Raw genomic sequence first — 55,734 nt, 5'->3', positions numbered from 1 at the left:
GCAATCGCGGACACCACACCCCCGGACGACCCGCCAGGGGTCAGCTCCGGATCAAACGGATTACGCGTGGTGCCAAAAGTCAGATTGTCGGTGAACCCCTCCACCGCAAATTCCGGCGTATTGCCCTTGCCGACCACCAGCGCACCGGCCCGTCGCAGCGCTGCCACCGGCCGCTCGTCATGGGTGGGCACCCGCCGCGCCAGTTCCGCATTGCCCCAGGCGGCGGGCAGTCCCGCCGACACCAGGTTGTCCTTGATAACCAGCGGCACGCCATCCAGCGGACCATTCGGCGCGCCCGCCGCCCATCGCCGCGTCGAAGCCTCCGCCTCCTCCAGCAACGTATCCGACAGCGCGGAGTACGCATTCAGCTTCGGCTCCAGCGCCTCAATCCGCGCGCTCAGCGTCTCCGCCACCGCAACCGGTGTCGTCCGGCCTTCCGCAAACCCCGCCAGCAGAGCGGTACAGTCATCCTGCCAAATCATCACATCACACTCCCGGGCAGCCATGTCGCAATGCCCGGCACGGCAATCAGCAACAGAGTAAACAGCAGCATCAGCAGGGCATAGGGCACCGCGCCCCAAACCACATCGGAAAACGGCCCGTTATCCGTCCGCACGCCCTGCACCACATAGAGGTTCATGCCCACCGGCGGCGTGATCATGCCCAGCTCGCTCATCAAAACCACAAAGATACCGAACCAGACCGGATCAATGCCCGCAGCCACAACAATCGGCACCACAATCGGAATGGTCAGAACCTGCATCGACAACACGTCCATGAACATGCCGAGGATCAGGTAAAACACCATCAGCGCCAGCAAAAGCCCGGTCGGCCCGAGGCCCAAACCGGCCACCCAGTCGGAAATCACCCCGGTAATCCCGCCAAGCGCCAGCGTCACATTGAGCGTAAACGCCGCCGCAATAATCAGAAGGATCATCCCCGTCGTCTTGGCCGTCTGCCGAAAACAGACATCGAGAAACGCAAAACTCAGCTTCCCCTCGCGCCAGACAAACCCCAGCGCGGCAAGCACCGCCAGCGCCGCGCTCTCCGTCGGCGTCGCGATGCCAAGATAAATCGACCCCATCACGATCGCAAAAACCACCGCCGCAGGCACCAGATGAACCAGCCCCCGCAACCGCTCGGCCAGCGGCAGCTTCTCCTCCACCCGCGAGGCGTCCGGCAAACCTTTTGAGCGCCGGTACAGGCTCTCCGCCACCACATAGGCCATGAACAAAAGCGTCAGCAGGATCCCGGGCAAAATCCCCGCCATGAACAGCTGCCCCACCGAAACCGAGGCAAGCGAGCCATAGATCAGCAGATTGACCGACGGCGGGATCAAAATCCCCAGCGTCCCGCCCGCCGCAAGTGACCCCAGAGACCGCGAGGGCGCATAGCCCCGCTCCCCCAGCGCCGGCAGGGCCACCGTGCCAACCGTCGCGGCCGTCGCCACCGACGAACCGGATGTGGCCGCAAAGAGCGAACACGACCCGATATTTGTGTGCAGCAATCCCCCCGGCAACCGCCCCAGCCACTGGGCCAGAGAACCATACATCCGGTCCGCCAGCCCCGACCGCAACAACAGCTCACCGAGCAGAATAAAAAGCGGGATCGCCGTCAGAACATTCTCGTTCGACACCCCCCACAAGACCGGCCCCATGGATTTCAGCAGCACCGGCCCATAGAGCATCATGCCCCCGACAACGCCCAGCACCACCATGACCACGGCCACGGGAAACCCGATCAGCAACAGGCCCATCATCGCGATGAAGCCCACCAGAATATCCGCAATACCCATGCCGTTACCGCCCGCTCAGCTGGTCAAGTTCCTCGGCAAGTTCCTCTTCCGCCGAGCGCGGATTGAACTCCCGCATCACATCCCCGATGCGCCCCTCCATCACGAGGTAAAACGCCCGAAACGACAGCCAGAACGAACACAGCGCAAAGAGCGCCAGACCCAGATACCAGGCCAACTGCGGATAGATCAGCGGCGTCGCCCAGGGCGTGGCCGCCGTCGATCCGTAGACCAGCGTGTCCTGAATGACGAACCAGCCGATATAGAGAAAAAACCCGCCCAGCAGCCCAAGCGAAAGCACCGCCGCAAAATCAATCCAGGCCTGAACCCGCTGCGGCAGCTTCTGGTGCAGCACGTCAATCCGCACATGCGCCCGGTCGATCAAGGCCACGACAAACGCGGCCGACGCCCCGAAGGCCAGCACATACCCCCCAAGCTCATCCGCCCCCTGAAGCGACATGTTCAGCAGTTTTCGCAGCACCGTCTCCAGCGCGACAAAACCCGACAGAAACAACAGCGCCGCTCCAAAACAGCGGGAAATCCATGTGGCGATTTGATCCATTCAGGCCTCCGGTCCAAAGGCCACGCCCCCAAATCCAGGGGCGCGGCAGGTCAGGTTACGATCAGAATTCGTAAGCCGTCCCAACGGTTTCCAGCCATTTGGCCGAACATCCCTCGTTGACCGCGTCGCAGGTCTCCTGCCAGGCTGGGAAGGATACATCCGTCACCGCCGTCCCGATCAGCTCCACATCCGCGTCCGACGGCTCAACCAGGGTCAGGTCGTATTTCGTGCCCGTCTCACAGCTCTCCCCACCGGTGTTGCAGGACACCGCATCCACGAACAGCTCCTCGGAATAGGACCAGATATCCGCAACCAGGCTGTCAAACCCGGCCTGAAGTTTCTCCTGCTCCTCCGCCGACATCGCGTTCCATGTATCGAGGTTGATGCCATAGCCATTCATGGCCAGCTGGAACGCAATCGGCAGCATGTAGGCCGTCACTTCCGGCCAGCCTGCGGAGTTCGCCGAGGACGGACCGGTGATCGCACAGTCAACCACGCCCCGCGCCAGCGACTGCTGCACTTCAGGGAAAGACAGCGGCACCGGCGTGCCCCCCACCAGCGAAATGAAATTCGCGAGGTTCTGGTCGTAAACCCGCACTTTCAGCCCCTTGAGGTCCGAGAGAGACGCAATCTCCGGCTCACAAAACAGAACCTGCGGACCAAACGGCCAGACGCCGAGCAGCTTGGTGTTGAACTTCTCCTGCAACGCCGCATCCACCGCCGGCGCAAACTTCTCGACCGTGTCCATGCCGGTCTCGTAATCCGGGTTCAGACCCACCAGATCGAGACCCAAAATCGTCGGCTCATCCCGCGATACCTGGCTCAGGCGCAGCGACACAATGTCAAACAGACCACCCTTCAGAATACGAAGCTGCTCGGTATCCTTAATGCCCGTCACGTCCACCGGCTGATAATCCGCCGACATTTCAAGCCCGGTCTCTTCCGCGAAATTCTCGAAAAACGGTTGCTCGATATTTGACTGGATCAGCCCGGTTGCCACCGGCTGTCCCATCACGCGCAGCGACTGCGCCGAAGCGGCACCCGCCAGAATTGTCGTTGCCGCCAGTGTCGCGGTCATTGTCCCTGTAAGTGTCATCTTGTCCTCTCTGGAGTTGCGGGCACGTTTCGGCCCTGTCGTCGGTTTCATGGAAGGTCTGAAAAGCGCTGGAACACCGAGCCCCAACCGGTCACGCGCGCGGGGTTAAGGCCCATCTCACGCATGCAGTGCGCCGCCGTCACGGCAATGGAATCGAGCACCGGAACGCCCGTCTCCCGCTCAATCCGCTCCGCCACCGGCGCCCCGCGGAAATTGGTGCAGACAACCGCGATGGCATCCGGTTTCGCCTCCGCCACCTGCTCGATCATCCCGCCCACCTGTTCGGGCGGATAAGTGGCAAAGGAATAGTTGCCTCTGTCCTCCAACCGCGCCTCGGCAGCAATCTCAATGCCCTGCGCCGCGTAGTTCTTGATGATCCGCGACTGGATCTCGCCAAGATAGGGCGTAACCAGCCCCAGCCGCTTCACCCCCATCGCCCGCAAAATCCGGTCATAGGCCAGCATGGTCGACGTCGCCCGAACACCCGTCACCCGCTCGATTTCCGCACAAAGCGCCCGGTCCTTATCGAGCCCCAGCCACGCGGCCGAGGTGCCGTTCCACGCAATCAGTCGCGGCTTCGCTTCCGCCAGACGCTCGGCAGCCTCCAGGATCGGCGCGTTCTGAAACTGCGTCTGCGAGGCCTCCGACATGGAAATCTCAACCACCCGGAACCGCCCGAAATGCGCCGAGGCCTCCTCGCCAAAGGGCGCAAACATCGCCGCAGTATAGGGTTCCAGCGCCGTGTTCGAGGACGGAGTCAGCATCCCCACCCGCGCCCCGTCGATCAGGTCCACGCTCACAGCAAAATCTCCGGCGCGCCACGTGCGACATGCCCACCCGCCGGCGCACCGGTCAGCGTGCCATCCGCCATCACCGTCCGCCCGCGCAGGATGGTCCGCACCGGCCAGCCCGTGACCTCAAAGCCCTCCCAGGGCGTGTAGTCAGACCCGTGATGCAGATCCGCCTGCTGAATGGGCCGCGTCACCTCCGGGTCCCAGAGCACAATATCCGCATCCATCCCCACCATGATCGCACCCTTGGATTTCAGCCCATAGAGCCGCGCATGATTGGTCGCCGTAATCGCCGCAAACCGCTCCAGCGAAATCCGCCCCTTCACCACCCCCTCAGAGAACAGAATCGGCAAACGCGTCTCGACCCCGGGAATACCGTTCGGAATATTACGGAAACTCTTTCGCGCCCCGGGCACGTCCTTGCCCGCGCTGTCGTCAAACCGGAACGGGCAGTGATCGGAAGAGAACAGCTCAAAATCCCCCCCAACGATCCCTGACCAGATATTCTCCCAGTCATCGGTGGTGCGCGGCGGCGGCGAGCAGACATATTTCGCCCCGTCAAACCCCGCCCGGTCCAGATCATCCGCGGTCAGCGTGACATATTGCGGGCAGGTCTCGGCAAACACCTTCGCCCCCCGCGCCCGGCCCCGCCTGATTTCCTCCAGCGCCTCACCGTTCGAGACATGCACAATCGTCAGCGGCACATCCGCAACCTCGGCCAGCGTAATCGCCCGGTGCGTCGCCTCGCGCTCCACCGGCACCGGCCGGGTGCGCGCATGATAGGCCGGATCCGTGTTGCCCTCGCGTTCCGCCTTGTCGCGCAGAAACTCGATGGCATCCTCGTTTTCCGCATGCACCATCACCAGCGCATTCTGCTCCCTCGCCACGGCCATCACCTCCAGGATCTCCCGATCGGACAGCGCCATGCCGCGATAGGTCATGAACACCTTGAAACTCGTATGCCCTGCATGAATGAGCGCGGGCAGATCCTGGCCCAGCGTCACCGGATCAACCGTCTTCACGATCAGATGGAACGACACGTCGCAGTGACAGTTCCCCTCCGCCTTGGCATGATACGCCGCCACCGCCTCGCGCAGGGTCTGGCCATCCTCCTGCAAACAAAACGGCAAAACCGTCGTGTTGCCCCCCGCCACCGCCGACCGGGTCGCGGAGGTGAAATCATCGGCCATCTCAACACCAGGCCCCGAGGGCTGCGCGATATGCACATGGCTGTCGATCCCGCCGGGCATGGCGATCAGACCGCCCGCGTCAATCACCTCCGCCGCCTCTCCGAGCGACGTGCCAAGCGCGGTAATCACGCCGTTCTCAATGCCGATGTCACAGACCGAAACACCGCCCGGCGCCACAACCCGCGCACCTTTGATAACCGTGTCAAAACTCATTGCAGCGCCTCCATGGCAATCACGCGGGACAATGCCGGCGACAGACCGGCTGACGGTTTGGGAATGGGCCGGCTCGCGCGGCCGTCAAATCGAGCATTGAGCGAGGCCAGCATCATCGCCTGCGCCACCGCCGCCTCGATCGGATCAACCACAATCGCGGGAACCTCACCGGAAATCTCAGGAGCCAGCCCGGCCAGCGGCGCACCGCCAAGAATGACAACATCCGCGCCATCGTCGGTCACCGCGCGGTTGGCGAGTGCGATCAGATCGCCGCGCATGTCCTGCGCCACGCTGTCGAGCCGCACGTCATGCTCCGCCGGTGCCCGCACGCCAGTGAACCTCGAGCCAAGCCCGGTATCCGCGACACAATCCGCATACCACCGCGTCATCACGGGCGAGAACGTCACAACCGAATACCGCTCGCCCATCATTGCGGCCGTGACCACCGCGGCCTCCGCCATGCCCACCACCGGCAGGTCAAACAGCTCCCGCGCCCCGGCAAGACCCGGATCTCCAAAGGCCGCAATCACCACCGCATCCACGCTGTCGACGTGATCCGCGATCATCTCAAGCGTGATGCCCCCGGCAATCTGGGCCTCCGCCCGCGACGCGATATACGGAAACCCGCGCGTCGCCGTCAGCGGCACAATCTCCGCGCGCGTGCCCGCGACACGGCGGGCAATCACCGCCATGGCGTCGGTCATGCCCTGGGTCATGTTCGGATTTACAAGGAGAATACGCATCAGGTGAGCCTTCCCGGTTCTTGTTGGGCCTGACCGGCCAATATGAATTTGACTGTTGCGGGCTGATTGACGGCCATCATGCCCCGCCCCCATGCACCTGCGCCCAGCGGGCCGCGATATCCCGGCGTGGCGCGATCCAAACCCCGGGACGCAGCGAGATATACGCCAGCACATCCTCCAGCGCCTTGATCCGCCCCGGCCGTCCAATCAGCCGCAGATGCAGCCCAATCGACAGCATCCGCGCCGCCGTCGCACCCTCGCGGTAAAGCCGCTCAAACGCGCCGATCACATAGTCGCTGAAATCCCGCGCCTGCACGAACCCGCCGCCAAGCGAGAACCGCATGTCATTGGTGTCAAAGGCATAGGGCAGGATGACGTGACCGCCCTGCATCCTCGGAATGTCATCGTCGTAAACGTCGCTGTCATAGAGGAAATCGCCACGTTCAATCAGCAGATCCCGCGTATTGACCGACGCGCTCGACCGCGTGTGCCAGCCTACAGGCGCCACACCCCCCGCCGCCGCAATCGCGGCATGGGTCCGCTCGATAACCGCCGCCTCTTCAACCCGCGTCATGTTCGCGTGCCGCTCCCAGAGCCAGCCGTGACAGGAGACCTCATGCCCCCGCGCCACAATGTCGCGCATCAACCAAGGGCTGCGCTCCGCAACCCGGCCACAGGTCGAAAACGTGGCCTTGACCCCATGCACGTCAAACGCATCCGCAATCCGCTGGTAACCCCGCCGCGTGCCATAGGCAAAATGCGTCTCCATGCAGAGATCCGGCACGCCCGTCACCTCCTCACGGATCTCGTAAACGCTCTCGTTGCGCGCATCCCCGTCCCCGATGGACAGCTCCGCGCCCTCCTCGACATTGACCACAAACGACACCGCCAACTGCGCGTCTTCGGGCCAGCAGGGTTCGGGCTCCGCCCCGAAATATCCCTTAAAATCACGCCGGTCGCTCATCGCCTCACCCCTGGATCATGCGGTTGAGGCCAACCGTCCGGGCCCCAAAGACCAAAACGACAATCGCCAGCAGAATGAGCCCCGAGGACATCGCCGCCAGCGACGGGTCCGGCTGTTCCTCCAGGTACTGGAGCATCTTGATCGGCAGCGTCTTGTTGCGCGCATCCGTGAGGAAAATCGAAATCGGATAGTTGTCCATCGACGCGAGAAACGCGAACAGTCCCGAGGTCAGATAGGCCGGCGCCAGGTTGGGCACGAGCACCTTCAATATCGCCTTCGGATAGCTCAGCCCCAGCGTCCGCGCCGCATCGATCATCGAGAAATCAAACGCGCTCATCGAGGCCAGCAGCGTGCGCATCACAAAGGGCAGCGTGATGACAATATGCCCCAGCAGCAGCGAGAAATACGCGTCCCTCAGCCCGATCTCACGAAAGAACTGAAGCAGCGCCACACCCACAACCAGCCCCGGCATCATCAGCGGCGACACCGCAAAGGTCGCAACCGCCTCCCGCCCCCGGAAATTCCCCCGCGTCACCGCAATGGACGCAAGCGTGCCAAGCACCAGCGAGATCAGCGTCGAGATCAACGCAAGGTTCAGCGACAGAAGCACCGCATCCCAAAGCCCCGACTGACGCTCAAGCGAGACATACCAGCGCAGCGACCATTCCGGCGGCGGCAGCGTGTAAACCGGCGAGGAGGTAAAGGACGCCGCCACCGTAATCACAATCGGCAGCATCAGAAAAACCACGCAGATCAGGCCGACAATCCAGCTCAGCGCGCGGAAAATGCGATCGGTTTGGGTCATTGACGCGCTCCCAGACGACGGGCCAGCCAGCTTGAGAACACGACCACGAAGATCGCGATGGCCAGCAGAACGGCGGAAATGGTCGACCCCAGCAGCTCATTGCGCAGATACAGGAAGCTGCGCGCGATCAGCATCGACATCGTCTGCTGACGTTCCCCCACAATCAGCGACGGGATCACATACATCGAAATCGCCATGGAAAAGGTGAACGCCGACCCCGCCACCACACCGGGCAGGGTCAGGGGCAGCGTCACGTTAAAAAACCGAAACATCGGCGAAGCCCCCAGCGAGGCCGCGGCCTCGGGCAACCGGCTGTCCAGCTGGCGCACCACCGCATAAATCGGCAGCACCATAAACGGCAGAAACACGTTCGCCGCACCCACCACCAGGGCCGTCTCGGTAAACAGCATCCGCACCGGCCCATCGGTCAGCCCAATCCACTGCAACGTGCTGTTGAGAAACCCGTTCGCCCGGAACAGGATCGACCACGCGAACGCCTTGACCACCACGCCCAGCGACATGGGCAACACCATCGCCACCAGGAAAACCGTCAACCACGGCCCCTTCGCCCGGCTCATCGCAAAGGCAGTCGGATAGGCAATCACCAGGGCCAGAACGGTCGTCAGCGCCGCCACCCGCAACGTCCGCCACAGCACCCGCATGTTGTACTCATCCGAGAAAAACGCGGCATATTCAGCAAAGGAAACCCCGTCCGCCGTGCGGATCGACTTCGCCAGCAGCATCAGGAGCGGCAACGCATAAATCACCGCCAGATACGCCAGCCCCGGCACCGCCAGCAGCGCAATCCGGTCAACCCGCGCGGTCATGGCGCAACCTCATAGGCCAGTGTGTCATCCACCGCCCAGCCAAGTGTCACCGCATCACCGCGTTTCAACCCGCCACGAATACCCGGCAGTTCACACAGGATACGGTCCCCGCCCCGCGCGGTCCCGTGCAGCACGGTCTTCGACCCCAGAACCATCACATCCGTCAGCGGCACACCGATCGTGTTCTCGCCCGCTTCCACCGCAATGAGTTCCGGCCGCACCCCGAGCAGCACATCCTTTCCAACTGCCACATCACCGCGCGCCGACAGCCGCCCATAGGCCGTTTCGACCGCAATCGTCCCGGCATCAGAGCCGAGCACCCGGCCTGAAATCCGCGTCGACAGCCCAACGAAATCCATCACGAACGGCGAGGCAGGACGGGCATAGAGCGTCGAGGGATCGGCAAACTGCTCAATCCGGCCCGCATTCATCACCGCGATCCGGTCCGACACGCCCATCGCTTCTTCCTGGTCGTGGGTCACGAACACCGCCGTAATCCCCCGGTCGAGCAGAAGCGATTTCAGTTCCACCTGCATCGTCTCGCGCAGCTTCCGGTCCAGCGCCGAAAACGGCTCATCGAGCAGCAGAAGATCCGGGCCGACCACCAGCGCCCGCGCCACCGCCACGCGCTGCTGCTGTCCACCGGACAGGGCCGAAATCGGCCGGTCCGCAAACTCCGTCATCCGCACCAGCGACAGGGCCTCACTGACCGGCGCACCCGTGGCCGACTTCGCCATCCCCCGCGCCCGCAGCCCAAAAGCCACGTTCTCGGCCACGGTCAGATGCGGAAACAGCGCGTAGTTCTGAAACACCACCGACACGTTCCGCTTATGCGCCGGAAAGCGGGTAATCTCCCGCCCGCCCAGCACCACGGCCCCCTCATCGGCCTCAAGAAGCCCCGCGATAATCCGCAACAGCGTCGATTTGCCACATCCGGACGGACCGAGGAGAGACACAAGCTCCCCCCGCTCCACCCGAAAGTTCATGTCGGACATGACCCGGGTGCCCTTAAAGGATTTCGCAATGCCCCAGGCCTCAAGATAGTGACGCGGGAAGTTGCCCTGTTCCAAAGTCATGTCCCTTCACCCGGCCCTTAAATCGCCATCAGCTTGTCGAAACGCTCGATCCATTCGCGACGGTTTTCGGCCACAAAGACCCAGTCCGGGCTGAAAATCGGCACGCCCTCAGGCACCACCGCACCCGCGGTCACCGTGGTGTTGGCCGGCACGGAGGAGGCGAAATCGGCAATCTCCGCCTGCATCTTCGGCCCGAGCATCTCGTTCACGTAAGCCTGCGCCAGCTCCGGGTTCGGCCCGCCCTTCACGAGACAGATACCCGAGGGCATCGCGAAAATGCCTTCCGACGGAGCGGCCAGATCAACCGGCACACCCTCGTTCTTGCGCGGCAGCGTGTAGGAAGAGAAGTTGCCCGAGAGCATCGAAATCTCGCCCTGCTCCAGCAGGTTAAACGCCTGGCTCATGGTCGTATAAACCGACAGCAGGTTGGGTTTCAGTTCCTCGAGCTTCGCGAAGGCCGCCTCAATCTCGTACTGCGCTTCGGAGAAAGGCTTGCCCGATCCCAGCATCGCCGCCACGAACAGCGTCCACATGCCTTCCGTGTTCTGCAGCGACGGGATGATCACCTGACCCGCATTCTGCGGATCCCACAGCGCCTCCCAGGAGGGCACGCCCTCGGAGAAATCGGTGTTGTAGGCCACGCCCGCCCAGGGCTGCACGTAGTTGCACCACATGCCGTCCATATGCACCGCGTCCCCGCGCAGATCGGTCATGTTGCCCACCGCGTCCGGCGTGATCGGCGTCAGAAGATCCGCCTCAACCGCCTGGATCATCACCGGGTCGTCCATCTGCACCACGGACAGGTACGGCGCGTCGGCGTTCGACGCCATTTTCTCGAGGTTCACCGACGACTTGGTGCCCTCAAACAGAATGTCGGCCCCAATCGCCTCCTTCATGTGCGGCGTCACGATCTGCTCCATCCAGGCCGTGTGGGACCCGGCACAGCCGATCACGATCTCGCTGGACTGGGCGCGCAAAATCGACGGAGCGGCGAGCGTTCCCGCCGCGGCAATGGTTGAGGTCTTGAGAAAATTTCGGCGGGAGGTGCCGTTGGAAAGCAAGCGTGTCATGACGTTCCTCTTGGTCCTGTCAGGGAGTGGTTAGCGGTTGTCCTTGGCCGATTCTAATGCCGACTTGAAAATGGAATGCCATTTGAGTTAGCTCATTTTGAGCCCCGATATGCGACCCCGGACGGGCAGAATCGTCAATAAAACCGGGTTGAATTCAAAAATGAGGCACCCGCCCAGGCCGGTTGCCTCATTTCAAAGCAGAAGGAAAACAAAAATGGCATTCCATTTGAGAAACGCCACGCTCGTCACATCCGACTCAGACGTCCAAACCTCAACGGACCTCCGGATTGATGACGCGGGAACCATCACCGAAATCGGACGCTCCCTCGCCCGCAACGACGGTGACGCGGAAATGGATGCCAGGGGGGCCCTCTGCCTGCCCGGTCTCGTGAACACCCACAACCACTCCCCCCTGATGATCGTGCGCGGCATGGTCGAGGACAAAGGCTTCGCCCCCGCCTACATCCCCGGCGTCCCACAGGGGCATTGGCTGTCTGAGGAGGACACGCTCGCCCTCGCCCGTCTCGGCGTCATGGAAATGCTCTGCGCCGGGGCCACGACCATCGTCGATTACTACCGCTGCCCCGAGGCGCTCGCCCAGGCCGCCGACGAGTTCGGTCTGCGCGCCATGATCGGCGGCCGCGTCATGGACATGGACACCGCCGCACTGGCCGAAGGCCGCTTTGAACGCGACACGACCCTCGGCGATGAAACCCTCCGCGCCGCACTGGACGTCATCGAAAAATGGGACGGCCACGACCGCATCTCCACCATCCTCGCCCCCCACGCACCCGACAGCTGCTCCCGCGACATCTTCACCGAAATGCGCGACATCGCGGCGAAAACCGGCAAACAGGTCCACACCCATCTCAGCCAGTCCCAATGGGAAGTCGACCAGCTCATCGCCCGTGAGGGCATGACCCCCACCGAATTCCTTGACGATCTCGGTCTGCTCTCCCCCGACCTCATCGCCGCCCACTGCATCTTCATGAGCGACAGCGACATATCCCGCTTCGGTCAGGCCAACGCCGTTGTCGCCCACGCCCCCATCGGCAACGCCTCTTTCTGCGCCGCCGCCCGCATCACGCTCTGCACCGACACAAAATCCGCCGACATGTTCGAGGCCATGCGCATGAGCCTCGCCACCGCCCGCTGGCGCGCCGGAATGTCCTTCGATTTCAACGCCAGGGAAGTCTTCGGCTGGGCCACCACCGCCGGGGCGCAGGCCCTCAAAGGTCACGACGCCACCGGAATGCTCCGCGTGGGCGACCCCGCCGACCTGATCCTGCTCGACCCGCTTGCCCCCAACCTGCACCCGGTCCTGGACGGCTTCGGTATCGTGGCCCATTCCGGCTCCGCCGCCAATGTCACCAACGTCATGGTCCAGGGAGAATGGCTCATCCGCGACCGCCGACCCACCCGCGTCAACATGGAGGACGTCATCACCGAGGCCCACGCCACCGCCCAAAAACTCTGGGCGCGGGCCGCGTCCTAGCCCGCCATCGCGGCATTCGCCTCAAGGAGGGAGGCCACCGTCTCCCCCGTATGCAAAAGATGCTGCCGCCAGATGCGTGCCGCGCGTTCGGGATCGCGCGCACGCAGCGCCGCCATCATCTCCTCATGCTCCGCCACCGCCTCGGTCAGACGCGCGGGCTGCATGATCGCCAAAAACCGCCCCCGCCGCGCCCGGCCCATCAGCCGCGTATGCGTCTCCAACAAAATCGGATTGCCGCAGCTCGCTATTATATGGTCGTGGATCTCGGAATTCGTGTCGAAATAATCCGTATGGTTGCCGACCTTGTGATAGGTCAGCATCCGGTCATGCAGCTCCTCCAGCTCATCGAGAACCGCATCGCTGATCGACCCGGCCAGCCGCTCCGCCGCCAGGCTCTCAATCGCCGCGATCACATCAAACAGCTCCCGCGCCTCCTGGGGCTCGTACTGTAAAACCTGCGCCCCGCGATTGCGCGAAATCACGATCAGCCCATCCGCCTCAATCAGCTTCAAAGCCTCCCGCACCGGCGTCCGCGACACGTCAAATTCCGCCGAAATCCGCCGCTCCACGATCCGCGACCCGGGCGACAGGACGCCCTTCACGATACGGTCGCGCAAAATTCCCGCGACCCATTGCGCAATGGCGGTCGGCTCCCCGCCCGCCCTCCCGTCCGGATTTTCAGCCACTCTACACCTTAAGAAAAGACACGCATGGAATATGGCATTCCATTTTCAAAGTCTTTCACAACAATGCAAGAGCCTCCCGGCACAAAGGCTTGAAAATCTTCACACCTGCCCGGAATTTACGCGCCTCAGCCGCCCCGCAGTTTCGAAATCGTCGTTCGTGTCGAGATCTGCTCCGGGTCGGTCATCAGCTCCAGAACCGTCGGTCCGTCATGCTTAAACGCCGCCAGCAGGGCCGGTTTGAATTCCTCCGTCCGCGTGATGCACTGATGCGCGGCACCCAGCCCCCTGGCGATTTGCCCGAAGTCGCTGGTGACAATATCCGTACCCGAAACCCGCTCCGGATGCTCCCTCTCCTGATGCATTCGGATCGTCCCGTAAATCCGGTTGTTAAATAGCAAAATGATCGGTCGACCCCCGTGCTGAACGGCGGTGGCAATCTCCATCCCGCTCATCATGAAACCGCCATCCCCGACAAACCCGATCGCCTGCCGCTTCGGATCCACGAGCGACGCCGCCACGGCCGCGGGTACCGCATAACCCATCGAGCCACAGGTCGATCCGATCTGCCGCCCCGGCCGTCCATAGCGCAAAAACCGCTGCGCCCAGCCCGTGTGGTTGCCCGCATCAAGCGTGATCACCGCATCCTCCGGGATCATGTCCCGCACATCCGCCATGGCCTGGCCCATATCGAGCGGATGATCATGGGGCGGCGGCTCACTGTCCGCCAGGTATTCCTCCCGCAGCGTATTGCACCACGCGCCGTCGCGCTCCACCGGCTCCGCGTTCCGCAGGGCCCGCACCGCCGCATCCGGCCCGGACACCGCCGCAAACGCGGGCGAATAGACCCGCCCGATCTCATTGGCATCCACATGGATATGCACCAGTGTCTGCGCAGGCGTCGGCACCGACAGGGTCGAATAGGTCTTCGTGGTAATCTCGCCCAGCCGTGCCCCAATCACCAGCAGCAGATCCGCCTCCGCCAGCCGCTTCACCAGGCTCGGCGCCACACCGGTCCCGAAATCACCCACGTAGTATTCCGACCGGTTCTCAATCAGATCCTGCCGCCTGAAACTCGTGGCAACCGGCAGGGCATTGGCCTCCGCAAAGGCCAGCAGATCCGCCGCGCCCCCATCGCTCCAGCCCGGCCCACCGACCAGCACCAGCGGTTTCTCCGCCTGAGCCAGGGCCTCCATCACCGAACCCGCATCCTCCGCTGTCAGGGCGGGCACATTCGGCACATAGGGCTTCGCGTCCTCAACCGACACAACATCCGTCAACATGTCCTCCGGCAGCGCCAGAACCACCGGCCCCGGCCGTCCGGAGGTCGCCACCCGAAACGCCCGCGCCATGTATTCCGGCACCCGCGCCGCGTCATCAATCTGCGCGGCCCATTTAGCCACCGTGCCAAACATCTGCCGGTAATCCACTTCCTGGAAGCTTTCGCGGTCCATCGTGTCCCGGCCCACCTGGCCGACCAGCAAAATCATCGGCGTCGAATCCTGCTGGGCGATATGCACGCCCACCGCCGCCTGACAGGCCCCCGGCCCCCGCGTCACCATGCAAATGCCCGGCTGGCCCGTCAGCTTGCCATAGGCCTCCGCCATATCCGCGGCCCCCGCCTCATGGCGCGCATTATAGAGTGTGAACCGGTCACGCACGTCATGCAGCGCGTCGAGCACCTCAAGATAGCTCTCCCCCGGCACGCAAAATGCCCGGTCCGCCCCATGGATCAGCAGCTGATCCACCAGAACCTGACCGCCCGTACGTTTCTGAACACCCACTCTGAATTCCTCCCTCATATGCCTCTGTCCGGTCCATCCGCGAGGCACGCCTTTTGTGCGGACACTGTCACACCATCCGGGCAAAATTGTCGAGCGCCTGTCCGGCCATCGGATCAATCCAACGACCGGACCGGTGCAGCCTAGTTACGGTCCGCGATCAGGTCCCGCATCATCTCCCGTTCCTCATCCGTAAGGTCGGTCAGCGGCGCGCGCACATGCCCCGTCTCAAACCCGCGCAGGGCCACGCCCGCCTTGATGGCCGAAACCGCATACCCCGGACACCGGTCGCGAATTTTCGCAAACGGGTAGTAGAACTCCTGAAGCATCCGCTCACATTTCGCGTCATCCCCGGCCAGGAACGCCCCATGAAACTCCAGCGCGGTCTCCGGCACGAAGTTGAACACCGCCGAGGAATAGGTCGGCATCCCCGCCCCGCGATAGGCCTGCGCGAAAAGCTCATGGGTCGGCATCCCGCCAATATAGGACAGCCGGTCGCCCAGTTTCACGGTCACCCGCCGCACCGTATCAATGTCACCGGTCCCGTCCTTGAACCCGATCAGGTTCGGACACTCATCGGCCAGCTGCTCCAGCGTCTCCGCCGACACCCGGGCCTGCCCACGGTTGTAGACAATCACCGCCATATTCGTCGCCTTACAGACGGCCCGGATACGGTTCGCCACACCTTCCTGCGGCCCTTCCGTCAGGTAGTGCGGCAGCAGCAGAATACCGTCACCACCCGCGGCCTCGATCTCCCGCGCCAGATCACAGGCCACGCGCACGCCATAGCCACAGCCCGCGATCACCGGCCCGTCCCCGGCCACTTCGCGCGCCACCTTAACAACGCTCACGATCTCACCGGGGGTCAGCGAAAACATCTCGCCAGTGCCGCCCGCCACGATCAGACCCGCAACCTTATGGGGTTTCAGCCACTCCAGATGCGCCTGAAACGGTTTCGGCGCAAAACGGTCCTCGGCATCAAACGGCGTCACCGGAAAGGACAGCAGCCCGTGCCGGATAATTTCGCGCAACTCGACGGGTGCGATCATGTGTTGTTCTCCTCACTCCTGAAATGTGCCCGCCAGTCGGCTGACATCACTTGATTATTTTCCGACCGGCACAACGCCCGTGCCCCGGCCCCGCCCAACTCCGTCCACGCGGATTCTCCATCAAAACCGCGCGGCAGACGTCACCTGTCCGGACCGGCATGGTGGTATACCGGGCGCCGCAAGACTTGTCATGCACTAATATTTTAGTTTATGAGTATGGTCAACCGGACCCAAAATGCGGTTTCCTGTCAGGAACCGACAGGACAGGTCAGGACGCAGGGATGGAAAAACCAATGAACGCCGCACTCGACATGATGCGAATAGACAACCCGATGGGCCGCACGATGGCCTCATCACGCATCTACGACGACCTGCGTCAGCGCATCCTTTCGCTCGAACTTCCCCCCGGCACCGCCCTGACCCGCGCCGAACTGGCCCGCGAATATGAGGTCAGCCAAACCCCCCTGCGCGACGCCATGCAGAAGCTCGACCAGGACGGTCTGATCCGCATCTATCCGCAGTCCCGCACCCTGGTCACCCGCATCAACATGGAGCGCATTGGCGAGGCCCTGTTCCTCCGCCAGGCTCTCGAGTCGGAGGTTGGCGCCAAACTCGCCGCCGCGCCCGACCCGGAAACCCTCGCAAAACTCCGCACCGTCATCGCTCTGCAAAAGGACGTCGCCCCCCACGCGGACCAGCTGCGCCGCTTCCAGGAACTTGACGAGTATTTCCATTTCCTCATGTTCGAGGCCGTGGGCCACACCAACCTGCACGCGCTCCTGCGCTCCCGCACCGGCGATCTCGACCGCGTCCGCAGGCTCCAGACCCATTCCGACGGACGCCTGAACGGCATCATCGACGGCCATGAACGCATCGTCGCGGCCATCGAGGAAGGCGACGCCGAACTGGCCGTGCACGAGATCCGCACCCACACCCACAAACCAACCGGCTGGGCGGACGAATTCCGCAACCGCCACAAGGACTATTTCGCCTGACGGGCCCCGCGCCCCCAACCAAAAACCTGACACAACAACACCGCGACCCACCAGGCCGCGAACGGAGGACCCATGCTCTCAGACACCAAAGGCCTGCACGTCGTCGCCCAAACCCCGTTCACCGATGACGGCGCCGTCGATTACGACAGCATCGACAGCCTCTCGGCCTTCTACTACCGCCACGGGGCGCAGGGCCTGACCGTCCTCGGCGTCTCCGGCGAGGCGCAAAAACTCACCGTCGATGAAACCGTCGCCGTCGCCTCCCGCTACGTAAAAGCCGCGGGCGGCCACCGCATCATCGCCGGCGTCTCCAGCCCCAACCTCGCCACCCTTGTCGAGGTCACGGCCCAGGTCATGGCCGAGGGCAGCGACGCCGTGATGATCTGCCCACCCGGCAGCGTCCGCACCGATGAGGACCTGCTGCGCTATTTCGACACCGTGTTTGAACGCACCGGCGACGTGCCCACCGTGCTCCAGGACTTCCCCGCCTCCTCCGGCGTCGTCATGTCCGTGCCCGCCATCGACCGGCTCCTGAACGCCTTCCCCCAGATCGCCGTCATCAAGGAGGAGGACTTCCCCTCCCCCACAAAAATCACCCGCCTGCGGGCCGAGCTGACAAGACCCGTGCGCATCCTGACCGGCAATAACGGCCAGTACCTGATCCAGGAAATGGAACGTGGCGCGGACGGTCCCATGGCCGGGTTTTCCTACCCCGAAATGCTCTCGGGCGTGTATGACCTGATGACCGCGGGCGACCGCGCCGGCGCCCACGACCTCTTCAACCGGTTCCTGCCGCTCCTGAAACACGAGGCCCAGGGCCAGTGGGGCATCGCCATCCGCAAGGAGATGATGCGCCGCCGCGGTGCGCTGGCCTCAAACGCCCTGCGCACCCCCGGCCCCCGGCTGACGGAAACCGACCTCGCCGAGCTCGATTTCCTCACCGGCCGCATGGACCTGCCCGCGGACTGAGGGCTCAGGAAGCGGGTTTGTAGAACGGCGTGGGCACCATGATCTGGTTGACCTGGGACACCAGGTAACCGGCCTCCGCGCTCCTGGCCAGATACGCCTTCCACTCCGGATCGGCATTGAGGGCCGCGCGTTTTTTCGCGCGGTCGGCGGCATCCTCATAGGCCCAGATATGCACATACGAGTTGACGTCGCCCGTTTCGACATGGCCGTAAACCACCGGCTCCCCAAGATGCCGACGCTGCACGTCATAGCCATGCTCACCGTAAAGTTTGAAGTGCTTCTGAATCGTTCCAGGACGGCAGGTGTAGGTCCGGTGATCGTAGATCAAGTCGTTTCTCCTCTGTTTTTCAACGCTTTATAAAGTTTAGGCCAACCGCCATGAAAGAGGCTTGCCAGCTTCATCGCAAGTCATATAGTAATGTATCAGTTGCTGGCGACGCAACAGCAACCGACATTCCGGGGCCGGTGAAAACCTCACAACCCCCCGATGACACGGGCCGGAGCGCCCGGCCACAACAGTTCAGGGCGGGACCAGCCGCCACCAGTCTTGGAGGAGACACATGATGAAACGCACCCTTATCGGCGCAGCCGCCGTGATGACCACGGCCCTCGTTCCCCTGGCCGCACTGGCCGACTACCCGGAGCGCGACGTGCGCATGGTCGTGCCCTGGGGCGCGGGCGGCGGCACCGACGGCATCGTCCGCAAGGTCACGTCCCTGGCCGAGGAAAACTTCGGCGGCACCATCTACGTCGAAAACATCGAGGGCGGCGTCTCCGCCACCGGCGTAGGCCAGGTGATGAGCGCCAAACCCGACGGCTACACCCTCGGCGCGCTGACCTATGACAGCGTCGTCACCGTCCCGTGGCAGGGCATGCTCCCGAGCTACAAAATGGAAAAACTCGACCTGATCGCCCGCATCACCAGCGAGGCCGACGCGATCATCGTTGACGCCAATTCCGACTACCAGACCCTCGACGATCTCGTTGAGGCGGCGAAGGCCGATCCCGGCCAGGTCCGCGTCGGCGTCCAGAACCTCGGCGGTCGCGTCCACCTGACACTTCTGCAGCTTCAGAACATCACCGGTGCCGAATTCAAAGTCGTCTCCTACCCCGGCGGCGCCGCACCGCAGAAAGAGGCCCTGCTCTCCGATGAGGTCGACGTGGTCCTGACCTCGCTCGGCGACTTCGCCAACCTGATTGAGGACGGAACCGCCCGCGGTATCGTTGAGTTCTCCGACGCCAAAAACCCGACCTACGACGTGCCCACCGCACCCGAGGCCGGTGTTGACCTGCTGAACGGATCCTTCATCGTCATCGCGGCCCCCGCCGGCACGCCGGAGGACGTGGTCGCCCATATCGAGACGGCCTACGAGACCGCCTACAACTCAGACGAGTTCCAGGACTGGCTCGCCACCATCGGCGTGACCCCCAACTGGCTCGCGGGTGAGGAGCTCGACACCTGGGCCGGGGAAACCGCACAGGGTCTCTTCACCGAGATGGACGCCCTGGTCGAAAGCGGCGTTCTCAGCCAGTAATCCCACCCAGGTCCAAAAAACGGCGCGGCACCGGAGGTCACTCTCCGGTGCCGTACCCGCAGGAGACACCCAATGGCCGAACGCGCACCGCTCATCAGGACCGGCGTCCTGCTCCCCCTGTTTCTGCTGATCGTCACATCCATCTATCTCGCGGCGGCCTTCGACATCCGCACCCAGTTCGCCCAGCCCGGCGAAATGAGCCCCCGCTCAATGCCCATCCTCGTGGCGCTGCTGATGTATGTGGCCCTCGCGGTCGTGCTGTTCTCCGAGCTTCGAAACCCCACGGCGGACGGCCCGGTCCGTGAACTCATCCGGCCCCTCTTCGTAATCATCGCCACGGCGGGCTACATTGCCCTCTTCCGCCCGCTCGGCTACACCCTCGCGACCCTGGCCTTCAGCTCCGCGCTGTTCCTGATCTTCCGCTTCCAGACCGGCAAACCCCTCCATTTCGCGGCCGCCGCCATCGGCGTCACCGCCGCCTTCTACGGCCTTTTCGCAGGCATATTCGGGGTGCGCCTGCCATCGCTGACCCAGGGCTTTCTCTGATGGATATCTTCGTTGACGTACTCGGCGGCATGTCCGCGCTGCTCGATCCAAAGGTCATCGCCTTCATGGTCGCGGGCTTCCTGATCGGCACTTTCTTTGGCGCCATGCCGGGCCTCACATCCGTGCTCGCCATCGCCCTGCTGCTGCCCATCACCTACACCATCGACGTGGTCCCGGCGCTCGTGATGTGCGCCTCGATCTTCATGGCCGGCATGTATTCCGGCTCCATCACCGCAACCACCATCAACATCCCCGGCGCACCCTCATCCATGATGACAGCCGTCGAGGGTAACAAGCTGGTGAACAAGGGGTTTGGCGCCAACGCGCTCGGCCACGCCGCCATCGGCTCCATCATCGGCGGCACCATCGGCGCCGTGCTTCTGATGGCTTTCATGCCGGTTGCCGCCGAGATCTCCCTGCTCATCCGCACACCGGGCAAGTTCTCCCTCGTCCTCTTCGCGCTGGTCGTCATCGTGATCGTCGATAAATCGAACATTGCCAAGGGCTTCGTCGCCACTCTTCTCGGCATCATGATCGCCACCGTCGGCATCGACGTCCTTCAGCCCATCCCCCGCTTCAACTTCGGCACCGAGACCCTGGTGGAAGGCATCGACATCATGCCCATCGTGATCGGCGCCTTCGCCATTTCCGAGGTTCTGATGCAGTCGGAATCGTGGAAGGACAATCTCGGCTCCACCCTTGAAAAAGCCAAAAAGGTTGTCATCCGCCGCCGCGACTTCATCCCGCCCCTGTCCGAGATCCGCGAGATCGGCCTGATCGCCTATATCCGTTCCGCCTTCATCGGCTACGGCATCGGCATTTTGCCCGGCGCGGGCGGTTCCATGGCCGCGTTCGTCTCCTACGCCATGGCCCGCTCCTCCTCCAAAAAACCGGAGGAATACGGCCACGGCAGCCGCGAGGGCATCGCCGCCGCCGAGGCCGCCAACAACTCCATGTGTGGCGGCGCCTTCGTCCCAATGCTGATGTTCGGTATCCCCGGCGACCCCACCACGGCCATCGTTCTGGGCGTCCTCGTCATCAACGGCCTTCAGCCCGGACCCCGCCTTCTGGAAAACCAGGCGGACCTGCTCGGCCCCATGCTCGGCTCGCTCTTCTTCTCGGCGCTGATCCTGATTCCGCTGACCCTCTGGCTCTTCGGCCCCTACTTCGTGAAGATCGTCTCCATCCCCAAGGGCCTGCTCTACACCGGCATCGCGGTCGTGGCCCTGGTGGGCAGCTACGTCGCCACCTACTCCATCTTCCAGATGTCGCTGGCGGTGGTCTTCGGCGTGCTCGCCTATTTCATGCGCAAGCAGAACTACTCGACGGTCTCCATGCTGCTCGGTTTCATCCTCGGCCCCGACCTCGAACAGTACCTGCGCCGCGCCCTGTCCCTGAACGACGGCAACCCGATGATCTTCCTGACCAGCCCCGACAGCCTGTTTTTCCTGGTCCTCACCGCCATCTTCATCTGGGCCATCCTCATCCGGAAACCCAAACACCGACCGGCCTAACCGCAGGCGCGAAATTCATTACGCAGGCGCAACATACCAACGCCTGCCCCAGGCCACCTGGTCCGGCCCCGGCACATGCCACACACACCCAACGACACGTTCAGCAGGAAACGGCAGGTGCACCGACGCGCCCGCGCAAGGAACGCGCTCCACGCCCCGTGTCACATTTCCGTCATAAACACCCGGCGCAAAACGCAAATCCGCCACGGCACCCGCGCGCAAACCAAAATCACAATGTCAGGAAAAAAATAAAGGCGGCACCCGGGAGGAGGTGGATGCCGCCTTTAGTATCGATTGGCTCTGGGAGGAGGTAGAACCAATCTCTGAGACTGAACATAGAGTTTATGCTGCGATCGCACAACACTTTAGCCATGCAAATATTGCATTGCGGCATTGACCCCCGGTGGCATCAAACCTGCGTGAGACACCCCCGCCCGGCGCGCTTCAGACCGCCTCCACGCCCTCACAAAGCGGCAGGGTCATGTCAATCGTCAGCCAGCCATCCGCGTAGTTCCGAGTCTTTTCCGCGCCCAGCTGCAACAGCGACGCCTGGATCAGCCGCGAGCCAAAACCCGGCTCAGGGTTCGGGTCATGCACCTCGACCTTCTCTCGCCAGATCACCCGCACAAAGCCGCCATCACTGCTCCAGCGCACCTCGATCACACCATCATCCCCGTGCAGCGCGCCATATTTGGCCGAATTGGTCACCCATTCATGCACAATCAGAACCAGCGGGATCAGAAGCCGCGTGGGGATCATCACGTCATCCCCCTCCAGCGAGATCTCCTGCCCGCCCCGTGCCGGCGCCAGGATACACTCCAGCACCTGCCGCAACCCAACCGGCTGCGTCACATCCGTGCGCAGCATCAGCGAATGCGCCCGGTCCAGCGCCGACACCCGCCCGCGCAGGTTCGACACCATGTCCTCGCGCGTTTCACTCTCGCGGTTGGCGTTGGAAATCATGGCCGACACGATCGCGAACATGTTCTTGATCCGGTGGTTCATCTCCGCCAGATGCAGTTCCCGCTCCCTCAGCAGTTCCTCCTCAACCGTCACGTCGAGGCTCACACCGATCAGTTTGGGCCGCCCGCCATTATTCACCAGCCGCCCCATGCCGCGCAGCCATTTGTAGCCCCCGGCCTTCCGCCGCACCCGAAACCTGTGATGAAACTCCTGACCCTCGGTCAGAATGGCCGCCACCCCGCGCTTCAGGTCCTCCTGATCATCGGGATGCACCAGAGCAAACGTGTTGTCGAACTCCTGGGCCTCAGCCTCGCTCACCTCGAACAGCATCCGGCAGCGCCGGTCGAGGACCTGCTTCTTCGTGGCCGGATCGTATTCCCACCGCCCCAGTCCCGCGAAATCCAGCGCGAGATCAAGGCTTTCCTCGTGAACGCTCATCAGGTTTCCATCCCCTGTCGATGACCCGACCGTCGCGGACCACGCATCATTTAAGGACGACCGCGGCTCCCCCGCGTCATCCATACTAATCACAAGTTAGTTTTATTTATGCGGAGTCAATAGCCTATGTCAGCTTCAGCGGACCCTGGCCGTACAGATACGCCGGATCGAACGCCCCGATCCGTGCCAGTTCCTCCCGGTCGATCACCGTCACCTGCCCGCGCGAGATGTCCACAACCCCCGCCTCGCGCAGCTTGCGCACGGTCCGGTTCATGTGAATTGAGGTCGTTCCGCAGGCATCCGCCAGCTCCTGCTGCGTCAGCGGCAGCGCAAACCCGCTCTCGCCGGCCAGGTCCACAAACGAGAGCCTCTGCCACAGTTCCGCGATCAGATGCGCCAGCCGCCCATCCGCGCTCAGATGCTCCAGTTTCATGATCCATTCCCGGTGCATCGCCGCATCCAGAAGCGTTGAATACCACAGCATCCGCGCCAAATTCGGCTCCGTCGCCAGAACATCATCAATCGCCGCATGGGGCGCGTATCCCACCTGAACCGTGCCGATGGAGACCACGTCATGGTCCAGCCGTTTCAGCGCATAGGCATGCAGGTCAACGAAGTCGCCGGGCACATGCAGCGCCACAATATGCCGCCGCCCGCCCTCATGGATCACCCTCGCCACGGTGCCCTCGATCAGGATCGTGCTCTGGTCCAGAACCGCCCCGCGCTCCAGGATCGTCACCGGCTCGGTAAAGCGCTCCACCCGTTGGATCAGACCCTCAAGCACGCCCCGCTCCCGCGCGTCGAGCGCGTCGCGCGAGCGGCCCTGAAGGAACCGCCGCGTCAGCGGGAATGCGTCATCCGTCATTGTCTGCGATGCTCCGGTCGGGTCCACCACCCTCGCCCGTTCCTAACATATGTTAGTCCGAACACCAGATGTGTAATGCCATCAGAAAGATAACTTCGGCCCATCACCCCCGGTTCCCTGGCTCAGGGCAGATCCAGCGCCACCTCCGGCACCGGCGCGTCGTCATACCCGCCCCAGACCGACTGGTCGAAATTCACCACCGACCCGGTCATCATGCCGCTGTCCTCCGAGCACATCCACAAAACCGCCTTCGCCACCTCGTCCGGATCGAGTATTCGCCCAAACGGCTTGCCTGCCGCCGCCCGGTCGATGAAGCCCGGATCACCCGTCTCGCTCTCCACAAGCTTTCGCTCATGGTCGGAATTCATCCAGCCAATCGAGAGCTGATTGACATGGATCCGGTTGCGCATCAGCGCGAACGCCGTATTCCGCGTCAGCGTCGCCAGCGCCCCCTTGGAGGTCGAATAGGGCGCCAGAAACGGCTGCCCCGCCAGTTCCGACATGGACCCGATGGACACGATCCGCCCCTCGATCCCTTCCCGGATCATCACTTTCGCCGCATCCTGGATCAGGAAAAACGGCGCCCGCGTATTGACCGCAATCATCCGGTCAAACAGCTCCTCCGACGTGTTCAGGATGTTCCCCCGGTCCGTCAGCCCCGCCGCATTGACCAGAATATCCACCCGTCCAAACGCCGCATCCGTCTCAGCCATGATCCGGCGAACATCCGCCATCTTACCCAGATCCGCGGCCACCATCCGCACGTCAGTGCCAAATTCGCCGTGGATCTCCTCCGCAACGGCCTGACCCTTCTCCAGACCCCGCCCCACAAGGACAATGCCCGCCGCCCCGGCGGCGGCAAACGCCCGTGCAATGGCCCGTCCCAGACCCTGCGTGCCGCCCGTCACTACGGCAATTTTTCCGTCAATCCGGTTCATGAAACTACCTCCCCCTTCCAATTGCCCGGGGCCGCAACCCCGGCCTTTTCAATGCCCTGACATCGTCTTACAACCGACCCCGCCCCGGCTCAAATGCCGATCACCAACCCACCGGCTGGAAAAGGAAAAATACCGATGCCCCATGTCCTGGTTGCCGGCAACATGCACCCGTCCGGCCAGACCCTTCTGAAGGACGCCGGGCATACGGTCCACCATATTCCCGACATCACCGAGGAAAGCTACGCGCCCTTCGTGGACGGGGCCGACGCACTCATCATCCGCACCCAGCCCCTGAGCGCCGAAACGCTGGCACGGGCGGGCAAGCTCGCCATCGTCTGCCGCCACGGCGTGGGCTATGACGCGGTTGATGTCCCGGCCCTGAACGCCCGTGGCATTCCGCTCATGGTCTGCGGTGACGTCAATTCCTACTCCGTGGCCGAGCACGCCTGCATGATGATCCTGGCCGCTTCCAAACGCGTCCTGCGCGCCGACGCCTCCGTACGCCACGGCCCCTGGAAATGGCGCAACAGCCTCGAATCTCAGGACTTGCGCGGACGCAATCTGCTCATTCTGGGCTTTGGCCGCATCGGTCGGCACACCGCAAACATGATGGCCGGTTTCGGCATGACCATCCGCGCCCATGACCCGTACATCACGGCCGAAAACTGGCCCGAAGGTCCGGTACAACCTGCCCCCGACCTGCACGAGGCCCTGGCCTGGGCGGATGTTGTTTCCGTCTCCGCGCCGAAATCCGACCGCCCCCTGATCGACCGGGCCGAGTTCGACGCCATGCGCGACGGCACCATCGTCGTGAACACCGCGCGCGGCGGCATCGTGAACGAACTGGCCCTGGCTGAGGCCCTCAAATCCGGTCGCGTCGGCGCCGCCGGGATCGACGTGTTCGACCCCGAACCCCCGGCAGAGGCCCACCCGCTGAAGGGCTTCGACCAGGTCATTCTCAGCCCCCATATCGCCGGTGTCACGGACGGCGCGTCGCAGCGGATGGCCACCGGATCGGCGCAGAACGTGATCGACTTTTTCAACGGCAAACCGGATCTCTCTCTCGTGGTTAACAGGGCCCATACAATTTTATGAAAATGCTTTATATCTTTGATTCAAAGGCCTTATGGACATGGATATAATCCCGGAAATGGCACCGAATTCGCGGATTTTCGTTGCGGATTCCACCCGGCATATGTAAATATATCCGCGGATATACTGTGGAGAACGATCATGCGGATTGCCAAATGGGGGAACAGTTTGGCCGTCAGGCTGCCCGCCGGGCTCGTTAAGGAAATGGGCCTGAAGGAGGGCGACCAGGTCTCCCTGATCGGTGACGGCAAAATACTGTCCCTGTCCCGCGACCAGAGAAGCGATGAAATCCTTGAGAACCTGCGCCGTTTTCGCGGCCGCCTGCCCGCGGACGAAAGAATAGAGCGCGAACTCGCTCATGAACGATAGGTTCCTCGACACGAACGTGGTCCTCTATCTACTTGACGACAGTGAAAAATCCGACATCGCCGAAAAGATTTTGTGCGATGGCGGCGTCATTAGTGTGCAGGTACTCAACGAGGCACTCGTTAACTGTATCAAAAAGGCCAAAATGTCCTTCACCGAGGCCGGAGAGTTCCTCACCGCCGTCCAGGATCTCTGCCACGTGGTCAGCCTGACCCCCGAGGTTCACGACATCGGACGGGCCCTGGCGGACCGCTACAAACTCTCGGTCTACGATTCCATGATCGTCTCCGCCGCGCTGCTCTCCGGATGCCGCGAATTACTGAGTGAGGACATGCAGGACGGGATGGAGATAGAGGGTTCACTTCGCATCGTAAACCCTTTCAAATAAACGGTAATTACTGTCAGCTACCGGCCAGAGTATCCGGCAGGCCGGTCATGTCCACCCGCCCGATCTGCGCCAGTGTCAGGCTGATCTCGTCGGTCAGAATACGGGTGAAATGGGTCAGACCCTGCTCCCCGCCAGCGGCGATGGCATAGAGCATGGCGCGGCCGAAAAACACGAAATCCGCCCCCATCGCATAGGCCCGCACCACGTCCTCCCCGGAGCGCATACCGGTGTCATAGAAGAGTGGAAAACCCTCTCCAAGTGCCTGTCTTATTTGGGAAAGTGCCAAAATCGGCGGCGGACAGGCATCAAGCTGCCGCCCCCCGTGGGACGAGACCTGAATGGCATCCACACCAACCTCTTTCAGCCGCACCGCATCCTCCACCGAGGTCACGCCCTTGACCACCAGGTTGCCCTTCCACCGCTCCCGAAGGCGTTCCAGGAAGCCCCAGTCCGCAGCAGCGCGGCTGGCGGTGCGGTCAAAACCGAAGCCAGGCTCGGTGAAATTCGCCATATCCGGGCGGCCCTTGACCAGTGTGGACAGGGACCAGACCGGATGCAGTGCGAAATCAATGAACTGTAAAGGCCCGATTTTAAACGGCATTTTGAAACCGCGCCGCAACTCCCGCGGGCGGCGCCCCACCTCCGGCACGTCGAGCGTCATGACCAGCGTGCGATAGCCCGCCGCCTCCGCCCGTTCGATCAGACGGCTGGTGCCGGAGCCGTCGCCGCTGAAATAGAGCTGAAACCAGGCATGCCCCTCCGCCGCCTCGATCATCGTCTCCAGCGAGGTCGACGCCACGGTCGACACACCCACAGGCGTCTGATGCTTCGCGGCCATCCGCGCCAGCATCAGATCGGCCCCAGGCGCGGACAGGTTGCACATGCCCATGGGCGATATGCCGAATGGGATTTTTGCTGCGTGGTCAAACACCTGCACGCCGAGGTTACGGTGTTCGACATTGACCAGAATGCGGGGCTGGAGCCGTATGTCGCGGATCGCGGCGAGGTTCAGCGCCTCGCCATGTCCGGTCCCTGCGGCCCCGTCGATATAGTCGAAAACCATCCATGGAAGACGCCTGCGCGCGGCGGCGCGGGCGTCCCCGAAGGACTGGATTCGACTGAGCCCCATCATGGCCGCGGCTTAGGACGCCACGGCTTTCATGAAGCGGTCGCGGATGACCACCGGGTCCTTGGTGATGACCGGAACCTTGACGTTGCCGCTCTCACATTTGGCCACAATTATGGTCATTTTCTTGCTGTCGATGGCATCCTGGAGCACCTTCGGCGTCTCTTCCGCCTGACATTCCACGACATTTTCGCATCCACAGGCCTTCGCCACGGCCGCCAGCGAGGTTTTGCGGCCCGCATAGGTCGGCTGGTCACCGGTGGAGCCGTAACTGCCATTGTCGATGATCAACAGGATGTAGTTGTCGGCCACGTTGTTCGCGATGGTCGGCAGGGTGCCGAAATTGGTCAGAACGGAGCCGTCGCCGTCGATGGAGATGACGGTTTTGTCCTGGGCAAGGGCCACGCCGAGACCGATGGAGGAGGACAGACCCATGGTGCCGAGCATGTAGAAATTGGTCGGCTGGTCGTCGATCATGTGCAGTTCCTGACTGGGCAGGCCGATATTGCAGATGACGAGCTGGTCACGAAGGATCGGGGCGATTTCGCGCAGAATTTCGGAACGGATCATTGGTCGCCATAGCCTCCCCAGAACGAGGCGTCGGTCAGAATCGCCACGGGTTTGTTGCACATGAAGGTGTATTTCAGGATCGCGTCGAGCTCGGCGGCATCGGATTCGCGATGGAAGTGATAGGTTGGGATGTTGAGCTGGTTCAGCAGCGCCTTGGTATGCACGGCCATTTCAACCTGACAAGCCACCGGCTCGCGCAGCTCGCCACGGTAGCTGATGAGCATGGGCAGAGGCATGCGGTAGAACTGGATCAGGGTGGCGAGCGTGTTGATGGTCACGCCGATCGCGGTGTTCTGCATGATGATGGCCGGGCGTTTGCCGCCCATCCAGGCACCGGCGCACAGCCCCATGCCCTCGTCCTCCTTGTTGGAGGGGATGTGGAAGATTTCCTCGCGGGCCTCGACCTCGTCGATCACACCGGCCAGCTGTTTGCAGGGCACGGTTGTGACGAAGCTGATGTCGTTCGCGACAAGGTCGTCGACGATCCGTTTGTTGATTGACACTTTTTTGCTCCTCGTAATCCCGGTTTGGTCTGCGGGGCGCGTCACGCCCCTGCCCCCTCGGGCAGCAGAACGGTTTTCGGTTCGGCGGGTATCCCCGCCCGGATGTCCTGGAAGGCCCGTGCGCCGTCGGTCAGCGGGCGGGTCAGGATCCAGTTCAGGTCCCCCAGACGGCCCTCGAACATCGCCTGCGCCGTGTCGCGGAAATCCGCGGCCGTGTAGGTGTAGATGCCGATGAAGGTTATTTCCTGCAGGGTCATGCGGCGAATGTCGAGGCCCCCGGTGGCTTCGCCCAGTCCGATATGCACGATGACGCCGCCGGGCCGTGCCCGGGCGGAGGCCAGTTCGCGGGTGGCGGCATAGCCGACGCCGTCTATTATAATGTCGAAACTGTCGCCCTCGGCCAGGTGGTCCGGGGCCAGTACGGTTTCGCCGCAGCGGTCGCGGAGATAGTCGGCGCGGACCTGGTTTGGCTCCAGAATGGTGATGTCCCGCGCGCCCATGGCCCGGAGGCTGAGGGCGGCGGCAAAGCCGATGGCTCCACCCCCGATGGCAAGACAGCGCAGGGCGACCGGGGGGCCGGCGACCTCAATGGCCCGTTTGGCCCCGTGCCAGCCGCAGGCGAGCGGCTCGGCCAGGGCCGCTTTTTCCAGCGGGAAGTCATCGGGCACCGTGACCAGATTGCGGGATGGCACCGCCACATATTCCGCGAAGGTGCCCTGGCGTGGCGGCATGGAGAGGATCTGGCGCTCGGCGCAGAGATTGGAGCGCCCCGTCAGGCAGGCAAGGCAGGAGCCGCAGGTCACCAGCGGGTTGATGGTGACGCGGCGGCCCGCGTCGGGACCGGAGACCACAATGCCCGCGGCCTCGTGGCCCAGAATGAGCGGTGTCGGGCGGCGCTCGTCATGGCCGAGATAGGCGTGCATGTCGGAGCCGCAGATGCCGGAGGCGGCGATTTTGACAAGCGCGTGGCCTTCCGGGACCTCCGGGTCGGGTGCGTCGCCGTAGTCGAAGGCTTCAACGCCGGTGCAGGTGAGCGCCCTCATTTTGCGGTGAACCCCCCGTCCACGAACAGCACCTGGCCGGTGACATAGTCGGAGGCCGCGGAGCAGAGGAACAGCATCGGCCCGTCGAGATCCTGCGGCACGCCATTGCGGCCGATGCAAGTCTGCGCGGCGAGACGGTCGGCCAGTTCGGCGTTCTCGAAGACGGGGCCGGTTAGTTCGGTGCGGAAGAAACCAGGGGCGACCGCGTTGGCGTTGATGCCGTGGGCGGACCAGGCCTCGGCCATGGCGCGGGTCATCTGTTCGACGCCGCCCTTGGACGCGCCGTAGCTGATGCCGTGTTGAAAGGCGCGGCGGGACTGGAGCGAGGCGAAATTGACGATGCGGCCCCAGCCTTTTTCGCGCATGGCCGGGACGAGAGCCTGGGCCATGAAAAACGGTGCGGAGAGATTGAGGTTGAGCGTCACGTCCCAGCCCTCGGCGGTAACGCCGTCTGCGGGTTCACGGGTGTTGAGACCGGCCGCGTTGATCAGAATGTCCGGCGCACCGAAGGGTTCCGCGACGCGGGCCGCCGTGTCCGCCAGGGTGTCCCGGTTGAGAAGGTCGGCGGCAACGGTGGCCATTTCGCCATTGGTCGCGGCGGCAATCTCATCCAGGGTGTCAGCACGGCGGGCCACACCGACCACACGCGCGCCGCGTTCCGCGAGCAGGACGGCGGCGGCGCGACCGAGGCCGGAACTGGCCCCGGTGACGCAGGCGATTTTGCCGGAGACGTCGAAGAGATCGGTCATCCGATCTTATTCCGCTGCCGAGAGGTCGAAATTCACGTCCGGGAAGTATTTGTGCAGACGGGCATCGGCGGCGCGGGCGTGACCTTCCATCCCCTCAAGACGGGAAATGCGCGCGGTGGCCTCGGCCACGGGGCGGGCGCCGTCGCGGGTGGCCTGCTGCCAGGTGACGATTTTCATGTATTTGTGGACGGAGAGACCGCCGGTGTATTTCGCGGAGCGCGAGGTCGGCAGAACGTGGTTCGGGCCGGAGGCCTTGTCGCCAAAGGATACGGTGGTTTCCTCGCCGAGGAAGAGCGAGCCGTAGCAGCGCAGGCGGTCGCGCCACCAGGTCAGGTCGCGGGCCTGAACGGTCAGGTGCTCGGGCGCGTATTCGTCGGAACAGACGGCCATTTCCTCGCGGTCGCCGCAGAGGATGACCTCGGCATAGTCGCGCCAGGCGGCTTCAGCGTTGTTGCGGTTCATTTCCGGCAGGTCAGCAATGAGGCCCGGCACGAGGTCCATGACCTTCTCAGCCAGGGCGCGGTCGTCGGTGACGAGCCAGACCGGAGAGTTGTAGCCATGTTCGGCCTGGCTCACGAGGTCGGTGGCGACGATGAAGGGATCGGCGCTGTCATCGGCGAGGATGAGGCTGTCGGTGGGACCGGCGATCATGTCGATGCCGACGCGGCCGAAAAGGATGCGCTTGGCCTCGGCCACGAACTGGTTGCCGGGACCCACGAGAATGTCGGCCTGGGGCAGACCGAACAGGCCGAAGGTCATGGCCGCGACGCCCTGGACACCGCCCATGGAGAGGATTTTATCGGCACCGCAGAGATGGGCGGTGTGGATGATGGCCGGTGCGATGCCCTCGCCCGGACGGGGCGGTGAGCAGGCCATGATGTGACCGCAGCCCGCGACCTTGGCGGTGGTGACGGTCATGATGGCGCTGGCGATGTGGCTGTAGCGGCCGCCGGGAATGTAGCAGCCCGCGGCCTCGCAGGGGATGGCTTTCTGACCGGCGATGAGGCCCGGCACGATTTCCATTTCCACGTCCTGCATGGTGGATTTCTGGATCTCGGCAAAGCGGCGCACGTTGTCATGGGCGAAGGCGATGTCGTCCTTCAGCTTCTGCGAGACCTTCGCGGAGGCGGCGGCAATGTCCTCTTCCGAGAGCAGGACCGGGCCGTCGTATTTGTCGAATTTGGCGGCGTAGTCGAGCGCGGCGGCGTCCCCGCCTTTCTCGATTGTGTCGAGGATTTCCTGAACCGTGGCGTTTACGTCGGAGGCGTCGGAACTGGCGGTCCTGGTGGCTTTCTTCAGGTATTCGCGGGGCATGGGATCCTCCTGACGACAATCGGCTGGATATGTCATTTTGCACGGTTTTGGGCTGGTTTTTCGGTTTGTAAGCGCTTACATTTCTATTTGCAAGAGATTTGCGGCGCGGAGCCGGTAAAATGTTAACGGGCCGGAAACCGGCCGGACGCCACGGAAAAAAAGTCGGGAAAATCAGGTGAGCAACAGATCGGTTCCAACCCTTGAGGACGTGGCGCGGGAGGCGAAAGTATCCACCGCGACGGTCTCGCGCTGTCTCAATCTGCCGAATCAGGTCACCGCGCGGACCCGCGAACGGGTGATGGAGGCGGTCGCGCGGCTGGGCTATTCGCCGAATTTCGGGGCGCGGGTGCTGGCGGCGAAACGTACGAACACCATTGGCGCGATCATCCCGACCATGGAAAACGCGATTTTCGCGCGCGGGCTTCAGGCCTTTCAGGAGGGTCTGCGGGAGCATGGCGCGACGCTGCTGGTGGCGAGTTTCTCATACCAGGCGGAACTGGAGGCGGAGCAGATCCGCACGCTGATGGCGCGCGGCGCGGATGGTCTGCTGCTGATCGGACATGCGCGGGATGCGCAGGTCGCGGAGTTTCTGCGGCTTCAGAAAGTACCGGTGCTGGTGGCCTGGGTTTATGATCCGGAGCGGGACACGCCGTCGATTGGTTTTGACAACCGGGAGGCGATGGCGGCGATGGCGCGGGAGGTGTTGCGGCTGGGGCATCGCCGGATCGGCGTGATTTCCGCCCCGCGCGCGGCCAATGACCGGGCACGTGCCAGGGTCGAGGGAATTGGCGATGCGGTGCGGGAGACCGGCGGCGCGGAGGTGACGCGGGTGATCGAGACGCCCTATGGCATTGAGGAGGGGGCGCGGGCCTTTGCGGAGATGATGACGGGCGGCACGCGCCCCACCGCGGTGATGTGCGGCAATGACGTTCTGGCCGTCGGGGCAATGAAAGCGGCGCGGGCCGCGGGGCTTCGGGTGCCGGAGGATGTGTCGATCACGGGGTTTGACGATATTGAGCTGGCGACGGTGACCGATCCGGGGATTGCCACGGTGCATGTTCCGCACCGGCGGATGGGCCGCGAGGCGGCGGACATGATCGTGCGCATGGTCGAGGGCGGTGCGGATCTTGGCAGTGTGGAGCTGGCGACGGAGTTGCGACTGCGGGGGTCGTTGGGAAAGGCTGGTGGTTAGCGGTTACTGGCGCTTCCCCAGGCACGACGCGCCATGCCCGACTTCGGGAGGGTTTCGACCCGGCTCACTGAAGCCCCACATTAAAGCACCGAAAACCCTCTTCTTTTCAGAACGTTGCAGATGCCCTCCCTGGGGGGAAGTCGGTCATGGCGTGTCGTGCCGACACGCCGGGAAACGACAAAACCACCTCTCCAAAACCAGAAAATCTCGATTCTCCATTGATAATGAATATTCATTATCATAGATGGACGCTGTCAGAGACGGAAAGAGCCATGCCACGGACCAGCAAGGACAAAACGAGAAAGAAGCTGCAGGACGCTCTGGTCGCGGAGGCGGTGGAGAACGGCATGGCGGCGGTGAATGTTGCGGGGATTGTGAAGCGGGCAAAGGTCTCGGCGGGGACGGTCTATGTGCATTTTGAGAACAAGGACGACATGCTGCGGCAGGTCTACCTTCAGCTCAAAACCGAGTTTCACGAGACCGTCACGCGCCACCGGGACGAGGCCGATACGGCCAGAATGGTGCGGCACATGTGGTTCGACATGTTTGACTTCGTGCGCGAACGGCCGCGGGATTTCCTGTTTCTCGACTATGGCAGCGCCGCGAAGATCCTGCTGCCGGAACAGCAGGCCATTGCGGACGGGTTTGCCGCGGATATTGCGGCCCTTCTGCGGCGCGGGGTGGATGACGGAACGCTGGCACCGCTCGATACGGGTATGCTTTCCCTGCTTCTGGTGGCACCGGCGATGCAGCTTGCGCGCGGTGCCGTGATCTCGGGGCGTCCCATCACTGATGACGTTGTTGCGGCGACCTTTGACCGGGTCTGGCTGTCGATCAAAAATCACTAAAAGGTATATGGAATGAACAAGGTAATTCTCGTCACCGGGACCTCCACGGGGCTCGGCATCGCGATCGCGGTCCAGGCGGCACGGGCCGGGCACAGGGTTTACGCCACCATGCGCAACCTGGCCAAACGCGGGCAGCTCGATGAGGCCGCGGAGGCCGCGGGCGTGTCAATGGAGGTGGTGCAGCTTGACGTGCAGGACACGGCCTCGGTCACCCAGGCGGTGGACGCGGTGGTGGATCGCGAGGGGCGGATTGACGTTCTGATCAACAATGCCGGGATGGGCTACGCCCGCAGCCTGGAGCAGGCTGACGAGGCGGATGTTCAGCGCATTCTCGACATCAACTACATGGGTGTTGTGCGCTGCACGAAAGCGGTCATGCCGCATATGCGCAAGGCGCGTTCGGGTCATGTCATCAATATCAGCTCGGTTGGCGGGCTGGTCGGGCAGCCGTTCAACGAGGTCTATTGCGGGGCCAAGTTCGCGGTCGAAGGACTGACGGAATCGATGGCGAGCTACATCACGCCGGCCTTTGGCATTGAGTTTACGGCCGTGGAGCCCGGCGGGATCGCGTCGGAATTTGCCAACACCGTCCTGAGCCAGATCGAGGAAACCGGCGGGATGCTGGAGGATGAGTATCTGCCGATCCTGCAGAAATATGTGGCCGGGTCGCGGAACCGTCAGGGTGGCGACGCCTACCAGACCGCGGATCAGGTGGCGGAGGTCGTGATGCGGGTGATGGAGGCGGAGGAGCCGCCGCTGCGCATCCGGACATCGGCCTGGTCCGAGGGTTTCACGAAGCTGAAAACCGGGCTGGACCCGGATGGCCGCAAACTGCAGCGCCTGGTGTCGGAACAGATCCTGGGCTGAGGCGCGGCCTAGATCCGCACCACACGCTGGATGGCACTGTCGAGATGGGCGTTCAGGGCGGCCTCGGCTTTATCGGGGTCGCGGGTTTCCAGCGCATCGATAAGGGCGAGATGTTCGTCCATCACCGAGACCACCAGTTCGGGCAGCATCCGTGTGTCCTCATTGCGGATCAGGCGGATCTTGATGGAATTGGTACGATAGATTGACGAGATCAGGTCGTTGCCGAGCGCGTCGATCATGCGGTCATGCATGTTCCAGTCCATCTGCTGGGCGCGGGCGAGCAGTTCAGGGGTCACGCCCCCGGCGGCCTCGGCCCGGATGGCCAGGTGGCGCTCGCGCAGCTCGGCCAGTTCCGCGTCGGAAGCCACGGTGACGAAGGTGCGCACGGCCTCCCGCTCCAGCACCGAGCGGAGCTGGAACGCGTTGCGGATAATGCCCAGGTCGGCCTGCATGATCTGAAGGCCGCGGTTGGGGACCGGGCGGATCAGGCCGTCGGCCTCAAGGCGGGGGATCATCTCACGGATGGCTCCGAGCGGCATTCCGGTCAGCTTGACCAGTTCCCTTTGCGACACGAACTGGCCCAGCGATATCTCGCGGTTGAGCAGCTGTTCGGTGAAGGTGTCGTAGGCCTGGTCGCGCAGCGTCATGTTGTCTCCCCCTGCCCTGTCTCAGGCTTTCAACAGATTTACCCGACCCTGCAGCGCCTCGACAATAGCCGCGTTGGCCGGAGTGAGCGGCGGGCGCGTGGCGTGCCAGCCGTCGTCATTGCGCGTGGCCCCCACCAGCGCCTTGATGAGTGGTGTCACCGGCACGGTGATAATGTCGGTGACGAGATCATCCAGTGCGGGGTCCTGTTGGCCCTGATGGACGAGAGCCGAGATGCGGGCGGGCAGCAGGTTGGCCATGCCGCTGATCGCCCCGGCGCCACCGAGCGGCGCAGCACGGGCGAGCAGACGCTCATCTCCGATCAGGACGGCAAGACCGTCAATGGCGAGCATTTCCTGGGCGTGGTCCCAGCTGCCCTCGCTGTCCTTCACACCGAAGATTTCCTCCGGGAAAGCCTGTTTCAACAGGCGGATTATGGCGGCGTCGAAGCGGATGCCGGTGACCTGGGGGATGTGGTAGATGATAATCTGCGGCGCGGCGTCGGCGGTCAGGCGGATGAAGTCCGAGACCCAGGCGAAAAGCGCGTCGTCATCGACACCCTTGAAATAGTATGGCGGCGCCAGCAGCAGGCGGCGCACGCCAAACCCGAATGCTTCCCGGGCCTGGGCGACTGCGGTTTCCATGTCGGAGGCCGCGATGCAGACCGTGACCTGGGAGGGCTCAACCGCGCGTCCGACAACAGCCTCCAGCATGGCGCGGCGCTCGGAGGGTCCGATGGAGGCCCCCTCGCCCGTGGTGCCGAACAGGGTCACGCCCTGTGCGCCACCGGCCACGATGTCGCGAGCCAGGGCAACGAGGCGTTCCAGATCCACGGAGCCATCCGCAGCGAACGGCGTCACCATCGCGGCGGACACGCCAAAAAGATGCGCATTCGGACAGTGAACGGCTGCGGAAGTATCGGCGGGACTGGTCAGCATTGGGGACTCCGGTAAAATTTTTTCACTGACATGTTGGCTGGTTGACAGTGAATTTGCAAGGGTTGACGCCACCCCCACAACCTGCTCCAAATTCAGCAGCGGCCCGGTCAGGGAGGACCGGGCTTTTGGATTCAGGGATCTGACGGAACCAGCATGTTTGCAAACATGGACGATGTCCGCGCACGGGCGGCGCGCCGCCTGCCGCGGGTTTTTTTTGAGTATATCGACGGCGCGGCCTTCAGCGAGGAAACGGCGCGGCGCAACATCTCCGATTTTCAGCGGATTGAGTTGCGGCAGAGGGTGCTGCGCGATGTGTCGGAGCGGAGCCTGGCGGGGCCCTTGCTGGGGAAGGAGCGGTCCATGCCGCTGGCCCTGGGACCGGTGGGGTTCAGCGGGCTGTTCGAGGCGGATGGCGAGATTGCGGCGGCCCGGGCCGCGCATGCCAATGGCCTGCCCTACTGTCTGTCGACCTTTGGGATAACCTCGCTCAAACGGTTGCGGGAGAAGACCGACGGGGCGCTGTGGTTTCAGCTTTATGTCCTGACGGACCGGGAACTGGCCACGGAGATGATCCAGGCCGCGATTGACGCGGATGTTGAGGCCCTGGTTTTGACCGTGGACACGCCGGTGCATGGGATCCGCGAAAAGGACATTCGGAACGGGTTCCGGTCGCTGACGGGTGTTACGCCGAAGCTGGCTTTTGCTCTGGCACAGCGGCCGGGGTGGTGCGCGCGCATTCTGCGCAAAGGTGCGGTGCCGCGCATTGGCAATCTGGACAGCCGGCCGGAAATGGGCCGGAACGCTCTGGAACAGGCCGTGAGCATTGCCTCAAAGGTTGATGCCTCAATGACCTGGGAGGATGTGGACTGGATCCGGGAACGCTGGCCGCGCAAGCTGATCATCAAGGGTCTGACCGAAGCGGAGGACGCCAAGTCCTGCGTGGCCCATGGGGCCGATGGCGTGGTGATTTCCAACCATGGCGGGCGGCAGCTGGACCAGAGCCGGTCCACCATTGATGCCCTGCCCGATATTGTTGAGGCCGTGGGTGGCAGTACCGAGATCCTGATCGATGGCGGGTTCCGCCGGGGCAGTGATGTTTACAAGGCGCTGGCGCTGGGGGCGAATGGTGTTCTGCTCGGCCGGGCCTATGCCTATGGCCTGGCTGCGGCGGGTGAGAAGGGCGTGGATGCGGTCATCGCGATGATCCGCACGGAGCTCGACACGCAGATGGCGCAGACCGGTCTGACGCAGCTGCGCGAGGTGGCGCGGCATCGAGATGCGGTTTTACGGATTCGGGCTGGTCGCGGACTCTGCTCTGGTCTTGTTGACACAACCGGGTAATCCCGACACGCTCCGGGAAACGGACGGGAGTGGACGGGGATGGTGGTTGTTGTGAGCTGCGGTTTGGCTGCGCGAAATGCTGCGCAGCATAATTGTTTATGCTGCGCGGTAAGTCATTGTCATGCCGGTATTTTGTCATGACCGGGCGCGCGGGCAAGGGTCTGGACGGGCGGCTGACCGAATATGGCGACCGGGGGTTTGCGCGGTTTCTACGCGACGCGTTTCTGAAGGCGAAAGGCTACGGGCCGGAGGCGCTGGAGAAGCCGGTTGTGGCGATCTGTGACACCGGGTCGGATTTCAATCCGTGCCATGCCACGGCCCCGCAACTGATCGAGGCGATTTCGCGCGGTGTGACCATGGCGGGCGGGCTGCCGATGGTGTTTCCCACGATCTCGCTCCATGAGAGTTTTTCGCATCCCACCTCGATGTTTCTACGCAACCTGATGTCGATGGACACGGAGGAGATGCTCAAGGCGCTGCCGATGGATGCGGCGGTGCTGATCGGGGGGTGCGACAAGACCATACCGGCGCAGCTGATGGGGGCGATCAGTGCGAACGTGCCGACCCTGTCCGTGGCCGTGGGTCCGATGCTGACCGGGTCGCGGGAGGGCGAAAGGCTTGGCGCCTGTACGGATTGCCGCAGGCTCTGGGGCGAGCACCGGGCGGGTGCAATGGATGCGGAGGACCTGGAGGTGGCGCAGTCGCAGCTGATGGCCTCGCACGGGACCTGCATGGTGATGGGGACAGCGAGTTCCATGGCCTGTGTGGCGGAGGTGCTGGGCTTCATGCTGCCCGGCGGGTCGAGCATTCCGGCGGTGCATTCGGAGCGCTGGCGACATGCGGAGGCCTCAGGACGGCGGGCGGTTGAGATGGCGCTGGCCGGGGGTCCCTGCCCTGCCGATCTGGTGACGGAGGCCACGGTGCGAAATGCCTGTGTGACGCTGCAGGCTTTGGCGGGGTCGACGAATGTGCCGATCCATCTGGCCGCGATTGCCGGGCGGGCCGGAATACGCCTGTCGCTCGATGAGCTGGACCGGCTGGGCGAACAGGTGCCGATCCTGGCGGATCTGAAACCGGTTGGGCGGGTTTATATGCAGGATTTCCATGCGGCCGGTGGTTTGCCCGCTCTGTTGCGCGAACTGGCGCGGGAGGGGCTGTTTGATGTGGACACCGCCACGGCGGACGGTCGGAGCTGGGGTGAGGTTCTGGACGCCTGGCCGAAGTGGCGCGACGGGGAGGTTATTCGGGACATTGCCAATCCGGTGACGGAGGGCAGCGCGATTGCCGTGGTTCGGGGCAGCCTGGTGCCGGATGGTGCGGTGATCAAACAGGCGGCAATGACCCCGGCGCTGCGCTCACATGAGGGGCCGGCACTGGTGTTTGACAGTCTGGAGGACCTGCATGCGCGCATCGACGATCCGGACCTCGCGGTGACGGAGGCGCATGTTCTGGTGCTGCGCAATGCCGGGCCGGTGGGCGCACCGGGGATGCCGGAAGCGGGGTTGATCCCGATCCCGAAGAAGCTGGCCGCGACGGGTGTTCGGGACATGGTGCGGATTTCGGACGCGCGAATGTCGGGAACGGCCTATGGCGCGGTTGTTCTGCACGCGGCGCCGGAGGCGGCCGTGGGTGGACCGCTGGCGCTGGTGCGCGATGGCGACCGGATCAGACTGGAGCTGGATGAGCGCAGGCTGGATCTGCTCGTAGATGCGGAGGAGTTGGAGCGGCGGCGGGCGGAGTGGGTTGCGCCCGCGACGCCCGTGCGGGGGTACGCGCGGCTGTTTGCCACGACGGTTGAGCAGGCGGACCGGGGGTGTGACCTGGATTTTTTGACGGGGTTGGAGGATTAGAGGGCACAACGCGAGGCGGGACGCGCCATGACCGACTTTGGGTGGGCTTCGGGCCGGTTGGCTGAGGCGTACTTTCAAAAGCCTGGATGCCATCGTTCAGTTCATGTCGTCGGGTATGCCCTCCCGTGGGGAAAGTCGGGCATGGCGTGTCGTGCCGACACGCCGGGAAGGCCGATGGGGCGGTGCGAAAAGCCTTACGATCAGACCGCGGTGAAACCACCGTCGATGGGGAGGGTGACGCCGGAGATCATGGAGGCGCCGTCGGAGAGCAGGAACACGATGGGGGCAGCGATTTCGTCCTCGGTGGCCCAGCGACCTAATGGCATGGTCTCGAGGAACGGGCCCTGGATCTCCGGGCGGCCCCAGTACCAGGCGGACATTGGTGTCATAACGACCGTCGGATTGACGCTGTTGACCCTGATGTTATGGGGGCCGAGTTCGAGCGCGGAAACGCGGGTGATGTTGTCGAGTGCGGCCTTGCTTGAGCCATAGGAGATATGCCCCTTCAGACCCACGAGCGAGGCCTGGCTGGAGACGTTGACGATGGCCCCTCCCCTCCCCAGACGGATCATGGACTGCGAGGCGTATTTGGTGACGAGAAGCGCGCCGCGGGCGTTGATGGAGATGACCCTGTCAAAGACGGAAATGTCGGTCTCCATTGGGGTCGCGATCTCACCGCCGAAGCCGCCGCAGTTCACGACACCGTAGAGGTCGAGACCTTCGAGAGCGTCGCGGATGCTGTCCTCGGATTCGAGGTCGAAAGGCAGCGTGCGGCAGCCGGTGTCCTTCGCCAGTTCGGCCAGGGCCTCCTCATTGCGGCCATTGGCGATGACATCCGCGCCCGCCGCGCGAAGCTGTCGCACGGTAGCCCCGCCAATGCCGCCGCTGGCGCCCGTGACGAGAATTGCGCCTCTGTCCAGTCCGTTCATGTGTTCCCCCGGAATGTTCTGTTTATTTGACGGCCCCGGCGGTCATGCCGGCCAGGAAGTATTTTTGTGCGAAGAGATAGACCAGCATCAGCGGCACGGAGCCCAACACGCTCATGGCCATCATCTCGTTCCATTCAAACGCGTGCTGGCCCATCAGCATCTGGATCCCGATTGGCACGGTGCGCATGTCGGATGATTTGGTCAGGGTCAGGGCGAAGAGGAACTCGTTCCAGCAGAGCAGGAAGGTATAGACTGAGGTGGCCACGATGCCCGGCAGCGAGACCGGCACGATAACACGCCAGAGGGCCGTCCAGCTTGAGCCGCCGTCCACCGCCACGGCCTCGTCGAGGTCGCGGGGCAGCGTGTTGAGGTAGCCGGTCATCAGCAGGATCGCATAGGGCAGCGTGAAGACCATATAGGTCAGGATCAATGCCCAGTAGGTGTCGAAGAGGCCGTAACTCACGACCATCCCGAAGAACGGGATCAAAAGCGTGATGGGCGGAATGGTCTGGGTGCTGATGATGATGGTGTTAAGGCTGTTCTTGCCGATGAAACGGAACCGGCTGAAGGCATAGGCGGAGAGCAGTGCGATGAAGACGGTCAGGCCGGTTACGGCGAAAGCGACCAGGTAGCTGTTGAAGAAGTAGCGCAGCTTTTGGCCGTCGGTGAAAATCGCAATGTAGGCCTCGACCGTGAACATCTTCGGCAGCACGGTCGGCGGCAGAGCGAAGATCTCGGTGTTGGATTTGAACGAACTGCTCAGCATCCAGAAGATCGGGAAGGTGGCAAACAGGAGACCGCCCAGAAGACCGGCATAAAGGCCCAGCGTCAGCAGTCTCTCTTTTCTGCGTTTGGATCGTCGCATGGGGGTTACCGTGCTTTCTGGTGTCGGATGTAGAAGAAGGTGAAGCAGAGCGAGATGATCAGGATGAGCACCGAGCTTGCCGCCGCCTGGGACATGTCGAACTGTGCGAAGGCAAGTTTATACGTATAGGTGCTGAGAACCTCGGTGGCATAGATCGGACCGCCACCGGTGGTCATCCAGATCAGCGGGAAGACATGCATGGTCCAGATGAAATCGAGCAGGGAAATGCTGATGATGATCGGCATGAGCTGCGGGATGGTGATGAAGGCGAGTTTCTGGATGCCGTTGGCGCCGTCAATGTCGGCGGCCTCATAGAGATCGCGGGGGATGCCCTGGAGGCCGGCAAGCAGGCTGACCATGAAGAGCGGATAGCCCGCCCAGATATTGGCCGCGGTGACCGCGTGCAGTGCCGTGGCCGGATTCGAGAACCATTCGATTTTGGTGTCGATGATGTTGAGCGTCATCAGCAGACTGTTCACCACGCCGTTGGGTTCAAGGATCAGTCGCCAGATCACGGCGATGATTACGGCGGTGAAGAGCCAGGGCAGGATATAGAGCACGCGCAGGACGCTGCGCAGTTTTGGATTGATGCGGTCGCTGTTGAGCATGAGCGCAAACGCGAGGCCGATGCTCATGTGGAAGACGACGCTCATGGCGGTGAAGTAGGCGGTGTGCCAGAGGGAGGCCCAGAAGATGGGATCACCCAGAACCGCGGCATAGTGTTTGAGGCCCGCGAAGGTGGTGTCGGGGCGCAGGATCGCGCTTTCCTGAAAGGAGTAGAGGATCACCGAGATCATCGGGACCATCATCAGCAGGGCCAGGAAAATCAGCGCCGGAGACAGATAGACATAGGGTATCAGTGACCGCGTCATTTTGCGGGAAACGCGTCTGGGGGCTGTTTGGGTCAGTGACAAGGCCTGGCCGCTCCGTGGTTGGTCAATGCGGCGATCCGCGCGGGATGCCGGTCTTTCCTGGGCTTGGATGAGGGGGTTGGAGGGCGACGCCGGATTTTCCGGTGCCGCCCTCCGGGTCCGCTGGGAGGACGGATCTTACTGTTCGAATTCCTGCATCCAGCTTGCCTGGGCAGCAGCGGCGGCCTCGGCCGGGGACTGCTGACCATCGAGCATCTTCTGGATCTCGACGCTGAACTGGCGCATCAGGTCTACAGCGACCGGAAGGCCGGTGAACTCATTGGCGAGGTAGCCTTCCTGGAAGATCTCAAACGCCTTGCCGAAGGCCGGGTCGGAGGTCACGAAGTCAGGCTTCGCGTTGACGTTGCCGGGGAAGGCGTTGGCGATGGAGACGAGGCGGGCGTTGACCTCCTCGGACATCATGTACTCGACGAACTTCCAGGCCTCTTCCTTATGCTCGGTGCTCTCGGAGATGCCGATGCCCCAGGAGGCGTAGGGCAGACCGCGGGCGCCGTCGTAACCCTCTACGACCGGGATGGCCGTGATCTCGAAGTTCAGGTCGGGGTTTCGGTCGCGGATGAGGTTCACGTGGGCGAGGGTGTCGACCATCATGCCGACGCGGCCGTTGACGAACTCCTCGACTTTTTCCTGCTCGGTCTTGGAGGAGATGCCCGGTGCGATGACGCCGGCCTCGTCCATGGACTTGATGTAGTCGAGTGCGGCGATGACCGCCTCGCCCTCAAGGTTGGGCGTGCCGCCGTCCATCATGCTTTCGCCGGAGGCCCAGACCCAGGAGAGGACGTCGTTCTGTACGCCGCTGGGGGACTGGAGCGAGAGCGGCAAGGTCCAGCCGTAGCGGTTTTCGTCCGCGTTGGTCATCTTCTGCGCGGCTTCCAGGAATTCTGCGCGGGTGGACGGCATTTCCGTGATGCCAACCTCGGCCGCCATATCCGTGTTGATGAAGATCGGATAGACGAAGGAAGCCAGGGGGAACATGACGCTCCTGCCGTCGACCTCGATGATGTCAGCCACCTGGTCACGGTCGAATTCTGCGGCGTCCATCAGCGGGCCCATGTCCGCGATGGCGTTCTGTTTGCTGAGGTCATTTACCCATGCGCCGTCGAGACCGACGATGTCGCTCAGTGTGCCGGTGGCGGCACCAATGGCGATCTGATCCCGGGTCGTGGCGTAGGGGCCGCTGTTGAGGGTGACGGTGATGCCGGGGTTGGCGGCCTGGAAATCATCGACGATGGAGCGGAGCGCGTTTTCGGGCAGCTCGGGCTCCCACCATTGCGTGAACTCCAGGCTCACGTCGGCCATGGCACCGGTTGCGCTCAAGAGAGTGATTGCGGTAGCGGATTTCAGGGCCACCATTGTTTTTTGAAGTTTCATTTCGGTTCCTCCCGTCAAGGTGTCGCGCCGGTTTTTCGGCTGCGTTGGTCAAGTAGGTTCTCTTTGCCGCTTTCTGTCAATAATAAGTTGTCACAAACAGCAATTTATTTTTACATTCTGTAAAAGTTTGACAGTCAAGTGTCTGAATTTCATACGTATTCCGATAGCCTCCACGTTGTTTTGGCACGGTGTTTCCGGCGGCTGGCGCTATCGTCCGATGCGGCCATCCGAAACCAGTCGAAACCCGGTGATTTACGCTGCAAACGACGATTCGCTGCGTCGAAAACCAGCCGGGAAATGTCGTCCCGCCCGCCGTTACACAGCCTCGTGGGTGCGGGGGTCAAAGAAGTGCAGGCGGCTGACGTCGATGCCCATGTCGATGGACATGCCGTGGGTGACGCTGCTGCGCGGTTCAAACCGGGCGACACCGTTTGAGGAGCCGCTGAGGTCCTCCACCGCATCGGGATCGCCGGAATCGACCGGGATCGCGTCGATGCTGAAGTGGAGCATGATTTCGGAGCCCAGTTCCTCGATGTTGAAAACCTGGGCCGGGATGGTCGGGAGTTTTCGGCCTGATTCAAGCGTGCTGTCGTAGAGATCCTCAGGGCGGATGCCGAAGACGATTTTGTCGCCCTCATACGCCTGAAGCCGTGCCATGCGGTCGGGGGCGACCTCGCCCAGGGGGATCTGGAAGCCGGAGAGGTGCAGAGCGCCGCCGCGCAGTTCGGCCTCGTAGAGGTTCATGGAGGGCGAGCCGATGAAGCCGGCGACGAAGGCGTTTGCGGGGTGTTCGTAGAGGCGTTTGGGGGCGTCGACCTGTTGCAGGACACCGCCCTTCATCACCGCGACGCGGTCGCCCATGGTCATGGCTTCGGTCTGGTCATGGGTGACGTAGATGGTGGTCACGCCAAGCTGCCGCTGGAGGCTGGCGATTTCGGCGCGCATCTGAACGCGGAGTTTGGCGTCCAGGTTCGACAGCGGCTCATCCATCAGGAAGGCGGACGGCTCGCGCACCATGGCGCGACCCATTGCGACCCTCTGTCGCTGGCCGCCGGAGAGATTGGCGGGGCGGCTGTCAAGATGGGGGGTCAGTTGCAGGATTTTGGCGATCTCGGCCACGCGGGCGTCGCGGTCGGGTTTTTTCCAGCCGGACAGGCGCATGGAGAAGCCGATGTTTTCGGCCACGGTCATGTGGGGGTAGAGCGCGTAACTCTGGAACACCATGGCGATGTCGCGTTCCTTGGGTGTCATGTCGATGACATCCACGCCGCCAATGGTCATGCTGCCACTGGAGACATCCTCCAGGCCCGCGATCATGCGCAGGGCGGTTGACTTGCCGCATCCGGAGGGGCCGACTAGGATCAGAAACTCTCCATCCTCAATGTCGAGATTCAGGTTGTTGATCGCCTGAAAGCTCCCGAAGGTTTTGCAGATATCCCTGAGAACGACGTTGGCCATCTTCCCCTCCCCTCTTTCGGTTCGCCTGGGCCGGACCTTCTGCCATCACGAGTCGGATGTGATGGGGGTCGACTTCCTGGCAGTCTTTTCCGTTGCAGTCATACTAGAGTCATTTTTACAGTGGGAAAAGTTTTATTTTACGTATTGTAATTTTTATCTGGACGAAACGTTCGGTTTTTCCGCCATCAGGCGCTCGACGGCGTCGCGTGTCGGCAGAGCCTCGCGCCCGCCGCGGCCCGTGACGGAGAGCGCGGCGGAGGCGGAGGCGAATCTGACGCAGTCCAGAATGTCGCGGCCCTCTGACAGGGCAACGGCATAGGCACCGTGGAAACAGTCTCCCGCCCCAGTGGTGTCGATGACCGGCGTTTTGAAAGCCGGGATGTGCTCACAGTCGGTGTGCCCGCGCCGAAGAACGAAAGATCCGGCCTCCCCATCCGTCAGGACGACCGCGGTACGGTCGGAGGTCCAAAACGCGCTGGCGATTTCGGCAGGCGTATCGCAGCCGGTGTGCTGGCGGGCATAGCCCATGGGCAGGACAAGGTGATCGGCCAGATCGAGCAGGCGGTCGGTGCCGGAAGGCGCGGTCCATTCGATATCCGCGACAATGGGCAGGCCAAGGTGGCTCGCGCGAGCCACGACATCGAGGGAGGACACCGCATAGCCGTCGATGAGCAGCACACTCGCGGCCCGCAACAGATCATCAGACAGGTCCGGAGTGGTGCCGGTCATGACGTCGTCGTCATAGGCGATGAAGCGTTCGCCATCCGGTGCGACCGTAATGGTCGACTGGACGGCGGTGGCGTCGGGGTGTTTGGGGGCGTGAGAGATGTCCACGCCATTCGCAAGCAGGTCGCGGGAGGATGGATCCTGTTTGGTGTCGGAATTGAGCCAGCCGACGAACCCGGCCGACGCGCCAAGGCGGGCGGCGGTGACAAGCGCGGTCGCCACGTTGCCGCCATGGGCCGTGATCCGGCGGGTCACCCGCCCCTTGCCCGAGGACAGGGGCTGATCGACATAGATCACGTGATCCATTGAGATGGCGCCGAAACCCAGGATGTCCATCGTCCCGCTCACCGGTCAGGCGCCCGCGCGGGCCAGGGCATCCTCGCCGCTCAGGCCATCGTGGATGACGCCCTTGAAAGCCAGGGCCGCTTTGGTCGGATCGCCGTGCCCCCAAAGGTTGCGGCCGACCACGGCTCCACGTGCACCGGCGCGCATCGCGTCGGAGGTCTGCTGTAATGCGCCCAGCAGCGTGTCGGTTTTCGGGCCACCGGCGATGACGAGCGGGATGGGACAGGTGGCGACGGTTTCCTGGAAGCTGTCGAAGTCACCGGTGTAACCTACCTTGACCACGTCCACACCGCTCTCGTAGCCGATACGAACGGCGTAGGCGATCTCCTCGGGCGTGAAGACGATCTCGGGGCCGTTGGTGAAGATGCGGGGATAAACATGGGCGATCACCGGCATGCCGTAGCGGGCGGCGGCATTCACGGAATCGGTCAGCCAACGGATGTATTGGCCTTCCGTGTTGCCGCGGACCGGGATGGCGACGGCCAGGGCATCGGCCCCGGCACGGACGGCATCCTCGGGGGTGGCAATCAGTTGGCTGATGCGGTCGTCCGGTGTGAAGCAGCCGGCCTGAATGACCAGGGAGGCCTTGCCGACATACTTCGGCCAGAGGTGACGCGCTGCGCCGGGCTGAATGCTCACATAGTCGGGCTCGCCGGCCATGACACGGTCAAGCGCGCCCGGCAGGTCGGCGAGACCACCCTTCCGCACGTCGCCATATCCCACGAAGTGGTCAACGGCACCGCCGAACAGGTTTCCGGACGGGTGCGAGAACAGGCGGGACAGTCGGACCTGGGTTCCTAGGGTCATTATTCTGGCTTTCTCCAAAAGCTGTGTTGGTCAGATGAAAACTGGCTAAACGAAAGCCAAACGAAAAGATATCTTTTGTTTTCTTTCGAAACTGATTAGTTTGGGCGCTGGCTTGGGAACAATCACAAAAATTCCAAATCGGGAGGCGACGGAGGCGATCATGTTTGCAGAGGAAAGACGTCAGCAGATTGTCGATCTGCTGCGCAGTGCGGGACAGGTCCGGACGCGGGAGCTTTCGGAACGGTTCGGGGTATCGGAAGTAACGATTCGCACAGACCTGGACAATCTGGACGACCGCGAGCTGCTGAAGAAAACCCATGGCGGTGCAATTGCCCTGCCCCAGAGCGCGCCCGATGCGGCGTTTGACAGGCGCATGCAGTCCAATGCCGATGCGAAACACCGGATCGGGCGGATGGCGGCGCAGCAGCTGGTGAACAGCCAGTCGGTGATTTTCGACAGCGGCTCGACCACGATGCACATCGCCATGCACATGCCGCAACTGCGCCACGTGATGGTGGCAACCCCGGCCATGAACATCGCGCAGATGCTGATGGACCGACCAGGGCTCGATGTTCACATGCTGGGGGGGCGGGTGGATGCGAGCACGGTCAGCACCCTGGTCGGGCCGCAGCAGATGGACGGGCTTTTGGCGCATCAGGTGTTCATGGCGGCCCATGCAATCGATTCCTCCTTTGACATTGTGGACCAGAGCGAGGATGTGGCCCGGAGCAAACGCAACCTGATGCAGATGGCGCGGCGGGTGGTTCTGGTGGTGGATTCCACAAAGTGGGACGTGGGCGGACCGTCGAAGGCTTTTCCGCTGTCACGGGTGGATCTGGTGATTACCGACAGCGGGCTTCCGGCACCGATTCGCAAGCGGCTTCGGGACCGGAATATCGACGTGCTGTTCGCCTAGGCGTCAGGCTTCCACGGAACGCAGGGCCATCATGCGCCCAAAGTTGGTTTTCACGGCGGCGGAGGGGTCTTTGCCCGCCTCCTCCGATTCCTCCTCGACCACGATCCATCCGTTGAAGTTGGGGGCGGTCAGGGCGGAGTTAATGACCGCGTTTACGTCGCAGACACCGTCGCAGAGCATGGCCCAGTCGCCGGACGCGTCCACGTCCTTCAGGTGAACATAGCGAATGCGGTCGGCGTAGGTGGCCATCACGTCCATGATGTCCTGGTTGCCGCGCAGGATGTGGCCGGTATCAGGCACCCACCCTACCCCGCCGTCGAGACGTGCGAAGATCTGGTCGTAGTCATTTCGGTCGAAGAGAAGCGTATTGTGATGGGATGAGGGGTGCAGAGCGACGGTGACGCCAAGGCTTTTGCCCAGTTCGGTTGAGCGGTTGTAGATGTCTGCCGCAACGTTAAATTTCGCGGAGCGGTCGCCGGGGGACATGACGGTGGCGGAGCCCATGGAGATCAGGGCGCCGGGGAAATGCGCGGCAAATCCGGCCCAGCGGCGGCAGGCCTCCAGGTCGGCTTCGGCCTGGTCGGGCTCGGTGAATCCACCGTCGGAGCCGTAGGCGAAGGAGACGAGCGACAGACCCGCATCGTCCAGGCGTTTGGCAAAGTCTGCCGGGCGTGAGGCGTAGTCACCGATCATGGTATCGGTGATCTCAATACCCTGATAGCCCGCATCGGCGATAGCCTGCACAAGATCGTCGGCGGTGCCGGTCCAGGCGTCGCCGAGCATTTCCCAGGTAAAGGTCTGACATCCGTATTTCAGGCTGCGTTCGTTCATGACTGATCCTCCCGTGCGGCGGCCCTCCATTGTTCGGGGCCGGCATAAACACTTTGCAATTTTACATAATGTAAGATTATTTATTCCATACAGTCAATTTTTAAGAACCGGAATTGAAAGTTCCGGTTCACAATAACAACGGGGGGACGGTCCAGAACCATGACCGGGACATCAGGTGACAGGCTTCGCATCGGCGTGGTCGGGTGCGGCAGCATCTCCGAGGCCTATATGCGTAATGCGGCACTCTTCATCGGGGTGGAGGTGGTCGCGTGTGCAGATCTCAACCCCACCACCGCCTCAAAACGGGCCGCGGAATTTGGGGTTACGGCGATGGAGGTCGATGACCTGCTCGCCGCGCCGGGGGTCGACCTGGTTTTGAACCTGACCGTGCCGGCCGCGCATTTCGACGTGACCATGCGGGCGCTCGCGGAGAACAAGCATGTCTTCACGGAGAAGCCGCTGAGTGACACCGCCGCCGGCGGACGGGCCATCTTGGCGGAGGCCAACAAACGCGGTCTGACGGTGGGCTCCGCGCCGGATACGTTCATGGGGGCCGCGGGTCGGACCGCGCGGCGACTGATTGAGGAAGGCGCGATCGGCAGGCCGGTGATCGGCACGGCGTTCATGATGGGCCGTGGCATGGAGCACTGGCATCCCGACCCGTCGTTCTATTACCAACCGGGTGGTGGCCCGGTTCTGGATATGGGGCCGTATTACCTGACGATGATGGTCAACCTGATGGGGCCGGTCTCGCGGGTGCATGCGGTGTCGACCAGTGGTCAGACCGAGCGGCTGATCACGGCGCAGGGGCCGAAACAGGGAACAACATTTCCGGTGGAAACGCCGACCAGCGTACTGTCCCTGCTGGAATTTGCCTGTGGGGCGAAGGTGACTTTTGGGGCGTCCTGGGACGTGTTCCGGCATACGCCGCCACCGATTGAACTGCACGGCACGGAGGGCTCCCTGCGTCTGCCCGATCCGGACAATTTCAGCGGTGTGATTGGCCTGTCGCGGGCTGGTGCGCCGTGGGAGGACACCGACACCGCGCGGTTCACGTTTGGCGGGTTTAACTGGCCTACGGTCAACCCGGACCGGGCGAATTACCGGATGGTGGGGCTCGCCGACATGGCGCGGGCTTTGCGCGAGGGGACACGGCCAAGGGCCTCGGCCGGGCTGGCGCTGCATGTTCTGGAGGTGCTGGAAGCGGTTCTGACAGCCGGTGGCACCGGACGGGCGGTGGATGTGGCACCGGTGGACTGTCAGCCTGAGGCGCTGACGGAAGAAGACGCGAAAGCACTGCTGCAATGAGCGGGCTGGACGCATCCGCCGCTGCCCATCTGGCGCGGATGGCGGAGGTCGGGCTGCCGCCGCTGACCGACCTGTCGGCGGTGGAGGCGCGCCGACGGTTCGCGGAGGGCTACGCGGCGGATCAAAGCCCGCATGTGGCCGTTGCGGCGCGGTTCGAGATCACGGTGGGTGAGGTCCAGGTAATGGGATGGCGCGGCATTGGTGCGCCTTCCAGCGGTGCGCCCGCGCTGATGTACCTGCATGGCGGCGGGTGGCTGTTCGGGTCGCCGGAGTCCCATGAGGGGATCTGTCGGCAGATTGCCAATCTGGCCAAGGCGGTGGTCATTGCGCCCGATTACGGGCTGTCGCCGGAAGCCCCCTTCCCTGCCGGGCTGAATGACTGTGCGGCGGTCCTGCGCCATATCGCGGGGGCCGCGCGGGAATTTGGTGTTGACCAGCAGCGTATTGCAGTTGGCGGCGACAGTGCGGGCGGGAACCTGGCGGCGGTGCTGGCTCTGATGGCGCGGGACGGGGACGTGCCTCCGCTTGCGGCGCAGCTGCTGATTTATCCGAATACGGATCAGGGCCAGACAGCAGACAGTTTCCGGAGGTATGGTCATGGGTTTGGGCTCTCGGCTGCGGAGATGGCATGGTTTCGGGATCATTACCTGCACGGGCCGGAGCAGTTTGACGACTGGAGGGCGTCACCGCTGCGCGCGAAGTCGCTGGACGAGGTGGCACCGGCTGCGGTGGTTTTGGCGGGGCATGACATCCTGCATGACGAGGGAGCGGCCTATGCGGCGCGACTGGAGCGCGAGAGTCGCGCCGTAACACGCACATGGCCCGGACAGATCCACGGGTTCGTCTCCATGGACAGGCGCATTCCTGAGGCTTCTGAGGCGCTCAAATGGCTGTGCAGTGCCTGGGCGTGGCTGGAGGCCGCGGATCAGGCGGACTGACGCATCATCAGTTTGGAATCGATGATGATCCGCTGGGGCGGTGTTTCGCGGCCAAGCGCGGCGTCATCCATGCGCTTCATAAGGAGTTGCACGGTGCGGTCGGCGATCTCGTCCGTGTCCTGCGCCATGGTGGTGAGCGGTGGCCAGATGTAGCGGCTCATGGGATGGTCATCGTGCCCGGCGACACGGATGTCGGCCCCGGGATCGCGGCCCACCTTGAGCCCGGCCTCACCGGCGGCGGCCATGACACCGAAGGCAAACCGGTCATTGGCACAGAGCAGCGTGCGACCTGGAAGGCCGCCCTTTTCCGCCAGAAGCAGTTTCATGCGGTCATAGCCCAGCCGCTCAAAATCCCAGGACCGTGGCAGGTTGCAGTCGATGACCATCGGCTCCACACCCTCGCTGCACATGGCGGCGCGGTAACCGTTCTGGCGGATCTGGGCGTTGTCGGTGAGGTGTGTGCTTTCGAGCAGGATGGGCGGCTCGCCGGAGCGGCAGAGATACTGCACCATCGCCGTAACACTCTGGGTGTGGTCATTGCCCACGAAAGGCACGTCGTCCCCCAGCGACACGTCGAAGCTGACCATGGGAACGGAGTCGCGCAGGCGATCGAACACGCCGGGCTTGGAGGTGGCCCCGAGCGGTGAGACGATGACGCCCTGGACCTTGAATTCCAGCATGCTGCGCACCGCTTCCTCCTCCAGTTCGGGGAGGGTGTGGCAGGAGATCTGGATCGGCCAGAAGCCCTGGTCGCGCAGGTTGAGTTCAATGCGGGCGAGGAACTTGCTGAAGAACGGGTCGTACATGGTCGGGATGATGATCCCGATATTGCGGACCCGTTTGCTGTTGAGGTGGCGGGCGAAGGAGTTGGGCTCAAAATCGGATTTTTTGAGAACCGCCTCAATCCGGTTACGGGTGGATTCCTTCACGTTCAGAGGGTCGGCGAAGTACTTGGCAAGTGTGGGCCGGGACACGCCACAGGCGGCGGCAAACTCCTCCATCGTACGATAGGATTTCTTCGCAGCCATCAGGTGTCTTCGCCTTCGCAGGGCGGTTTCCGGGCCGGGGAAAAAAGGGAATTTCGTGAAATCATGAGACGCTTTACAAATTTTTCAAATTTTCCATTTGGAAACATTAGATGCCTGTTGCGATAAATTCCAGCATTTAAATCTCCCCGGGCTTTTGGCCGGGGCTCCCCTGCCCTAGATGTCGCGCCGGACTTTTTTGAAGCCCATGAGAAGGTGATGGCGCAGGGAGGTCCAACGGTCGCGGCAGAGGTTTGCGACGCGGGCATCGGGGTCGGTGTAGATCGGCAGGAGTTTTTTCTTTTGGCGGTTGGCGCGGAACCAGTCGAGGTAGTCGGCATGGCTCGCTCCGGCATAGGGGGCGTGGGCGGTCATGTCGGCGGTTGGAGAGAGGGTCTCGGAGCCCGTGGCACGGATGGTGTGTTGCTCACGCTCATACGCGAAGCGGTGGAGGCGCGCGGGGGCGTCGAGGTGCCATTCGAGGGCGACCTGGTTCAGGGTGTCGTCGGGGTAACTGAGGCGACCGTCGAAGAACACGCCCTGGGGCAGCCACCAGTTGCCGAGGCTCCAGGCGATCAGGCGGCCGAGGTGATACTCGAAACCGCCGACGCAATGGGGATGGTGGCCAATGATGAGGTCCGCACCGGCCTCGATCATTGCGAAGGCGAGACGACGATGCGCGGGCTGGGGATGGGGTTCCAGTTCGTAGTTCCAGTGCAGCATGGGGACAATCACGGCGCGAGGGTTTTGGGCCCGCAACCCGGTGATGCGGGCGACCAGTGCGCGTGGATCGAGCGGGCAGGTGCCGGGTGTGTTGCGGCCGGCAGGAGTGCACCGGATTGTGCACCAGCCGGCGTTGAGGAAGATCCAGTCATGGCCCTGGTGGCAAACGTGGAGCGGTGCGGAGGCGTCGGTGAGGTTTGCCCCTGCCCCGACGGTTGGGATGCCCTCGCGGGCAAGGATATCCTGGGTGTTTGCGACGCCGTTTGGCAGGTCGTGGATGTGGTTGTTGGCGAGTGCCGCGACTTTGGTATTGATGGATTTCAGGGTCGGCAGAACGGATGTGTGGTTGAAGAGAACGCGGCTGTTCAGATGGTCCGTGGTATCCGTCAGAGGCCCCTCAAGGTTGAGAACGGTGCCGTCCGACGCCGCGAGAGACTGGAGCGCGGCCCAGTCAGGCGGTGTTTTAAATGGGTGGGCGACGTCTCCGAGGAACAGCATGGTTTTGACACACCCCGTATTTCACTTAAATATTTGCTTTTAAACAGTAAATCGTGTTTCTTGCCAATTGGCAATCTATTTGAACCGGTCATTAAGAAAAGCCTGGAACGCGGATTCAAGATCCTCGCGGCTGGCGCTGCCGGGAAACTCAAGGACGACCGCCCTGCCCCGGGTTTTGGCGGTGATAACCGCGTCCCCGGATTTGGCCGCGAACTTCTTCGCAGCGGGCCTCGCGGCAGGTTTTGCGGTCACCGCGGCTTTGAGGATTGAGACCACCCTGACCGGGTCGACCGGCGCCTCGCGCCCTGCCCTCGCGCCCTCCTGAAGCTCGCGCAGACGTGCGGCCTCGGCGAAGACCTTTTTGCGGTCGGCGGGCTTCAGGATGATCTGGTTCAGGGTGCGTGCGTGCAACTCGCGGATGTCGGTTTTCAGGTGAAACGCATCGACGATCTCAGCGGGCAGCTTCGCCAGGCCGAGGTAGCGCGAGAGCCAGGTTTCACTGACCTCGAGCCGCTGCGCCATGGTCTTCTGTTTGCCGTCGTAATAGAGCTTTATGGCCTTGGCGTAATCGATGGCGCGCTCGTAATCGGAGATGTCCTCCCGGTCGCGGTTCTCGATATCCGCGAGGCGAAACGCCTCCTCGTCGGACATGTCGCGCACGTCGACCAGGTAGCGGAACTGCGGGTAGTTGTTGCGACGGAGCCAGGAGACGGCGAAGTGCCGCCGGGCGCCGCAGATGACCTCGTAGGCATGCGGGCCGTCATCGTTGAGACGGCGCACGATGGCGGGAAATTCCTGCCGCCCCTGCGACCGGATCCCGTCGATCAGCTCACGGCAGTTGTCCTCGGTCAGAAGGTCGTAGTCGCGGTTGTGGCGGTCCCACATACGGCATTCGGCCGGGTCGACCCAGTGCAGGGTTTTCTCCTCCAGCTCGCCGGACATGCGTTCGCTGATGGCGGTCCCGCGTTTGAGAAACCGGGTGCCGGAGCCGTCTTTGGCGGAGCGTTTTTCGCGGGTGTCGCCAAGGCCGCTCAACACGGCATCGAATACGGCGTCGTGACGTTTGCTCACAGGATACCTTCCTTTCTCAGATCGGTATGGTGACTGGGCCAGGTCTTGCGCACAAGGATTTCGACCTCGCGGCCGACCGCGTCGAGATAAGCCCGGCAGCGTTTGTGGGTATCGCTGCGCGTGGATGGGCCGGTGATCTCGTAGACGGTTTGCAGATTGGCGGTGGCGTTGTCGATTTCGGCGCTGTCCTTTAGGACGGATTGCATCATGTCTTCCGGGAATACGGCGTCCATCATGCGCTTGATGGCTACATGAGCGGACTTGTTGTCGTTCATTTTGGTGGCCAGGATTTTGACGAAGGCATAGGAACGCTCGCCACCGGCCTCGGCCAGCTCACCGAGTGTGGCCGACATCATTTTGAGGAAGTGCGCGGTTGAGCCGAAGTCGATATTGTTCGGTGGCGCCGGGATCAGCAGAGCGTTAGCGGCGCGCAGAACCGACAGGGAAATCATTCCAAGCGCGGGCGGTGGATCGAGCAGGATGATGTCGAAACGGTCCTTGATGCTCTCGATGCCCATGCGCAGGCGGTCGAGGACGAAACTGTCCTCGCGGACCATGCGGGCGGCGAATTCGTACTCGGCGTCATAGAGGCCGAGGTTGGCGGGGATCAGCGCGATCCCGGGCCAGTAGGTGGCGCGCAAAGCGTAGTTGAGGCTGGTCGGGCCGCCGTGGCGGAAGAACGGGTAGAGCGTGTCCTCGTCCTCATCCACGTCCACATCCGGGTTGAGGCCGAAGATGGAGGTGGTTGATGCCTGGCTGTCGCAGTCGACGATGCAGACCCGGTAGCCGCGCAGTGCGAAATACTGGGCGAGGTGACAGACGACCGTGGATTTGCCGACGCCGCCCTTGAAGTTCTGGACGGCGAGAACCATGGCCTCGTCGCTGTCGTCCCGGAACGGAAGGGTGCCGAATACGTGCCGCATGTTGTTGATCTGGGTAAGGTTGTAGCCGTTGCGACGGCCGGTGACCGGGTCCTTTTCCGGTTCCGGGAGGCGTCCGTCGGCTTCGGCGTCGCGGATCAGCTTCTCGGAGCGGCCGATCATGTTGGCGGCGGTTTTGACGTTGAAGGTCAGTTCGAGACGTTTCTGAACTCCGGGGGAATAAACCCGGTCGCGCAGGCGTTCCATGACGGTGCTGGCACGGTCCGCGAGGATGTCCAGTTTGTCCAGATTTACTTCCGGAAACGGGGCAGGGGTCATATGGTCCTCATGAATACCTTACGCGAATCATAGTGCCCGCGCGGGTTGTCGCAAGTTCGA

At 63.0% G+C, this 55,734-nt stretch carries 56 protein-coding genes (1 of these 56 only partly in view); 17 read left to right on the top strand and 39 right to left on the bottom strand.

All coding sequences use genetic code 11. From position 1 onward, the window contains the following. The 12 genes from ACP15P_RS14465 to ACP15P_RS14410 all read right to left on the bottom strand — a co-directional run. Positions 1-482: the beginning of an amidase gene (locus ACP15P_RS14465; RefSeq protein WP_424929186.1), read on the bottom strand. 868 nt of this gene lie to the left of the window's left edge; 482 of the gene's 1,350 nt are visible here — the first part of the coding sequence; its start codon is at positions 480-482; its stop codon lies off the left edge, out of view. After that, complete coding sequence (locus ACP15P_RS14460; RefSeq protein ID WP_424929185.1) at positions 482-1,795, bottom strand: TRAP transporter large permease; 1,314 nt, start codon at positions 1,793-1,795, stop codon at positions 482-484. Before ACP15P_RS14460 ends, ACP15P_RS14465 begins: the two co-directional genes overlap by 1 nt. Before the next feature lie 4 nt (positions 1,796-1,799). After that, the gene (locus ACP15P_RS14455; protein ID WP_424929184.1) at positions 1,800-2,354 is read right to left on the bottom strand and encodes a TRAP transporter small permease subunit; all 555 of its coding nucleotides are present in this window, start codon (positions 2,352-2,354) and stop codon (positions 1,800-1,802) included. 61 nt (positions 2,355-2,415) lie between these two features. Continuing rightward, positions 2,416-3,450, bottom strand: a complete 1,035-nt coding sequence (locus ACP15P_RS14450; protein WP_424929183.1) for a TRAP transporter substrate-binding protein — start codon at positions 3,448-3,450, stop codon at positions 2,416-2,418. Positions 3,451-3,497: 47 nt separating this feature from the next. Next, complete coding sequence (locus ACP15P_RS14445; protein WP_481736474.1) at positions 3,498-4,214, bottom strand: maleate cis-trans isomerase family protein; 717 nt, start codon at positions 4,212-4,214, stop codon at positions 3,498-3,500. Between the two features lie 32 nt (positions 4,215-4,246). After that, a complete protein-coding gene (gene hydA / locus ACP15P_RS14440) occupies positions 4,247-5,644 on the bottom strand; it encodes a dihydropyrimidinase (protein WP_424929181.1) in 1,398 nt (465 codons plus the stop codon). Beyond that, positions 5,641-6,387, bottom strand: a complete 747-nt coding sequence (locus ACP15P_RS14435) for an aspartate/glutamate racemase family protein (RefSeq protein WP_424929180.1) — start codon at positions 6,385-6,387, stop codon at positions 5,641-5,643. Before ACP15P_RS14435 ends, hydA begins: the two co-directional genes overlap by 4 nt. A gap of 76 nt (positions 6,388-6,463) precedes the next feature. Beyond that, on the bottom strand, positions 6,464-7,351 hold the full coding sequence (locus ACP15P_RS14430) for a polysaccharide deacetylase family protein (RefSeq protein ID WP_424929179.1): 888 nt from the start codon (positions 7,349-7,351) through the stop codon (positions 6,464-6,466). Between the two features lie 4 nt (positions 7,352-7,355). Then, complete coding sequence (locus ACP15P_RS14425) at positions 7,356-8,156, bottom strand: ABC transporter permease (RefSeq protein WP_424929178.1); 801 nt, start codon at positions 8,154-8,156, stop codon at positions 7,356-7,358. Then, positions 8,153-8,983, bottom strand: a complete 831-nt coding sequence (locus tag ACP15P_RS14420; RefSeq protein ID WP_424929177.1) for an ABC transporter permease — start codon at positions 8,981-8,983, stop codon at positions 8,153-8,155. The genes ACP15P_RS14425 and ACP15P_RS14420 overlap by 4 nt, the downstream gene beginning before the upstream one ends. Next, positions 8,980-10,059 carry an ABC transporter ATP-binding protein gene (locus tag ACP15P_RS14415; protein WP_424929176.1) on the bottom strand — a complete coding sequence of 360 codons (1,080 nt, stop codon included), beginning with the start codon at positions 10,057-10,059 and terminating at the stop codon, positions 8,980-8,982. Before ACP15P_RS14415 ends, ACP15P_RS14420 begins: the two co-directional genes overlap by 4 nt. Before the next feature lie 17 nt (positions 10,060-10,076). Continuing rightward, positions 10,077-11,129, bottom strand: a complete 1,053-nt coding sequence (locus tag ACP15P_RS14410) for an extracellular solute-binding protein (RefSeq protein WP_424929175.1) — start codon at positions 11,127-11,129, stop codon at positions 10,077-10,079. A 214-nt stretch (positions 11,130-11,343) separates the two neighbouring features. On the opposite strand from ACP15P_RS14410, the gene ACP15P_RS14405 reads away from it, so the two are divergent. Beyond that, positions 11,344-12,624: an amidohydrolase family protein gene (locus ACP15P_RS14405; protein WP_424929174.1), complete on the top strand. Its 1,281-nt coding sequence runs from the start codon at positions 11,344-11,346 to the stop codon at positions 12,622-12,624. Here ACP15P_RS14405 and ACP15P_RS14400 read toward each other — a convergent pair. From ACP15P_RS14400 to ACP15P_RS14390, 3 genes are all read right to left on the bottom strand, one after another. Further along, complete coding sequence (locus ACP15P_RS14400; protein ID WP_424929173.1) at positions 12,621-13,310, bottom strand: GntR family transcriptional regulator; 690 nt, start codon at positions 13,308-13,310, stop codon at positions 12,621-12,623. The genes ACP15P_RS14405 and ACP15P_RS14400 overlap by 4 nt on opposite strands. 125 nt (positions 13,311-13,435) lie before the next feature. Then, complete coding sequence (locus tag ACP15P_RS14395) at positions 13,436-15,091, bottom strand: thiamine pyrophosphate-dependent enzyme (protein ID WP_424929172.1); 1,656 nt, start codon at positions 15,089-15,091, stop codon at positions 13,436-13,438. A gap of 140 nt (positions 15,092-15,231) precedes the next feature. Next, positions 15,232-16,137, bottom strand: a complete 906-nt coding sequence (locus tag ACP15P_RS14390; RefSeq protein ID WP_424929171.1) for a 5-dehydro-4-deoxyglucarate dehydratase — start codon at positions 16,135-16,137, stop codon at positions 15,232-15,234. Between the two features lie 281 nt (positions 16,138-16,418). Between ACP15P_RS14390 and ACP15P_RS14385 the strand changes: the two genes are divergently transcribed. Further along, positions 16,419-17,132 (top strand): GntR family transcriptional regulator, encoded by a 714-nt coding sequence (locus ACP15P_RS14385; RefSeq protein WP_424929170.1) that lies wholly within the window; start codon positions 16,419-16,421, stop codon positions 17,130-17,132. Positions 17,133-17,204: 72 nt separating this feature from the next. After that, complete coding sequence (locus ACP15P_RS14380; RefSeq protein WP_424929169.1) at positions 17,205-18,101, top strand: dihydrodipicolinate synthase family protein; 897 nt, start codon at positions 17,205-17,207, stop codon at positions 18,099-18,101. Positions 18,102-18,105: 4 nt separating this feature from the next. Here the strand turns inward: ACP15P_RS14380 and ACP15P_RS14375 are convergent, their stop codons facing one another. Beyond that, positions 18,106-18,429, bottom strand: a complete 324-nt coding sequence (locus tag ACP15P_RS14375) for an NIPSNAP family protein (protein WP_424929168.1) — start codon at positions 18,427-18,429, stop codon at positions 18,106-18,108. Between the two features lie 232 nt (positions 18,430-18,661). Here ACP15P_RS14375 and ACP15P_RS14370 point away from each other — a divergent pair, with 232 nt between their 5' ends. From ACP15P_RS14370 to ACP15P_RS14360, 3 genes are all read left to right on the top strand, one after another. Continuing rightward, complete coding sequence (locus ACP15P_RS14370; protein ID WP_424929167.1) at positions 18,662-19,636, top strand: Bug family tripartite tricarboxylate transporter substrate binding protein; 975 nt, start codon at positions 18,662-18,664, stop codon at positions 19,634-19,636. A gap of 72 nt (positions 19,637-19,708) precedes the next feature. After that, entirely contained in the window at positions 19,709-20,182 is a 474-nt protein-coding gene (locus ACP15P_RS14365) for a tripartite tricarboxylate transporter TctB family protein (RefSeq protein ID WP_424929166.1), read from the top strand. Continuing rightward, positions 20,182-21,696, top strand: coding sequence for a tripartite tricarboxylate transporter permease (locus ACP15P_RS14360; RefSeq protein WP_424929165.1), 1,515 nt, complete (start codon positions 20,182-20,184; stop codon positions 21,694-21,696). The genes ACP15P_RS14365 and ACP15P_RS14360 overlap by 1 nt, the downstream gene beginning before the upstream one ends. Positions 21,697-22,140: 444 nt before the next feature. Here the strand turns inward: ACP15P_RS14360 and ACP15P_RS14355 are convergent, their stop codons facing one another. The 3 genes from ACP15P_RS14355 to ACP15P_RS14345 form a co-directional block, all read right to left on the bottom strand. Next, entirely contained in the window at positions 22,141-23,097 is a 957-nt protein-coding gene (locus tag ACP15P_RS14355; RefSeq protein ID WP_424929164.1) for a sensor histidine kinase, read from the bottom strand. 124 nt (positions 23,098-23,221) lie between these two features. Then, positions 23,222-23,962, bottom strand: a complete 741-nt coding sequence (locus tag ACP15P_RS14350) for a Crp/Fnr family transcriptional regulator (RefSeq protein ID WP_424929163.1) — start codon at positions 23,960-23,962, stop codon at positions 23,222-23,224. Between the two features lie 122 nt (positions 23,963-24,084). Next, the gene (locus ACP15P_RS14345; protein ID WP_424929162.1) at positions 24,085-24,900 is read right to left on the bottom strand and encodes an SDR family oxidoreductase; all 816 of its coding nucleotides are present in this window, start codon (positions 24,898-24,900) and stop codon (positions 24,085-24,087) included. A 135-nt stretch (positions 24,901-25,035) separates the two neighbouring features. On the opposite strand from ACP15P_RS14345, the gene ACP15P_RS14340 reads away from it, so the two are divergent. From ACP15P_RS14340 to ACP15P_RS14330, 3 genes are all read left to right on the top strand, one after another. After that, on the top strand, positions 25,036-25,995 hold the full coding sequence (locus tag ACP15P_RS14340) for a hydroxyacid dehydrogenase (RefSeq protein WP_424929161.1): 960 nt from the start codon (positions 25,036-25,038) through the stop codon (positions 25,993-25,995). 138 nt (positions 25,996-26,133) lie between these two features. Then, positions 26,134-26,361: an AbrB/MazE/SpoVT family DNA-binding domain-containing protein gene (locus ACP15P_RS14335; protein ID WP_424929160.1), complete on the top strand. Its 228-nt coding sequence runs from the start codon at positions 26,134-26,136 to the stop codon at positions 26,359-26,361. Further along, positions 26,351-26,746: a PIN domain-containing protein gene (locus ACP15P_RS14330; RefSeq protein WP_424929159.1), complete on the top strand. Its 396-nt coding sequence runs from the start codon at positions 26,351-26,353 to the stop codon at positions 26,744-26,746. The genes ACP15P_RS14335 and ACP15P_RS14330 overlap by 11 nt, the downstream gene beginning before the upstream one ends. Positions 26,747-26,759: 13 nt before the next feature. On the opposite strand, the gene ACP15P_RS14325 is transcribed toward ACP15P_RS14330, so the two are convergent. The 6 genes from ACP15P_RS14325 to hisD are packed head-to-tail and all read right to left on the bottom strand — an operon-like array spanning position 26,760 to position 32,051. Then, a complete protein-coding gene (locus ACP15P_RS14325; RefSeq protein ID WP_424929247.1) occupies positions 26,760-27,875 on the bottom strand; it encodes an alpha-hydroxy acid oxidase in 1,116 nt (371 codons plus the stop codon). 12 nt (positions 27,876-27,887) lie between these two features. Then, complete coding sequence (gene comE / locus ACP15P_RS14320; protein WP_424929158.1) at positions 27,888-28,442, bottom strand: sulfopyruvate decarboxylase subunit beta; 555 nt, start codon at positions 28,440-28,442, stop codon at positions 27,888-27,890. After that, the gene (locus ACP15P_RS14315; protein ID WP_424929157.1) at positions 28,439-28,945 is read right to left on the bottom strand and encodes a sulfopyruvate decarboxylase subunit alpha; all 507 of its coding nucleotides are present in this window, start codon (positions 28,943-28,945) and stop codon (positions 28,439-28,441) included. The genes comE and ACP15P_RS14315 overlap by 4 nt, the downstream gene beginning before the upstream one ends. Positions 28,946-28,986: 41 nt before the next feature. Further along, complete coding sequence (locus ACP15P_RS14310) at positions 28,987-29,988, bottom strand: zinc-dependent alcohol dehydrogenase (protein WP_424929156.1); 1,002 nt, start codon at positions 29,986-29,988, stop codon at positions 28,987-28,989. Continuing rightward, positions 29,985-30,737, bottom strand: coding sequence for an SDR family NAD(P)-dependent oxidoreductase (locus tag ACP15P_RS14305; protein WP_424929155.1), 753 nt, complete (start codon positions 30,735-30,737; stop codon positions 29,985-29,987). The genes ACP15P_RS14310 and ACP15P_RS14305 overlap by 4 nt, the downstream gene beginning before the upstream one ends. A gap of 6 nt (positions 30,738-30,743) precedes the next feature. Further along, a complete protein-coding gene (gene hisD, locus ACP15P_RS14300; RefSeq protein ID WP_424929154.1) occupies positions 30,744-32,051 on the bottom strand; it encodes a histidinol dehydrogenase in 1,308 nt (435 codons plus the stop codon). A 175-nt stretch (positions 32,052-32,226) separates the two neighbouring features. Between hisD and ACP15P_RS14295 the strand changes: the two genes are divergently transcribed. The 3 genes from ACP15P_RS14295 (at position 32,227) to ACP15P_RS14285 (ending at position 34,958) form a co-directional block, all read left to right on the top strand. Next, entirely contained in the window at positions 32,227-33,243 is a 1,017-nt protein-coding gene (locus tag ACP15P_RS14295) for a LacI family DNA-binding transcriptional regulator (protein ID WP_424929153.1), read from the top strand. Between the two features lie 272 nt (positions 33,244-33,515). Continuing rightward, positions 33,516-34,091, top strand: a complete 576-nt coding sequence (locus ACP15P_RS14290) for a TetR/AcrR family transcriptional regulator (protein ID WP_424929152.1) — start codon at positions 33,516-33,518, stop codon at positions 34,089-34,091. Positions 34,092-34,103: 12 nt separating this feature from the next. Continuing rightward, positions 34,104-34,958, top strand: coding sequence for an SDR family oxidoreductase (locus tag ACP15P_RS14285; protein WP_424929151.1), 855 nt, complete (start codon positions 34,104-34,106; stop codon positions 34,956-34,958). Between the two features lie 8 nt (positions 34,959-34,966). On the opposite strand, the gene ACP15P_RS14280 is transcribed toward ACP15P_RS14285, so the two are convergent. Beyond that, positions 34,967-35,605 (bottom strand): GntR family transcriptional regulator, encoded by a 639-nt coding sequence (locus ACP15P_RS14280; protein ID WP_424929150.1) that lies wholly within the window; start codon positions 35,603-35,605, stop codon positions 34,967-34,969. Positions 35,606-35,626: 21 nt separating this feature from the next. Beyond that, positions 35,627-36,541 (bottom strand): dihydrodipicolinate synthase family protein, encoded by a 915-nt coding sequence (locus tag ACP15P_RS14275; protein WP_424929149.1) that lies wholly within the window; start codon positions 36,539-36,541, stop codon positions 35,627-35,629. Positions 36,542-36,694: 153 nt separating this feature from the next. Between ACP15P_RS14275 and ACP15P_RS14270 the strand changes: the two genes are divergently transcribed. Together ACP15P_RS14270 and ACP15P_RS14265 are read left to right on the top strand one after the other, a co-directional pair. After that, complete coding sequence (locus ACP15P_RS14270) at positions 36,695-37,882, top strand: alpha-hydroxy acid oxidase (RefSeq protein WP_424929148.1); 1,188 nt, start codon at positions 36,695-36,697, stop codon at positions 37,880-37,882. A gap of 137 nt (positions 37,883-38,019) precedes the next feature. Beyond that, complete coding sequence (locus ACP15P_RS14265) at positions 38,020-39,732, top strand: dihydroxy-acid dehydratase (protein ID WP_424929147.1); 1,713 nt, start codon at positions 38,020-38,022, stop codon at positions 39,730-39,732. A 200-nt stretch (positions 39,733-39,932) separates the two neighbouring features. Here ACP15P_RS14265 and ACP15P_RS14260 read toward each other — a convergent pair whose 3' ends face one another. The 7 genes from ACP15P_RS14260 to ACP15P_RS14230 form a co-directional block, all read right to left on the bottom strand. Continuing rightward, complete coding sequence (locus tag ACP15P_RS14260; RefSeq protein WP_424929146.1) at positions 39,933-40,661, bottom strand: SDR family oxidoreductase; 729 nt, start codon at positions 40,659-40,661, stop codon at positions 39,933-39,935. Positions 40,662-40,683: 22 nt separating this feature from the next. Then, positions 40,684-41,526, bottom strand: coding sequence for a carbohydrate ABC transporter permease (locus tag ACP15P_RS14255; protein ID WP_424929145.1), 843 nt, complete (start codon positions 41,524-41,526; stop codon positions 40,684-40,686). Positions 41,527-41,531: 5 nt separating this feature from the next. After that, positions 41,532-42,398 (bottom strand): carbohydrate ABC transporter permease, encoded by an 867-nt coding sequence (locus ACP15P_RS14250; RefSeq protein WP_424929144.1) that lies wholly within the window; start codon positions 42,396-42,398, stop codon positions 41,532-41,534. A gap of 177 nt (positions 42,399-42,575) precedes the next feature. After that, on the bottom strand, positions 42,576-43,829 hold the full coding sequence (locus tag ACP15P_RS14245) for an ABC transporter substrate-binding protein (RefSeq protein WP_424929143.1): 1,254 nt from the start codon (positions 43,827-43,829) through the stop codon (positions 42,576-42,578). A 315-nt stretch (positions 43,830-44,144) separates the two neighbouring features. Beyond that, positions 44,145-45,287 carry an ABC transporter ATP-binding protein gene (locus ACP15P_RS14240; protein WP_424929142.1) on the bottom strand — a complete coding sequence of 381 codons (1,143 nt, stop codon included), beginning with the start codon at positions 45,285-45,287 and terminating at the stop codon, positions 44,145-44,147. 153 nt (positions 45,288-45,440) lie between these two features. Further along, entirely contained in the window at positions 45,441-46,349 is a 909-nt protein-coding gene (locus tag ACP15P_RS14235; RefSeq protein ID WP_424929141.1) for a PfkB family carbohydrate kinase, read from the bottom strand. 15 nt (positions 46,350-46,364) lie between these two features. Beyond that, positions 46,365-47,165, bottom strand: a complete 801-nt coding sequence (locus tag ACP15P_RS14230) for a beta/alpha barrel domain-containing protein (protein WP_424929140.1) — start codon at positions 47,163-47,165, stop codon at positions 46,365-46,367. Positions 47,166-47,325: 160 nt separating this feature from the next. Here ACP15P_RS14230 and ACP15P_RS14225 point away from each other — a divergent pair, with 160 nt between their 5' ends. Beyond that, the gene (locus tag ACP15P_RS14225) at positions 47,326-48,081 is read left to right on the top strand and encodes a DeoR/GlpR family DNA-binding transcription regulator (RefSeq protein WP_424929139.1); all 756 of its coding nucleotides are present in this window, start codon (positions 47,326-47,328) and stop codon (positions 48,079-48,081) included. Positions 48,082-48,084: 3 nt separating this feature from the next. Here the strand turns inward: ACP15P_RS14225 and ACP15P_RS14220 are convergent, their stop codons facing one another. Beyond that, entirely contained in the window at positions 48,085-48,912 is an 828-nt protein-coding gene (locus tag ACP15P_RS14220) for a sugar phosphate isomerase/epimerase family protein (protein ID WP_424929138.1), read from the bottom strand. 159 nt (positions 48,913-49,071) lie between these two features. On the opposite strand from ACP15P_RS14220, the gene ACP15P_RS14215 reads away from it, so the two are divergent. Both ACP15P_RS14215 and ACP15P_RS14210 read left to right on the top strand, forming a co-directional pair. Further along, on the top strand, positions 49,072-50,220 hold the full coding sequence (locus tag ACP15P_RS14215) for a Gfo/Idh/MocA family protein (RefSeq protein WP_424929137.1): 1,149 nt from the start codon (positions 49,072-49,074) through the stop codon (positions 50,218-50,220). After that, on the top strand, positions 50,217-51,158 hold the full coding sequence (locus ACP15P_RS14210; protein ID WP_424929136.1) for an alpha/beta hydrolase: 942 nt from the start codon (positions 50,217-50,219) through the stop codon (positions 51,156-51,158). The genes ACP15P_RS14215 and ACP15P_RS14210 overlap by 4 nt, the downstream gene beginning before the upstream one ends. Here ACP15P_RS14210 and ACP15P_RS14205 read toward each other — a convergent pair. From ACP15P_RS14205 to ACP15P_RS14190, 4 genes are all read right to left on the bottom strand, one after another. Then, positions 51,146-52,186, bottom strand: a complete 1,041-nt coding sequence (locus ACP15P_RS14205; protein WP_424929135.1) for a LacI family DNA-binding transcriptional regulator — start codon at positions 52,184-52,186, stop codon at positions 51,146-51,148. The genes ACP15P_RS14210 and ACP15P_RS14205 overlap by 13 nt on opposite strands. Before the next feature lie 174 nt (positions 52,187-52,360). Further along, positions 52,361-53,404, bottom strand: a complete 1,044-nt coding sequence (locus ACP15P_RS14200) for a CapA family protein (protein WP_424929134.1) — start codon at positions 53,402-53,404, stop codon at positions 52,361-52,363. Between the two features lie 75 nt (positions 53,405-53,479). Next, positions 53,480-54,475, bottom strand: a complete 996-nt coding sequence (locus tag ACP15P_RS14195) for a ParB/RepB/Spo0J family partition protein (protein ID WP_424929133.1) — start codon at positions 54,473-54,475, stop codon at positions 53,480-53,482. Continuing rightward, a complete protein-coding gene (locus ACP15P_RS14190; protein WP_424929132.1) occupies positions 54,472-55,674 on the bottom strand; it encodes an AAA family ATPase in 1,203 nt (400 codons plus the stop codon). The genes ACP15P_RS14195 and ACP15P_RS14190 overlap by 4 nt, the downstream gene beginning before the upstream one ends. Positions 55,675-55,734 lie beyond the last annotated feature (60 nt).

Origin of the sequence: Amaricoccus tamworthensis (assembly GCF_049800875.1) — a bacterium.
Taxonomy (GTDB): domain Bacteria; phylum Pseudomonadota; class Alphaproteobacteria; order Rhodobacterales; family Rhodobacteraceae; genus Amaricoccus; species Amaricoccus tamworthensis.
Note: the sequence above shows the minus strand (reverse complement) of the source record. Positions and strands in the feature narration are given on the sequence as shown.

Bases quoted from the DNA above. Each gene is read 5' to 3' on its own strand.
- ACP15P_RS14455 (WP_424929184.1), bottom strand. From the start codon at position 2,354: ATGGATCAAATCGCCACATGGATTTCCCGCTGTTTTGGAGCGGCGCTG.
- ACP15P_RS14390 (WP_424929171.1), bottom strand. From the start codon at position 16,137: ATGATCGCACCCGTCGAGTTGCGCGAAATTATCCGGCACGGGCTGCTG.
- ACP15P_RS14405 (WP_424929174.1), top strand. From the start codon at position 11,344: ATGGCATTCCATTTGAGAAACGCCACGCTCGTCACATCCGACTCAGAC.
- ACP15P_RS14425 (WP_424929178.1), bottom strand. From the start codon at position 8,156: ATGACCCAAACCGATCGCATTTTCCGCGCGCTGAGCTGGATTGTCGGC.
- ACP15P_RS14310 (WP_424929156.1), bottom strand. From the start codon at position 29,988: ATGAGGGCGCTCACCTGCACCGGCGTTGAAGCCTTCGACTACGGCGAC.
- ACP15P_RS14280 (WP_424929150.1), bottom strand. From the start codon at position 35,605: ATGACGCTGCGCGACCAGGCCTACGACACCTTCACCGAACAGCTGCTC.
- ACP15P_RS14210 (WP_424929136.1), top strand. From the start codon at position 50,217: ATGAGCGGGCTGGACGCATCCGCCGCTGCCCATCTGGCGCGGATGGCG.
- ACP15P_RS14240 (WP_424929142.1), bottom strand. From the start codon at position 45,287: ATGGCCAACGTCGTTCTCAGGGATATCTGCAAAACCTTCGGGAGCTTT.
- ACP15P_RS14290 (WP_424929152.1), top strand. From the start codon at position 33,516: ATGCCACGGACCAGCAAGGACAAAACGAGAAAGAAGCTGCAGGACGCT.
- ACP15P_RS14450 (WP_424929183.1), bottom strand. From the start codon at position 3,450: ATGACACTTACAGGGACAATGACCGCGACACTGGCGGCAACGACAATT.
- ACP15P_RS14270 (WP_424929148.1), top strand. From the start codon at position 36,695: ATGTTTGCAAACATGGACGATGTCCGCGCACGGGCGGCGCGCCGCCTG.
- ACP15P_RS14215 (WP_424929137.1), top strand. From the start codon at position 49,072: ATGACCGGGACATCAGGTGACAGGCTTCGCATCGGCGTGGTCGGGTGC.
- ACP15P_RS14330 (WP_424929159.1), top strand. From the start codon at position 26,351: ATGAACGATAGGTTCCTCGACACGAACGTGGTCCTCTATCTACTTGAC.
- ACP15P_RS14230 (WP_424929140.1), bottom strand. From the start codon at position 47,165: ATGACCCTAGGAACCCAGGTCCGACTGTCCCGCCTGTTCTCGCACCCG.
- ACP15P_RS14305 (WP_424929155.1), bottom strand. From the start codon at position 30,737: ATGACCGATCTCTTCGACGTCTCCGGCAAAATCGCCTGCGTCACCGGG.
- ACP15P_RS14275 (WP_424929149.1), bottom strand. From the start codon at position 36,541: ATGCTGACCAGTCCCGCCGATACTTCCGCAGCCGTTCACTGTCCGAAT.
- ACP15P_RS14430 (WP_424929179.1), bottom strand. From the start codon at position 7,351: ATGAGCGACCGGCGTGATTTTAAGGGATATTTCGGGGCGGAGCCCGAA.
- ACP15P_RS14360 (WP_424929165.1), top strand. From the start codon at position 20,182: ATGGATATCTTCGTTGACGTACTCGGCGGCATGTCCGCGCTGCTCGAT.
- hisD (WP_424929154.1), bottom strand. From the start codon at position 32,051: ATGCCCCGCGAATACCTGAAGAAAGCCACCAGGACCGCCAGTTCCGAC.
- ACP15P_RS14225 (WP_424929139.1), top strand. From the start codon at position 47,326: ATGTTTGCAGAGGAAAGACGTCAGCAGATTGTCGATCTGCTGCGCAGT.
- ACP15P_RS14220 (WP_424929138.1), bottom strand. From the start codon at position 48,912: ATGAACGAACGCAGCCTGAAATACGGATGTCAGACCTTTACCTGGGAA.
- ACP15P_RS14250 (WP_424929144.1), bottom strand. From the start codon at position 42,398: ATGACGCGGTCACTGATACCCTATGTCTATCTGTCTCCGGCGCTGATT.
- ACP15P_RS14460 (WP_424929185.1), bottom strand. From the start codon at position 1,795: ATGGGTATTGCGGATATTCTGGTGGGCTTCATCGCGATGATGGGCCTG.
- ACP15P_RS14445 (WP_481736474.1), bottom strand. From the start codon at position 4,214: ATGCTGACTCCGTCCTCGAACACGGCGCTGGAACCCTATACTGCGGCG.
- ACP15P_RS14415 (WP_424929176.1), bottom strand. From the start codon at position 10,059: ATGACTTTGGAACAGGGCAACTTCCCGCGTCACTATCTTGAGGCCTGG.
- ACP15P_RS14420 (WP_424929177.1), bottom strand. From the start codon at position 8,983: ATGACCGCGCGGGTTGACCGGATTGCGCTGCTGGCGGTGCCGGGGCTG.
- ACP15P_RS14380 (WP_424929169.1), top strand. From the start codon at position 17,205: ATGCTCTCAGACACCAAAGGCCTGCACGTCGTCGCCCAAACCCCGTTC.
- ACP15P_RS14345 (WP_424929162.1), bottom strand. From the start codon at position 24,900: ATGAACCGGATTGACGGAAAAATTGCCGTAGTGACGGGCGGCACGCAG.
- ACP15P_RS14410 (WP_424929175.1), bottom strand. From the start codon at position 11,129: ATGACACGCTTGCTTTCCAACGGCACCTCCCGCCGAAATTTTCTCAAG.
- ACP15P_RS14235 (WP_424929141.1), bottom strand. From the start codon at position 46,349: ATGGACATCCTGGGTTTCGGCGCCATCTCAATGGATCACGTGATCTAT.
- ACP15P_RS14435 (WP_424929180.1), bottom strand. From the start codon at position 6,387: ATGCGTATTCTCCTTGTAAATCCGAACATGACCCAGGGCATGACCGAC.
- ACP15P_RS14200 (WP_424929134.1), bottom strand. From the start codon at position 53,404: ATGCTGTTCCTCGGAGACGTCGCCCACCCATTTAAAACACCGCCTGAC.
- ACP15P_RS14190 (WP_424929132.1), bottom strand. From the start codon at position 55,674: ATGACCCCTGCCCCGTTTCCGGAAGTAAATCTGGACAAACTGGACATC.
- ACP15P_RS14350 (WP_424929163.1), bottom strand. From the start codon at position 23,962: ATGACGGATGACGCATTCCCGCTGACGCGGCGGTTCCTTCAGGGCCGC.
- ACP15P_RS14370 (WP_424929167.1), top strand. From the start codon at position 18,662: ATGATGAAACGCACCCTTATCGGCGCAGCCGCCGTGATGACCACGGCC.
- ACP15P_RS14325 (WP_424929247.1), bottom strand. From the start codon at position 27,875: ATGGGGCTCAGTCGAATCCAGTCCTTCGGGGACGCCCGCGCCGCCGCG.
- ACP15P_RS14385 (WP_424929170.1), top strand. From the start codon at position 16,419: ATGGAAAAACCAATGAACGCCGCACTCGACATGATGCGAATAGACAAC.
- ACP15P_RS14245 (WP_424929143.1), bottom strand. From the start codon at position 43,829: ATGAAACTTCAAAAAACAATGGTGGCCCTGAAATCCGCTACCGCAATC.
- ACP15P_RS14255 (WP_424929145.1), bottom strand. From the start codon at position 41,526: ATGCGACGATCCAAACGCAGAAAAGAGAGACTGCTGACGCTGGGCCTT.
- ACP15P_RS14365 (WP_424929166.1), top strand. From the start codon at position 19,709: ATGGCCGAACGCGCACCGCTCATCAGGACCGGCGTCCTGCTCCCCCTG.
- ACP15P_RS14340 (WP_424929161.1), top strand. From the start codon at position 25,036: ATGCCCCATGTCCTGGTTGCCGGCAACATGCACCCGTCCGGCCAGACC.
- ACP15P_RS14285 (WP_424929151.1), top strand. From the start codon at position 34,104: ATGAACAAGGTAATTCTCGTCACCGGGACCTCCACGGGGCTCGGCATC.
- ACP15P_RS14205 (WP_424929135.1), bottom strand. From the start codon at position 52,186: ATGGCTGCGAAGAAATCCTATCGTACGATGGAGGAGTTTGCCGCCGCC.
- hydA (WP_424929181.1), bottom strand. From the start codon at position 5,644: ATGAGTTTTGACACGGTTATCAAAGGTGCGCGGGTTGTGGCGCCGGGC.
- ACP15P_RS14335 (WP_424929160.1), top strand. From the start codon at position 26,134: ATGCGGATTGCCAAATGGGGGAACAGTTTGGCCGTCAGGCTGCCCGCC.
- ACP15P_RS14355 (WP_424929164.1), bottom strand. From the start codon at position 23,097: ATGAGCGTTCACGAGGAAAGCCTTGATCTCGCGCTGGATTTCGCGGGA.
- comE (WP_424929158.1), bottom strand. From the start codon at position 28,442: ATGATCCGTTCCGAAATTCTGCGCGAAATCGCCCCGATCCTTCGTGAC.
- ACP15P_RS14265 (WP_424929147.1), top strand. From the start codon at position 38,020: ATGACCGGGCGCGCGGGCAAGGGTCTGGACGGGCGGCTGACCGAATAT.
- ACP15P_RS14260 (WP_424929146.1), bottom strand. From the start codon at position 40,661: ATGAACGGACTGGACAGAGGCGCAATTCTCGTCACGGGCGCCAGCGGC.